51 protein-coding genes (1 of these 51 running past the window's edge) are annotated in these 57,671 nt (G+C 44.8%); 32 read left to right on the top strand and 19 right to left on the bottom strand.

Features of this window, described 5'->3' with window-relative positions; all coding sequences use genetic code 11:
- Window positions 1–69, top strand: the 3' portion of a protein-coding gene (dbpA, locus tag DA100_RS02115) for an ATP-dependent RNA helicase DbpA (protein ID WP_138970652.1). The gene continues 1,308 nt to the left of window position 1, outside the view; only the last 69 of its 1,377 coding nucleotides appear in the window; its start codon lies beyond the left edge, outside the window; it ends in the stop codon at window positions 67–69.
- A 69-nt stretch (window positions 70–138) separates the two neighbouring features.
- On the opposite strand, the gene msrB is transcribed toward dbpA, so the two are convergent.
- A complete protein-coding gene (gene msrB / locus DA100_RS02110) occupies window positions 139–1,275 on the bottom strand; it encodes a peptide-methionine (R)-S-oxide reductase MsrB (protein WP_138970651.1) in 1,137 nt (378 codons plus the stop codon).
- Window positions 1,276–1,422: 147 nt separating this feature from the next.
- On the bottom strand, window positions 1,423–2,625 hold the full coding sequence (locus DA100_RS02105) for an aromatic amino acid transport family protein (RefSeq protein WP_138970650.1): 1,203 nt from the start codon (window positions 2,623–2,625) through the stop codon (window positions 1,423–1,425).
- A 594-nt stretch (window positions 2,626–3,219) separates the two neighbouring features.
- Between DA100_RS02105 and DA100_RS02100 the strand changes: the two genes are divergently transcribed.
- Entirely contained in the window at window positions 3,220–3,483 is a 264-nt protein-coding gene (locus DA100_RS02100) for an ACP phosphodiesterase (RefSeq protein ID WP_138970649.1), read from the top strand.
- A 35-nt stretch (window positions 3,484–3,518) separates the two neighbouring features.
- A complete protein-coding gene (locus DA100_RS02095) occupies window positions 3,519–4,778 on the top strand; it encodes a DEAD/DEAH box helicase (protein WP_138970648.1) in 1,260 nt (419 codons plus the stop codon).
- A 37-nt stretch (window positions 4,779–4,815) separates the two neighbouring features.
- Here the strand turns inward: DA100_RS02095 and DA100_RS02090 are convergent, their stop codons facing one another.
- A complete protein-coding gene (locus tag DA100_RS02090) occupies window positions 4,816–5,943 on the bottom strand; it encodes a fatty acid desaturase (RefSeq protein WP_138970647.1) in 1,128 nt (375 codons plus the stop codon).
- 261 nt (window positions 5,944–6,204) lie between these two features.
- Here DA100_RS02090 and DA100_RS02085 point away from each other — a divergent pair, with 261 nt between their 5' ends.
- The 3 genes from DA100_RS02085 (at window position 6,205) to DA100_RS02075 (ending at window position 11,146) form a co-directional block, all read left to right on the top strand.
- Window positions 6,205–6,765 carry a GNAT family N-acetyltransferase gene (locus DA100_RS02085; protein WP_138970646.1) on the top strand — a complete coding sequence of 187 codons (561 nt, stop codon included), beginning with the start codon at window positions 6,205–6,207 and terminating at the stop codon, window positions 6,763–6,765.
- Window positions 6,766–6,864: 99 nt separating this feature from the next.
- Window positions 6,865–7,983, top strand: a complete 1,119-nt coding sequence (locus DA100_RS02080) for an efflux RND transporter periplasmic adaptor subunit (protein WP_138970645.1) — start codon at window positions 6,865–6,867, stop codon at window positions 7,981–7,983.
- Between the two features lie 10 nt (window positions 7,984–7,993).
- The gene (locus DA100_RS02075) at window positions 7,994–11,146 is read left to right on the top strand and encodes an efflux RND transporter permease subunit (protein WP_138970644.1); all 3,153 of its coding nucleotides are present in this window, start codon (window positions 7,994–7,996) and stop codon (window positions 11,144–11,146) included.
- A 46-nt stretch (window positions 11,147–11,192) separates the two neighbouring features.
- Here the strand turns inward: DA100_RS02075 and DA100_RS02070 are convergent, their stop codons facing one another.
- Window positions 11,193–12,953, bottom strand: a complete 1,761-nt coding sequence (locus tag DA100_RS02070) for a methyl-accepting chemotaxis protein (RefSeq protein ID WP_138970643.1) — start codon at window positions 12,951–12,953, stop codon at window positions 11,193–11,195.
- Between the two features lie 141 nt (window positions 12,954–13,094).
- On the opposite strand from DA100_RS02070, the gene DA100_RS02065 reads away from it, so the two are divergent.
- On the top strand, window positions 13,095–13,712 hold the full coding sequence (locus DA100_RS02065) for a beta-phosphoglucomutase family hydrolase (protein WP_138970642.1): 618 nt from the start codon (window positions 13,095–13,097) through the stop codon (window positions 13,710–13,712).
- A 27-nt stretch (window positions 13,713–13,739) separates the two neighbouring features.
- Here DA100_RS02065 and DA100_RS02060 read toward each other — a convergent pair whose 3' ends face one another.
- Window positions 13,740–15,044: an inosine/guanosine kinase gene (locus DA100_RS02060; protein WP_138970641.1), complete on the bottom strand. Its 1,305-nt coding sequence runs from the start codon at window positions 15,042–15,044 to the stop codon at window positions 13,740–13,742.
- A gap of 111 nt (window positions 15,045–15,155) precedes the next feature.
- The gene (locus DA100_RS02055; protein WP_138970640.1) at window positions 15,156–15,623 is read right to left on the bottom strand and encodes a CreA family protein; all 468 of its coding nucleotides are present in this window, start codon (window positions 15,621–15,623) and stop codon (window positions 15,156–15,158) included.
- A gap of 398 nt (window positions 15,624–16,021) precedes the next feature.
- On the opposite strand from DA100_RS02055, the gene DA100_RS02050 reads away from it, so the two are divergent.
- The 5 genes from DA100_RS02050 (at window position 16,022) to DA100_RS02030 (ending at window position 21,363) form a co-directional block, all read left to right on the top strand.
- Complete coding sequence (locus tag DA100_RS02050) at window positions 16,022–18,961, top strand: DUF2235 domain-containing protein (protein WP_138970639.1); 2,940 nt, start codon at window positions 16,022–16,024, stop codon at window positions 18,959–18,961.
- Window positions 18,951–19,601 (top strand): hypothetical protein, encoded by a 651-nt coding sequence (locus DA100_RS02045; RefSeq protein WP_138970638.1) that lies wholly within the window; start codon window positions 18,951–18,953, stop codon window positions 19,599–19,601. The genes DA100_RS02050 and DA100_RS02045 overlap by 11 nt, the downstream gene beginning before the upstream one ends.
- A 223-nt stretch (window positions 19,602–19,824) precedes the next feature.
- Complete coding sequence (locus DA100_RS02040; RefSeq protein ID WP_138970637.1) at window positions 19,825–20,007, top strand: hypothetical protein; 183 nt, start codon at window positions 19,825–19,827, stop codon at window positions 20,005–20,007.
- A gap of 48 nt (window positions 20,008–20,055) precedes the next feature.
- Window positions 20,056–20,562: a flavodoxin gene (locus tag DA100_RS02035; protein ID WP_138970636.1), complete on the top strand. Its 507-nt coding sequence runs from the start codon at window positions 20,056–20,058 to the stop codon at window positions 20,560–20,562.
- Window positions 20,563–20,712: 150 nt separating this feature from the next.
- Window positions 20,713–21,363: an HAD-IA family hydrolase gene (locus DA100_RS02030; protein WP_171052115.1), complete on the top strand. Its 651-nt coding sequence runs from the start codon at window positions 20,713–20,715 to the stop codon at window positions 21,361–21,363.
- A 4-nt stretch (window positions 21,364–21,367) separates the two neighbouring features.
- Here the strand turns inward: DA100_RS02030 and DA100_RS02025 are convergent, their stop codons facing one another.
- The 3 genes from DA100_RS02025 to torT form a co-directional block, all read right to left on the bottom strand.
- Entirely contained in the window at window positions 21,368–21,568 is a 201-nt protein-coding gene (locus tag DA100_RS02025; protein WP_138970634.1) for a hypothetical protein, read from the bottom strand.
- 237 nt (window positions 21,569–21,805) lie between these two features.
- Complete coding sequence (locus DA100_RS02020; protein WP_138970633.1) at window positions 21,806–22,261, bottom strand: methylglyoxal synthase; 456 nt, start codon at window positions 22,259–22,261, stop codon at window positions 21,806–21,808.
- Between the two features lie 9 nt (window positions 22,262–22,270).
- Window positions 22,271–23,233: a TMAO reductase system periplasmic protein TorT gene (gene torT, locus DA100_RS02015; protein WP_240800864.1), complete on the bottom strand. Its 963-nt coding sequence runs from the start codon at window positions 23,231–23,233 to the stop codon at window positions 22,271–22,273.
- 128 nt (window positions 23,234–23,361) lie between these two features.
- Here torT and torS point away from each other — a divergent pair, with 128 nt between their 5' ends.
- Together torS and DA100_RS02005 are read left to right on the top strand one after the other, a co-directional pair.
- Window positions 23,362–26,259 (top strand): TMAO reductase system sensor histidine kinase/response regulator TorS, encoded by a 2,898-nt coding sequence (gene torS / locus DA100_RS02010; RefSeq protein WP_138970631.1) that lies wholly within the window; start codon window positions 23,362–23,364, stop codon window positions 26,257–26,259.
- A gap of 9 nt (window positions 26,260–26,268) precedes the next feature.
- Window positions 26,269–26,793 carry a GNAT family N-acetyltransferase gene (locus DA100_RS02005; protein WP_138970630.1) on the top strand — a complete coding sequence of 175 codons (525 nt, stop codon included), beginning with the start codon at window positions 26,269–26,271 and terminating at the stop codon, window positions 26,791–26,793.
- A gap of 118 nt (window positions 26,794–26,911) precedes the next feature.
- Here the strand turns inward: DA100_RS02005 and DA100_RS02000 are convergent, their stop codons facing one another.
- A complete protein-coding gene (locus DA100_RS02000) occupies window positions 26,912–28,060 on the bottom strand; it encodes an iron-containing alcohol dehydrogenase (RefSeq protein ID WP_138970629.1) in 1,149 nt (382 codons plus the stop codon).
- Window positions 28,061–28,200: 140 nt separating this feature from the next.
- Here DA100_RS02000 and DA100_RS01995 point away from each other — a divergent pair, with 140 nt between their 5' ends.
- Window positions 28,201–29,082 carry an AraC family transcriptional regulator gene (locus tag DA100_RS01995; protein WP_138970628.1) on the top strand — a complete coding sequence of 294 codons (882 nt, stop codon included), beginning with the start codon at window positions 28,201–28,203 and terminating at the stop codon, window positions 29,080–29,082.
- Between the two features lie 376 nt (window positions 29,083–29,458).
- On the top strand, window positions 29,459–32,608 hold the full coding sequence (locus tag DA100_RS01990) for a glycosyl hydrolase family 18 protein (protein ID WP_138970627.1): 3,150 nt from the start codon (window positions 29,459–29,461) through the stop codon (window positions 32,606–32,608).
- A 48-nt stretch (window positions 32,609–32,656) separates the two neighbouring features.
- On the opposite strand, the gene glgC is transcribed toward DA100_RS01990, so the two are convergent.
- From glgC to fruB, 5 genes are all read right to left on the bottom strand, one after another.
- Window positions 32,657–33,871: a glucose-1-phosphate adenylyltransferase gene (gene glgC, locus DA100_RS01985; protein WP_138970626.1), complete on the bottom strand. Its 1,215-nt coding sequence runs from the start codon at window positions 33,869–33,871 to the stop codon at window positions 32,657–32,659.
- 153 nt (window positions 33,872–34,024) lie between these two features.
- On the bottom strand, window positions 34,025–34,258 hold the full coding sequence (locus DA100_RS01980) for a hypothetical protein (protein WP_138970625.1): 234 nt from the start codon (window positions 34,256–34,258) through the stop codon (window positions 34,025–34,027).
- A gap of 288 nt (window positions 34,259–34,546) precedes the next feature.
- The gene (gene fruA / locus DA100_RS01975; RefSeq protein WP_138970624.1) at window positions 34,547–36,280 is read right to left on the bottom strand and encodes a PTS fructose transporter subunit IIBC; all 1,734 of its coding nucleotides are present in this window, start codon (window positions 36,278–36,280) and stop codon (window positions 34,547–34,549) included.
- A 19-nt stretch (window positions 36,281–36,299) separates the two neighbouring features.
- Window positions 36,300–37,274: a 1-phosphofructokinase gene (gene pfkB, locus DA100_RS01970; RefSeq protein ID WP_138970623.1), complete on the bottom strand. Its 975-nt coding sequence runs from the start codon at window positions 37,272–37,274 to the stop codon at window positions 36,300–36,302.
- A 9-nt stretch (window positions 37,275–37,283) separates the two neighbouring features.
- Entirely contained in the window at window positions 37,284–38,417 is a 1,134-nt protein-coding gene (gene fruB / locus DA100_RS01965) for a fused PTS fructose transporter subunit IIA/HPr protein (protein WP_138970622.1), read from the bottom strand.
- A 201-nt stretch (window positions 38,418–38,618) separates the two neighbouring features.
- Here fruB and cra point away from each other — a divergent pair, with 201 nt between their 5' ends.
- The gene (cra, locus tag DA100_RS01960) at window positions 38,619–39,710 is read left to right on the top strand and encodes a catabolite repressor/activator (RefSeq protein ID WP_346763714.1); all 1,092 of its coding nucleotides are present in this window, start codon (window positions 38,619–38,621) and stop codon (window positions 39,708–39,710) included.
- Between the two features lie 69 nt (window positions 39,711–39,779).
- On the opposite strand, the gene DA100_RS01955 is transcribed toward cra, so the two are convergent.
- Both DA100_RS01955 and DA100_RS01950 read right to left on the bottom strand, forming a co-directional pair.
- Window positions 39,780–40,298, bottom strand: coding sequence for a hypothetical protein (locus tag DA100_RS01955; protein ID WP_138970620.1), 519 nt, complete (start codon window positions 40,296–40,298; stop codon window positions 39,780–39,782).
- A 95-nt stretch (window positions 40,299–40,393) separates the two neighbouring features.
- Window positions 40,394–40,768 (bottom strand): NirD/YgiW/YdeI family stress tolerance protein, encoded by a 375-nt coding sequence (locus DA100_RS01950; protein WP_138970619.1) that lies wholly within the window; start codon window positions 40,766–40,768, stop codon window positions 40,394–40,396.
- 167 nt (window positions 40,769–40,935) lie between these two features.
- On the opposite strand from DA100_RS01950, the gene DA100_RS01945 reads away from it, so the two are divergent.
- The 4 genes from DA100_RS01945 to modC are packed head-to-tail and all read left to right on the top strand — an operon-like array spanning window position 40,936 to window position 44,968.
- Window positions 40,936–42,399, top strand: coding sequence for a cobyric acid synthase (locus DA100_RS01945; protein ID WP_171052114.1), 1,464 nt, complete (start codon window positions 40,936–40,938; stop codon window positions 42,397–42,399).
- Window positions 42,399–43,163, top strand: a complete 765-nt coding sequence (gene modA / locus DA100_RS01940) for a molybdate ABC transporter substrate-binding protein (RefSeq protein ID WP_138970618.1) — start codon at window positions 42,399–42,401, stop codon at window positions 43,161–43,163. Before DA100_RS01945 ends, modA begins: the two co-directional genes overlap by 1 nt.
- A 6-nt stretch (window positions 43,164–43,169) precedes the next feature.
- Complete coding sequence (gene modB / locus DA100_RS01935) at window positions 43,170–43,868, top strand: molybdate ABC transporter permease subunit (RefSeq protein ID WP_138970617.1); 699 nt, start codon at window positions 43,170–43,172, stop codon at window positions 43,866–43,868.
- Complete coding sequence (gene modC / locus DA100_RS01930; protein ID WP_138970616.1) at window positions 43,865–44,968, top strand: molybdenum ABC transporter ATP-binding protein ModC; 1,104 nt, start codon at window positions 43,865–43,867, stop codon at window positions 44,966–44,968. Before modB ends, modC begins: the two co-directional genes overlap by 4 nt.
- A 34-nt stretch (window positions 44,969–45,002) precedes the next feature.
- On the opposite strand, the gene DA100_RS01925 is transcribed toward modC, so the two are convergent.
- Window positions 45,003–45,440: a DUF3069 domain-containing protein gene (locus DA100_RS01925; protein ID WP_138970615.1), complete on the bottom strand. Its 438-nt coding sequence runs from the start codon at window positions 45,438–45,440 to the stop codon at window positions 45,003–45,005.
- A 214-nt stretch (window positions 45,441–45,654) separates the two neighbouring features.
- Here DA100_RS01925 and DA100_RS01920 point away from each other — a divergent pair, with 214 nt between their 5' ends.
- Together DA100_RS01920 and DA100_RS01915 are read left to right on the top strand one after the other, a co-directional pair.
- Complete coding sequence (locus DA100_RS01920; protein ID WP_138970660.1) at window positions 45,655–46,587, top strand: diguanylate cyclase; 933 nt, start codon at window positions 45,655–45,657, stop codon at window positions 46,585–46,587.
- A gap of 77 nt (window positions 46,588–46,664) precedes the next feature.
- The gene (locus tag DA100_RS01915) at window positions 46,665–47,654 is read left to right on the top strand and encodes a Solitary outer membrane autotransporter beta-barrel domain (RefSeq protein WP_138970614.1); all 990 of its coding nucleotides are present in this window, start codon (window positions 46,665–46,667) and stop codon (window positions 47,652–47,654) included.
- A 3-nt stretch (window positions 47,655–47,657) separates the two neighbouring features.
- On the opposite strand, the gene DA100_RS01910 is transcribed toward DA100_RS01915, so the two are convergent.
- Window positions 47,658–48,893: a GGDEF domain-containing protein gene (locus tag DA100_RS01910; protein ID WP_138970613.1), complete on the bottom strand. Its 1,236-nt coding sequence runs from the start codon at window positions 48,891–48,893 to the stop codon at window positions 47,658–47,660.
- Between the two features lie 222 nt (window positions 48,894–49,115).
- Between DA100_RS01910 and DA100_RS01905 the strand changes: the two genes are divergently transcribed.
- The 9 genes from DA100_RS01905 to DA100_RS01865 all read left to right on the top strand — a co-directional run bounded on the left by DA100_RS01905 (window position 49,116) and on the right by DA100_RS01865 (window position 57,590).
- On the top strand, window positions 49,116–49,481 hold the full coding sequence (locus DA100_RS01905; protein ID WP_138970612.1) for a late competence development ComFB family protein: 366 nt from the start codon (window positions 49,116–49,118) through the stop codon (window positions 49,479–49,481).
- An 18-nt stretch (window positions 49,482–49,499) separates the two neighbouring features.
- Window positions 49,500–49,778 carry an HlyU family transcriptional regulator gene (locus DA100_RS01900; protein ID WP_138970611.1) on the top strand — a complete coding sequence of 93 codons (279 nt, stop codon included), beginning with the start codon at window positions 49,500–49,502 and terminating at the stop codon, window positions 49,776–49,778.
- A 301-nt stretch (window positions 49,779–50,079) separates the two neighbouring features.
- On the top strand, window positions 50,080–51,630 hold the full coding sequence (locus DA100_RS01895; protein ID WP_138970610.1) for a Re/Si-specific NAD(P)(+) transhydrogenase subunit alpha: 1,551 nt from the start codon (window positions 50,080–50,082) through the stop codon (window positions 51,628–51,630).
- 13 nt (window positions 51,631–51,643) lie between these two features.
- Window positions 51,644–53,020 carry a Re/Si-specific NAD(P)(+) transhydrogenase subunit beta gene (pntB, locus tag DA100_RS01890; protein ID WP_138970609.1) on the top strand — a complete coding sequence of 459 codons (1,377 nt, stop codon included), beginning with the start codon at window positions 51,644–51,646 and terminating at the stop codon, window positions 53,018–53,020.
- Window positions 53,021–53,155: 135 nt separating this feature from the next.
- Window positions 53,156–54,610 carry a sensor histidine kinase VxrA gene (gene vxrA / locus DA100_RS01885; protein WP_138970608.1) on the top strand — a complete coding sequence of 485 codons (1,455 nt, stop codon included), beginning with the start codon at window positions 53,156–53,158 and terminating at the stop codon, window positions 54,608–54,610.
- A complete protein-coding gene (gene vxrB / locus DA100_RS01880; RefSeq protein ID WP_138970607.1) occupies window positions 54,585–55,244 on the top strand; it encodes a response regulator transcription factor VxrB in 660 nt (219 codons plus the stop codon). The genes vxrA and vxrB overlap by 26 nt, the downstream gene beginning before the upstream one ends.
- Window positions 55,244–56,125, top strand: a complete 882-nt coding sequence (locus DA100_RS01875; protein WP_138970606.1) for a DUF2861 family protein — start codon at window positions 55,244–55,246, stop codon at window positions 56,123–56,125. The genes vxrB and DA100_RS01875 overlap by 1 nt, the downstream gene beginning before the upstream one ends.
- Before the next feature lie 59 nt (window positions 56,126–56,184).
- Entirely contained in the window at window positions 56,185–57,363 is a 1,179-nt protein-coding gene (locus DA100_RS01870; protein ID WP_138970605.1) for a conjugal transfer protein TraF, read from the top strand.
- An 80-nt stretch (window positions 57,364–57,443) separates the two neighbouring features.
- Window positions 57,444–57,590: a YoaH family protein gene (locus tag DA100_RS01865; RefSeq protein ID WP_138970604.1), complete on the top strand. Its 147-nt coding sequence runs from the start codon at window positions 57,444–57,446 to the stop codon at window positions 57,588–57,590.
- Window positions 57,591–57,671 lie beyond the last annotated feature (81 nt).

Here is a 57,671-nt window from a genome sequence, read left to right as displayed (position 1 = left end):
CCTGCGTTAAAACAGCTTACGACAGGCAAGATGAAAGGACGCAGTTTCAAAGCTCGTGTGATGAAGTAAGCGCTAATAGTGAGCTAAAAGCCAACCTATGTTCAGGTTGGCTTTTTTGCTAACGACGTTTGGATGGATTTAACTGTCGAACAGGTAGAGATAGTCGCCGTACCCCTCTTTTTCCAAATCTGCTAACGGAATAAACCTCATTGCTGCGGAGTTCATGCAGTAGCGCAGGCCTGTCGGCGCTGGACCATCTTTAAACACGTGCCCTAAATGGGAGTCCGCAAATCGGCTGCGAACTTCTGTTCGGGGATAGAGAAGGCGGTAGTCGGTTTTTGTGACAATGTAACCTTGATTTATCGGCTTAGTAAAACTTGGCCAGCCTGTGCCTGATTTATACTTGTCAGTGGATGAGAAAAGAGGCTCTCCAGAAACAATATCGACATAAATCCCAGCCTCTTTGTTATCCCAGTATTCATTGCTGAATGCGCGTTCTGTCCCTTCTTGTTGAGTGACGTAGTACTGAAGCTCAGTAAGCTTGTTCTTAATCGCAGACTGCGATGGTTTGGCATATGGTTTAACACTTTCAGCACTTATTTTATCGTCAATAAGTGCGCGCAGCGTTACAGGATTGTCCTGACGATCTTCGCCAAAAATCTCATCTAAATACTGATCGCGACCAGATGCGTAACGGTAGTAGTTATAGCGAATTTTATTACGTTTGTAATAATCTTGGTGGTAATCTTCAGCCGGCCAGAACGCTTTGAATTCGATCAACTCGGTTTTCAATGGTTTCTTGAAAATACCTAACGCATCAATTTGCGCGATAAAGTTTTCGGCAATCTTTTTCTGTTCTTGGGTATGATAAAAAACAGCAGGGCGATAGTGGCGACCTCTATCGACAAAGGAGCCTTGATCATCCGTTGCGTCTATATGACGAAAAAACTGGTCGAGAACTTGCTCATAAGTGACCGTTTTAGGATCGTATTTAACGCTGATGACTTCAAGGTGCCCAGTCTTACCGGATGAAACTTGTTTGTAAGTTGGATTCTCAATATCACCACCAGCATAGCCAGAAATCACATCGATAACGCCAGGCAGTTTTTCCAAATCGGATTCAGTACACCAAAAACAGCCTCCAGCCAACGTCGCTACGTCATAATCGTTTAAAGTTTTCGTGCCAGACATATTGCTATCTGCTGCGCCGAAAAAAGAGGTGAGCACGGCCACACATGCAACAGCGGAGAGGATAAACTTAAACTTCACTTTCATATTAACCTCGTAAATGGTTATCACTACTTGAGAATAGAACGGGCTATCAATGAGAAAATTACACAATTAAGTAATTATATTGGTTTGTTCTAAGGAAGGATCAAAAACGGCGCGAGTCATCGCGCCGTTTTTACTTAGAATCTGCCACTAACCCAAGCTTGGTAATACACCTGCGGTGATCAGTACCTGAGCTGTGACGATAACCACCCCAACACAACTGGTTACGATTAGGCCTACATTCCCACCAAGTACTTGATAGCTTTGTGTTGAGGTCTGTTGACGAGCTTTTTTGACCATCAAAATGGGCAAAAAGATGGCCAGTACAACCAGTGCAATGGCGGCATATCCTAGCGCAGCAATAAAGCCCTGAGGGTAGAACAAGGCGAAGCCCATTGGTGGTAGAAATGTCACCAATCCGACCAATACGCGTGAACCACCGTTACCACTTTTATTGATCTTGTCGCCTAGGAATTCGAACAACCCGAGACTCACCCCAAGAAATGAAGTCAGCAGTGCCAAATCAGCGAAGATACCGATAGTTTGAGCCAGATTAGAGCGATGAACAGTGGTGGCCAGTGTCGAGATAAGTGAACTCAATCCCTGATTTTCGAGTAGTTGAGACTGATTGACGACGCCCAGTGTGACGACTTGCCAGAAAACGTAGATCACCAATGGAATCGCGGAACCGATCAAAATGGCTTTGCGCAGTGAAGGCGTATGGCCATCTAAGTAGTTAACAATCGCAGGGATGCTGCCGTGGAAACCAAAAGAAGTGAAAATCACCGGAATAGCAGCGATTACTAGACCTTGTTCTACAGGCATACTTAGCAAGTAAGACTCAGTAACATTCGGTGCTAGGAAAGTAAGCACCATCACCATCGCAATAATCTTAATTGAAAATAGTACTCGGTTAACTTTATCCACAGTCGCAGTGCCAATTGTTACCACAGCAGCGACTAATAGGGTAAACAACACGGTTGACGTTGTTGGTGAAATTTCAATACCAGAGAAAGTCGCGATACGCTCCGCAAACTGTGCGCCTCCACCAGCGATGTAAGCTGCGCAAAGTGCATAGAAGAGAAACATCATCGCAAAGCTTGCTACCCATTTCCCCTTGATGCCAAGAAATTGGTTGGCAAGGGTGTGTAAGGTCGCATCTTGGTCTGCATGTTGATGTACTTCAATCATCAATAAAGCGGTATACGCCATTAATGCCCATAGAGCGATCATAATGATAAGTGAAGTGGTGAAGCCTATACCCGCAGAAGCGAGTGGTAGCGCAAGCATGCCAGCACCAATGGTGGTTCCAGCAATGATCAAAGTACTACCCAATACCTTTGATTTATTCATTGTATATAATTCTTTACGTTACTCTGGTTTTAGAAGATGTTATGACTAACTGTTGTGTAATATGTAGTCATTAAAACTGACAATGTGACCATTTTGAAAAAGATCTTTGATAAAGACAAGTGTTTTGTACAAATTAATTACCACTAGTGTAATTTTATGTTTACATGTATGGGGTGGTTGTCGGGGTAATCGATTGCGTTGGGATAAAGAGCAAATCATAGTCAGAATTTACTTTCGCCTTTCAAAAAACTGTCATATAAGTGGTTTAAAAAGGAACCGAGAACCCGCATATTCAGGCTGAGACTTGAAAAACGCAGGTCTTGATAAGTGTTTTTATAAAGGAGGTCAGAATGAGTGACCAAACAATCAATGAAGAATGCCTTGAGCTGTTAGATGCCATGGAAATTGGCTTTGAACTCTCGGACTACGAGCAGTCAATTGAAGCGCTCGCCGAAGAGATTTTCAAATAACGATTCTTCAGTGACGATAAGTCTACTTAGGTAGCAACCCGAAAGAGCCAGTGCAATCGCGCTGGCTTTGTGCTTTCATAAGGGTATCAACGTAATCGGGCGAAGATTCTGCACTCACTCGCTGATGCAAGTGATGAGTGAAGAGATGGCGGATGTTGTTCCGGATCGGTTTGTCACCGTCACACATGCTATGAGTGAGGGGCGTTGGTTACAGTCCTATCAGCACATCGAAAATATCGAGTTCGCATTACAGCGAATGTCACATCGTTCACCAAGAATGGTCACGCTGGTGGATTGTATTCCCTACCTACAACAGAATTATCATCAACTGGATGAGTTATTTGCTCAGCTCTATCCACAGATACTAACTGCCAGCAAAAGTTTCTGATAGAATCGTCCGCCTTGCAATTATAGGTAACCCGCATGTCGATACAATTTGAAGCTCTTGGATTGGGCTCTACGCTTTTATCTACGTTAGAAACACTAGGCTTTGAACAACCTACAGAAATACAAATTCAGGCTATTCCTCATGTTATTGAAGGAAAAGACGTCTTAGCGGGTGCTCAAACTGGTACGGGCAAAACCGCTGCATTTGGTCTGCCTATACTGCAAAGATTAATTGATTCGAATACCAAGCGTGATCTGCAGAGCAACGATGTTCGCGCATTGGTTCTGGTTCCTACGCGCGAACTTGCTCAACAGGTGTTCGACAATCTTACTCAGTATGCATCCAAGACAGATATCAAAGTGGTGGCTGTCTATGGAGGCACAAGTATGAATGTCCAAACCAGAAATCTTATGCAAGGATGTGACATTCTGATCGCAACACCTGGTCGCCTTATCGACCACATGTACTGCAAAAATATTAACCTCAATAAGACAGAATATTTAGTCCTCGATGAAGCGGATCGAATGCTGGACATGGGGTTTATGCCTGATATTAAGCGCATTCTTCAACGCTGCAATGCAAATCGACAGACTCTGTTCTTCTCTGCGACTTTTGATCAGAGAATTAAAACTACCGCCTATCGAATGCTTAATGAACCTGTAGAAGTACAGGTCTCTCCATCAAACAGTACCGCAGAGACGGTTAAACAGATGGTTTATCCAGTCGATAAGAAGCGTAAAGCAGAGCTTCTCGCGTATTTGATAGGCTCTAGAAATTGGCAGCAAGTTTTGGTTTTTACTAAGACAAAACAGGGTAGTGATGCTTTAGCGAAAGAGCTTAAGCTCGATGGAATCAAAGCGGCTTCAATTAATGGTGACAAGAGTCAAGGCGCGAGGCAAAAAGCACTTGATGATTTTAAATCAGGTCAAATTCGTGCTCTGATAGCGACTGACGTGGCGGCAAGGGGGCTCGATATTCAGGAGCTTGAGCAAGTGGTTAACTTTGATATGCCATACAAAGCCGAAGATTACGTTCACCGAATCGGTCGTACGGGCCGTGCAGGAAAGGAAGGTTTCGCTGTTTCGTTAATGAGCCGTGATGAAGAGTACTTACTTCACGCGATTGAGCGCCTATTGGATGCCAAGTTGCCTCAAGAGTGGCTACAGGGCTTTGAGCCGAGTTTGATTGAAGATATTGAGCCAGATAAAGTGCCACACCGTAAAGGTCGAAACTCAGATAAGCGCAAGATGAAAGCGAAGCTGAAGATTCACGCTAATCGCGGTAAAAAGAAATAATTTTAAGGCTCACGTTGTAACGGCGTGAGCCTTTTAATTAGGCGTATTGTGCGACTAGGCTATTCCAGCTCTTGCGCTGTGCGGCAAGTTCTTGCTTCATTTGCTGATAACGCAGTTTGAGCAATGACTTTTCATATTTCTTTGCCAAATCGGTTTTCTTTGCCTCAATGACCTGTTTTTTTACATCGTAATAGTCTGCCATTCTCGACATTAACGCCTCAAACTCTTTGTTTAACGCTTCGTTAAGCATTGATGCGTTTGGCAGTTTACTAACATTTTTAGACGCCTTGGCGAGTGCTTGCTTGGCGATGGCTTTTTCAATTTTAATTTTCGGCGTAACTCGCAATTTATTGGTCAAACCTAACCATGAGCAGGACTTAATCAACCACTTAGTCGGGTCGTACTGCCACCAATAGATGCCATTACGATAATCGTTCTCGAAGATGTGATGGTAGTTGTGGTATCCCTCGCCAAAGGTGAACACGGCAAGTACGGCGTTGTCACGAGCCGTATTTTTATCGGTATATGGTTGTGAGCCCCAAATATGGGCGAGCGAATTAATGAAGAATGTTGAGTGATGACTAAGTACTAGACGTAATACTCCAACCACAAGCAACATGCCAAAGATATCACCATAAACAACGCCAAGTAATAGTGGAATACCGAAGTTAGTTAGAATCGCAACAGGCACATAGTATTTATGTTGCCACATGACGATTTTATCACGCTGCAAATCTCGGCAATTGCCATAATCGGAATAGGTATTGGCATTATACTCACGCAACATCCAACCAATATGAGAAAACCAAAAGCCACGTTTAGCCGAGTAAGGATCTTTATCATTATTATCGACATGTTTGTGGTGAATTCTATGGTCGGAACTCCAGTGCAGAGCACTGTTTTGTAGCGCAAACGCGCCACCAAGGGCAAAGAGTACGCGTAATGACCAGTGCGCTTCATAGGTCTTATGCGACCATAGCCTGTGGTAGCCAGCAGTAATCGAAAGATTACAAAATGAAAAGGCAATAACGAACCAGACGAGGTGTTCAAGGCCGTAACCGGCCGTTAAGCCGTACCAAGGAACAATCACCAAAGCGACTATAAAGGATGACAAGAAAATAAATATGTTTAACCAAATCAGTGGTGGTTTGTTAGAACCAGACATTGAGCTTTTCCTTTGAGCTAACAGTTGTTCGCTAGAATATCAGCGTACAGTTGTAAGTCAAACTCGATGGCTCAGTATGTCGGTTAGCGCACGTGATTTTGTCAAAATAATTGGTAAGCAAATTTTTCGTCGTGGTTTTGAACTGGGTTGCAGAATAACCAACACAAATGATGCCATTTCCCAGAATGTTTGGCTTTCTGTTAAATGTTTTATAGTATGAAGGGGCACTCAATCCTTACAGGAAGTAATAAGGAACTATAAATGGAATTAAAAGTAGCTGAATATAGCGACTATGAGCGTATTGCTACCTTGCACGCGCAAAGTTGGAAACAATATTATCAAGGCATTCTTGGGCAAGAGTTTCTTGATAACGAAGTGCTAGATGAACGTCTCGCGATTTGGCAGCCCCGCCTCATTAACCCTCCTTTTAATCAATGTGTTCTTCTGATCGAAGAAGGTGGCCTTTTGTGTGGTTTTGTCTGTGCATTTGGCAATCATGATTTCGAAAAAGGTACGATTATCGACTCCCTACATATCGATCCCAATTACCGTGGCAGGGGATTAGGGGTTACACTGCTGGCTGAAGTCTCCAAGTGGATTACTCAGTATTTTCCAGACAGTGGTGTGTATTTGGAAGTGATGAAAGAGAATCATCAAGCGGTAGAGTTTTACCAGCATTTGGGTGGAACTAACAGCTTGGAAAGGCTTTGGAACGCCCCTTGTGGTCACCAAGTACCTGAGTTGGTTTACCGCTGGGAATCGGGCGCAGAATTACAGCGTCTTGCAGAACGACACACAAGGTTAGAACTTGTAACAGCTTGATACACTTAAGCTAATTGTCCTGATATTGTTCGGACAAAGCTCGATTGACCGTTAGGTATTTTTAGGCAAGCCCATTTATATCTATCTAGCGGTCTATTCATGAAAAAAACCTTTACCTGTACTGCGCTTGCTAGCGCACTTTTTCTCGTAGGATGCGGCGAAAATCCTCAAGGACAGAATCAATTACCGGCACAGCTTGTTGTCGCTGAGCCAGTTCAATACAGTTCCCATCAACAAAGTAAGTCTTATATCGGGCGGATTGAAGCGGTCGAAGATACCAATATTACCGCGCAAGTGAGCGGGTATCTTAAAGCTCGCCATTTTGAAGAAGGACAAATGGTCGAAAAGGGGCAACTTCTCTATACCATCGAACCATCATCGTTTGAAGCTCAGCGAGCCAGCGCGAAAGCGACCTTGGCACAGGCAAATGCAACATTAAAGAAAGCCGAACTGGATTTTCAACGCGCTAAAAACCTACTGCCTAAAGGCAGTATTTCTCAGTCAGAGTTCGACAATCTAAATGCGGCATTACTTGGAGCACAGGCTCAAGTTGAAGCAGGTAAAGCGCTGCTACATTTGGCTGAAGTCAACCTGTCATATACAGAAATTCGGGCACCTTTTGCAGGCCGAACCGCTCAAAGTAATGTGAGTACTGGTGACCTTGTTTCACCCCAGTCTGGAATCTTAACCACCCTTGTGAGCCTAGACCCAGTGCATACAAGCTTTAGCATCAGCGAGCGTGAGCGTCTTGAACTAGGGATGGATAAAGTGAAAGGCGATGGCGACGCACAAGCCGTTGAAGTTGGTGTGATATTAGAAAACGGTGCTAGCTTCGAACATCTTGGCAAGCTAGATTTTCTTGGTAATCGAATTGACTTAAATACCGGCACGATAGCGATGCGTGCTGTGGTTGATAATCCAGACTATCGCCTGCTTCCGGGTCAGCATATTCGTGTTGAGCTAAGAGAGAAGCAAGCTAACCAAGTGGTGATCATTCCTCGTCGAGCAGTCCAGACTGATTTGGAAGGCAACTTTGTCATGCTGGTGGCTGAAGGTAATGTGGCTGAGCGCAGAAATGTCCAGCTAGGACGCCAGTTAGAAAGTGGAATCATAGTAACTGAGGGTTTATCTGCGGATGAGCAGGTTATTACGCAAGGCTTACAGCGGATACGTAACGGCGTGCCAGTGCGTGTAGAACAAGCCAAAGCTGCTGAATAACGAGGTTTAAATGTTAAGTCGTTTCTTTATCCAGCGTCCTAAATTTGCGCTGGTTATCTCTATTATTCTTACACTGGCAGGGGCGATTTCACTCGCAATCCTACCTGTTGCTGAGTATCCAAAAATCAGTCCACCGTCAGTAAGTGTTACCGCATATTACACTGGTGCCAGCGCAGAGGTTGTTGAACAGGCCATCGCCGATCCCATAGAAACCTCAGTCAATGGCGTAGAAAACATGATCTACATGTCTTCTAAGAGTGCGAATGATGGGTCTTATAGCCTCAATGTCACTTTTGATGTTGGCACAGATCCCGATATGGCGCAGGTCAACGTACAAAACCGTGTCTCTCAGATTGAGTCAAAACTTCCACAGGAAGTTCGTATGGTTGGCGTGACGGTTAAAAAACGCTCTCCAGACTTGCTGATGGTACTCAACTTCTATTCACCAGACGGTAAGTACGATGATCAATTCTTGATCAACTACATCAACCTCAATGTAAAAGACCAGCTTGCAAGGGTTAAAGGCATTAGTGAGGTTAATGTTATTGGTGGTGGTGAGTACGCAATGCGTGTTTGGTTAGATCCAGAAAAAATGGCTAACCTCAATCTGACGACAAGTGATGTTTACTCTGCGTTGGCTCAACAAAACGTCCAAGTTGCAGCAGGGCGTATTGGTGCCGCCCCATACAGTAACGCACAAGAAGTGCAGTTTAACCTTGTTACCAAAGGGCGACTAGAGAGTGTTGATGAATTTGAAAACGTCGTTCTTCGTGCCGAGAACGATGGCTCAAGCGTGTATCTCAAAGATGTTGCAAGAGTAGAGCTAGGCAAGAAGTTTTATGACGGTAGTGGTAAGTTCCGTGGTCAGGACGCCTCAATCGTTGCACTGTCATTGCAATCTGATGCCAATGCGTTAGAGAGTGGTCAGGCGGTTATGGACCTACTCGAACGAATGAGTGCAAATTTCCCGCAGGGCATCGCTTATGAAACGAGTTATGACACGACAGTCTTCGTTGCTGAGTCGATTAAAGGTGTGGTGAAAACCCTTATCGAAGCGATTTTGTTGGTTATTGCCGTTACTTACCTATTCCTAGGAAGTGCTCGAGCAACCTTGATACCCGTAGTCGCGATCCCTGTCTCTTTGATCGGTACCTTCGCGATTATGCAGATGACTGGGTTCACTATTAACACCGTCACTCTGTTCGGTCTAATCTTAGCGATTGGTATCGTGGTTGATGATGCAATACTGGTCATCGAAAACGTCGATACGACGATGGCGAAGGATCCTACAATGAGCCCTCGGAAAGCGACATTGCTCGCGATGAAAGAGGTGACAGGACCGATTATCACATCAACCTTAGTACTGCTGGCGGTATTCATCCCAGTTGCGATGCTGCCTGGCATTACGGGTATCATGTATCGACAGTTTGCGTTGACAATCTGTATTTCAGTTGTGATTTCGTCGATTAACGCGTTAACCTTATCTCCTGCATTATGTTCATTGGTGCTCAAACAGGGCGGTGGAAATACATCGCGCTGGTTTACTGCGTTCAATGCCGGTTTAGAGAGAATTACAACTCGCTATGGCCAGATTGCCGGATTCTTAGTTAAGAAAGCGATACTCTTAGTTATCTTCTTTATTGTAGCGGTCAGTGCGGTAAGCTTCTTTGCTAAAACCACTTCAACCGCTTTCGTTCCGCAAGAAGACAAAGGCATTCTGTTGGTGAATGTTCAGCTCCCAGACGCCGCATCATTGTCGCGTACTGAGGAGGTAACAGAGCAGCTAATTAAGTTTGTTGAGCAAGAGCCAGGGGTTGACGGTATTACAGTCGCAAACGGTTATGCCTTTATGACTGGCGCCGCAGCCTCAAACGGTGCGTCTTTGTTTATCAAGTTGCACGATTGGGAAACGCGCAATGCGTTTGAAGGTAATCATTCAGCGGCGGCGATTGCACAGCGAATCAATGGTCGTGCGGCGATGGAACTGCCACAGGCGATAGTATTCGCGATGGGGCCTCCTGCTGTACCGGGTATGGGTGCCGCTTCTGGGTTTGAATTTGTACTCGAAGATACGTTAGGACGCAGCCGTACTGATCTTGCCATGGTTATGGGGCAGCTGATCGAAGAGGCTAACAGGCAACCAGAAATCGGGTTTACTTTTAGTACCTTCCGTGCCAACGTACCTCACTACTATGTTGATATCGATCGTGAAAAAGTACAGCAATTGGGCATACCACTATCGAGTGTGTTTCAAACGCTACAGGGTAACTTAGGTTCACTTTACGTCAATGATTTCACGATGTTTGGTAAAAACTTCCGCGTCACCATGCAGGCGGATGCACAGCACCGCAGCGGAATGGAAGATTTAGAACGTTTCCACGTTCGCTCGGCGAAAGGAGAAATGATCCCACTCAGCACGCTAGTTAGCTTTGAACAAATTTTTGAACCTGACGTGGCGTGGCGTTACAACATGTACCGTAGTGCGATCATTCAAGGCCAACCTGCACCAGACTATTCGAGTGGTGATGCCATTGCGGCGATGGAGCGTGTTGCGGCACAAGTTTTACCGCAAGGTTATCAATATGAGTGGACGGGGATGGCTTACCAAGAGGTGCTGGCGGGTAACCAAGCGATTTTCGCTTTTGCACTGGCATTGATTTTTATCTACCTATTTATGGTGGCTCAGTACGAGAGTTGGAGTATCCCGTTAGCGATCATCTTGGTGGTACCTATTGCGACACTGGGGTCATTCCTTGCGCTTAATCTAACGGGAACGCCGCTCAATTTGTACGCTCAGATTGGATTGGTGTTACTCATTGCTCTTGCGGCGAAGAATGCGATTTTGATCGTTGAATTTGCCAAAGTAGAACGTGAAGAAAAAGATGTCCCTATTGATGAAGCGGCGGTTAAAGGTGGTAAGCTCCGCTTCCGAGCGGTAAATATGACGTCATGGTCATTTATCTTAGGTATCTTCCCTCTGATTTTCGCTTCTGGGGCAGGACACATTAGCCAAAGCTCACTGGGTATCTCTTTGATAGGGGGGCTGCTTTGTGTACTACTAGCGGGTACCTTCCTAATACCTGGCTTCTATGCACTGGTGCAGCGTAAGCGCGAGAAAATCCATGGTGGAAGTACCAAGTTGATACCACTCGACGATGAGTAATAAAAAATCCCCTCTCTAGAGGGGATTTTTTTGCTTGAGTAATGATTTAAGACGTTTTGAATTCAGCAACCGCACTATCCATGTCAGTAGCTTGAACGGAGACTCTGTCGACCTCTGTTAAACATTGCTGAGCTGACTGCATATTCCCTTCAGATATCGAATTGAGCTCTGTGATAGACTCACTAACCTGGTTCATTACTATGCCTTGTTCTTCAATCGCAGATGCAATACGTTCAGAATTAGCCTGAATATTGGTCATATCATCGATAATCTGAGTGAGGCTACTATCCAGTGTTTGTGATGCTTCGAGAGTTTGCGAACCCTGCTCATTACATTGGTCAATATTGGTTACTACTTCAGACATTTGATTCTGAATGGCAGTCACAACTTTAGTGATCTCCTCGGTTGATTGATGAGTTCGGCTAGCAAGAGCACGAACCTCATCAGCCACTACCGCAAAACCTCGCCCTTGTTCACCAGCACGCGCTGCCTCGATTGCTGCATTGAGCGCCAGCAAGTTGGTTTGTTCGGCTATTTCTTGGATGATGTTTACGGCGTCACCAATTTTATCAACGTGGTTATTTAGTGAGCCAATTGATGCTTGGCTACTGCCGAGAATGGTAGTGAGTTGATCTATGTTGCTGACGGTTGTCTCGACGACTTTACGACCGCTTTGTGCATTGACAGAGGCCTGTTGCACACCTTCTACTGCAATAGATGTACTTTCTGATATCTCATTGATAGTCGATACCATTTCTTGAACGGCTGTTGCCATAGTGGTGGTATGATCCGCTTGCACATGGAACTGTTCAATTACATTTTGTAGCGCATTATGCATGTTGGAGGTGCTTTGTGACAGCTCAGATGATTTAGCCTGCGTCCCAGCAATCAGGTGCTCAAACTTATCGAGCAATTGATTAAAATAGGTTCCAACCTCAGACAGTTCATCTTTGCCTGCGAGATTGGCGCGTAGTGAGACGTTATTAGAGTGAGCAATTTGTTGAATCGCTGAAAGCAGTAACGACACTTGTTGATTAATCGAGCGAGAAATTTGAAAAATGAAACCAAAGATAATCAGCACAACAACAGCGGTCACCGCTTGTTTAAGAAAAGCAAGTTGTTCGACCGTTGCTTGTGTTTCTGATTCCAGCGCGGCAGAAAACTTTTTGAACTGTTCTTCTACAGTGTGTGAAAGGTTACGTGTGTCGCCAAGCAATCCCTCATTGTACTTGAGACCAACAATTTTACTCTGTTCAATGACAGCTTGCGCTGCTGAAGCTAGCGATGCTGCATTTGACGGTAGCCGTTGATCAGCGAAAACACCGGACAACACTTGTGTGTTGAACTCAAACAAATTCAATAATTCATCACTTGAAAGTGAGGTCTTAATTGCTGCTAACTCTGTGTTATAGCGACCAAGAAGGTTTTGTTCAGGTTTAAGGCCGAGTTTCTGATATGCCGCAACGAGGTTGTTGAACCCCTTCTGATAAGAAAGGATATCTTGCTTGAGCTGGTGGCTATCTGGCAGCGCCCTTTGCTCAAGAATCGTGGCAAGTTCAGTCTCCAAATTGAGGAAAATCGACATGTTGTTGTTGAATGAGGTTAGATATTTATCATCTTTACGGAGTAGGAAATCTTTCTCATTCCGGCGTAAATTGAGTAAGCGTATTTCTAGGTTTGATACGAGTAAGCTAGCCTGATTCAGCTGAGCCGTGGTTTGGGCGAAATGGCTTGTTGCAAAAAGAACAGACACGACACCAAGTATAGCTACAACACCTAATGAATATAGTTTGTTTTTGATATTCATAAGATTACCTTAGTCCGTTAATATATTTAGTTATAGGTATTTGATCTGATGTTAGTTGGTATTTATAAATATATCAATGCCCTCACTACCTTAGCGTGAGGATATACGGTAAAACTATGTTAATCGGGCAGTAGGACAACCATGTTAGAAATTTTAGAAAAATATCAAGCGTTTATATTCGACATGGATGGCACCTTGTTGGATACCATGCCTGGCCATTTAAAAGCATGGCAGCAGACAGCCGCCCATTTCGGCTTTCCGTTTAGCCAAGAGTGGTTACACAGCTTAGGTGGAATGCCAAGCTATAAAATTGCGGCAGAAATAAATAGAAAGCACAGTATGTCGCTAGAACCGATGGAAGTCTCGCGTTACAAAATGGGGGCTTTTGCCGAACTACAGGAAGTTGGTAAGCCTATCGCTTGTACTGTAGATCTACTACATCAATTCTATCAACGTAAGAAACTGGCGGTTGGTACTGGCAGCCAACGTGATAGCGCTTTACGACTGCTAAAGCAGGCACAACTGATTGAATTGCTTGACGTCATTGTGACGGCAACGGATGTTGACAACCATAAACCCAATCCTGATACCTTCTTAAAGGCCGCGGATGATATGAAGGTTCAAGCTGGTGCATGTATCGTATTTGAAGATACCCAGCTAGGGCTACAGGCGGCACATGCAGCCAAAATGGATTGCATGATGGTCGAAGAAGGGCAGTTAGTCTTCTACCCATACTTGAACGAAAAAGAGCCGCGTTAAGCGGCCCTTTCTTTGGTTAACGTATCATTAACGATCCCAGTATGCTTCTTCTAAACTGTCTTCACGTTCAGGAAGCGCACGCGCTAGGCGAGGAGAGTGCTGGGTTAATACTTCATAGCTAACACGGTTAGCATACTTACAAATCTGCGATAGCGAAGAATAAGTCAGGTATGGTTGGTCATGCTTCGAAGAATTTGGAACGTTAGTCTTATGGTGACTGTTTGCAGCCATATCATGGAGTAAGGCCGACAGCGCAGCATCACCAGCACCATTTGTGTTCTTGATTTCAAGCGGGCCGCCTAGGTAAGGACCAATATGGGAATACACTTTTACGGGTGTACCACAATCTGACTTACGCATAGCTCGGCTAAATTCATATTTGTTGAACTCAGGGATATTACCTGGCAGTAGCGGTAGTTCAGTTTCGCGTTTGGCTGAATCTTCAGTGTAACCTGCCATGTAGAGGCCAACCGGGCCAGCTGTGCATAGTACAACATCAACCCACTCAAGTGCCTTGTCTGCGGCTAAAAGAGGATCTTTCTCACCGGTTAGAGCTTCGCCTTCCTCTTCATTCATCGCAACAATAGAGATGTTCTCTTTAATGTAGTCTTGCCACCACTTTGCATTACCTTCGATAACCCACTTGGTTCCAAGAGTCAGTACAACAGGTACGTTCTTAGATTTGGCAATTTCGATAGCACGAGCAACGGCTTGCGGCATTGGGTCTTCAGGTTTTCCACGCATTAAATAGGAAGAAACAACAAGCGCAGACGCCTTATCAAATACCTCTTCTGGGATGCTTTCTGGGCGCAATTGGTTCATATGACCTTCATTAATCGCGAAGGTACGTTCACCGTTGTCCGAAATAAGCGTGTAGCAGCGTCCGATTGAGCCTTCAACCATCTGCAAGTGGTTTAGGTTCATTCGTGACGATGTGCGGCATAAATAACGATATGCGAATGAGCCGACTTCGATGTTTCGTGACATTACACCTAGTAGTACCGATTTACTGTCAGCCAGTACAGAGTAGTTGTGCAGAGTATTGCCAATCGTATCGCCAGGATATTGATGAGTGATCAACTCGCGTTTTACTAGTTCATCGTACAGTGCGTCAGCCTGACTCTCCTCTAAAACGAGCGAGTGTCCTTTACTCAAACCATATTTTGCTAGGAATTCGTCATCGACACGAGCTTCTATGTCAACAATTGTTTGACCTACGCCAACCACAATCGGTCGATAAAGCTTAGGGGTTTGCTTCATCTGATTGACGAGTGGATCGCGAGCGTGAGTAGGAAAGTAGTGCTTAGATTTGCGCTGTCCGGGAAACTTCATGTTCAAAGTGGAGTTGGAAATTTTCCCGGATAATATCACACATATGAAAGATTGCTTTCATATTTATTACATAAAAAAGTGCCAAACACTACTGTTTGGCACTTAATTGAACTATTCCGCTGGTTTGTACGCACCGTACGCTTTGGTTCCCCATAACGGCACCGTAGAGAGGCTGTGCTTGAAACTGCCTGACGTTTCTTTAGTAGAATAAGAGAGGTACATCAATGTCTGATTCTCTACATCTAGGATTCGGCGGATTTTCATGCTTTTGAAGAAGATACTTTTTGACTTTTTAAATACCACTTCACCATCTTTAGACTTGTCGATATTGGCAATCATCTCTGGGGTAATTTCGCCAGTCTGACGACAAGATATAGAGCTGTCACTTGGATCGGCTAGGCTAAAGTCGGCTTCAATTGAAGCGACATGACATGTTACGCCAGTCACAATTGGATCTTGCATGTGATTTAGCTTGATGTCTTTCATAGTGAACCATCCAAGACCTACATCGCCAACTTCGTTATCAGAACACCCGACCAAGGCGGTGGCCATCAATGCACTTAAAAGCATTTTCTTCATTCGTAAATCCTTGTTATTCGCGGTTTTCAATAGTGTAACACGTATCATTTGGTGCAAGTTCATTTTCCCACAATAGCGCCTTTTAAAACCGAATGCTCGGATAAATCCAATCAAAATTAGGCTCATAGTTTGCATTTAGCGCAAAATTGATACAGGTTACTTATCAAGCATCTGGTTTCAATATTGTGATGAGAGTTTCTATTCCTCACTCCCAACCCGATGCTAAACAGATTAACCGAACAGTGTATGTATCATTTTTTATAAAGCATTGATACAAAGGAGGTTTAATTGCGATACATGTGATATCTATTCAATTGATTTTATATCCGAACTATAGATATAAAAGCGCAAGCTAGGTAACCTTTGAGCCACTCATAAACGATTCAATAGGGCATGGCGTGGGGTATAAGACCGTTGAACTTATCCATTTGATGGCGCACGAATTTCAGCAAGTGGAAGGGGATTTTGACTCCTTGTCTGAAAGTGAACTCAAAGAGGTGACCCCATCTGGCATGGGATATGACCGATTTATTGAGCAATTACAGCAAGGCCATTTGCTGCTACTCAATGATTCTCCGCGAGTTCCGCTGTTGATAAAAGAGAGCGATGGCTTAGATCATTCAGATTGGGAATTAAATCCCCATGTTCGCGACAACCTCGACCCATTGGCACAAAAGGCACTATTAACTCGCACACAGATGAGCGGGAGTGGGAGTGCATCAAGCACCACTCAAAGTACAAGCCTACATCCGCCACTTCCCATGCCCCCATACGTCCCTGAGCCGGTTCGTACTCATAATCCGGATGCGCCGCCAAAGGAAAAATACGAGTACAACTTTGATATCGCGTGCTCCGATGATGCCTTTCAGCGCAATGTTGGTTGTTCGTTTGTTATAGCCCAAACGGCAGACGAAGTGTTACTAGGGCGCTGGCGTGAAACCAAAATCAAAGAAGGGACACGCTACACCCTATTCACAGCGTTTGATGAGCCTAAAAAATTGGTGGGAGAAGTGGCATCAAAGTCATTAGGTCTCTCGCCTAGTCAGCCTGTAAAAGTCAGACCGATAGGCAGTGGCGTAGCGCAAGAGGGCTTTATTCCCGTTTTTCCCGCCGTGCAGCTCGGCGAGCGGTTAGGCTTTCCCACTCACGGTTTCTACTATCACTTTCATAACGGCAAACTGATCCAAGAGTACCGTATTCTCGGTGATAAAAACTGGGGTTTTTATGCCACTCACTCAACGCATCACCGCCTTGATCCCGAAAGAGGTTACAACCAGAACCAAAACGCGATATTGGTGTTGTGGAAACTCGGTGGCAAAGTGGTCGAGGGCCAACATCTTGTTTACTTAGAGAGGCAAATTACCCGTGAGGAACTGGATAATTTGAGCGAGGAGTGGTTGAACGAGCATGGGGTGAAATTAGATGTGCCTCAGTTACTTGAGGCAACAAAACACCCCATCATTAAACGAGCTGAATCAGAGCAACCAGCCGAACCCCAACCTCAGCCCGTTAAGCATATTGTCCAAACTGATCTCGAAACGGGTATGCGAGAAACGTGGATGAAGATTGCCAAGCAGTATGGTCTAGCGCCAAAAGCTTTGTTGGAACTTAATCCACAGTACGATGCCGACCCGATGTCTCTATCGGTAGGGGATTCTCTGAATGTAGAAAAACAGCAACCGCTAAACATTGAAAAAGAGCCTGTTTACGAGATACCACCGGAGAGCCCCAAGCGATTTAATCAACCGTTGAATACATTTTATGGCTATACAGGTCACTATTTAGCTGATACGTCGATAGTCTCAATTAATAACGAAAGGTTGGTCGAAAAAGATATTGCTGTAGTTAACTTAAAAAAAATCGAAGAAAAAATATTACGGATTGGGGTGTTCTTTGATGGAACTGGGCAAAACCATCTAAATGATCTCTACAAAGAAACACGTGGCGTAAAATCGCGTACTAACGTAGCGCGGTTGTTTGAGATTTACCCGTTAACTAAAGACTCAAATGCCATCTATGTGTCTGGTGTTGGTACTGTTGATGACGCATGGAAAAATCCGACCTTGATAGACGAAGGTAAAGATGAAGTCGATTTAGCTCAGGCGTTTGGTGTCAGCCCAAATAATTTAGAGAAAACATATACGTTCATTGACACCGCTTACAACCTTATCGCTGACGATACTGGGGCATTTTACAAATGGCAAAACTGGACAAAGCAATTTTATGAAATTATCACTGATTTGATCCGTCAGCAAAAATACCAAGCTATAACTCATATTGAGTTTGATGTGTTTGGTTTTAGTCGCGGAGCGGCTTTAGCTCGTCACTTTGTTAATGCCGTTAAAGATGGATTGCCTGATTATAACAAGCCACGTGACGGTGAAGCATTCGGTGAAGTTTTCCCCAACTTATTAGCGCACCAAGATGACGTCAGTAGCCAAGCTAAACATGGTTACTATCCTGACGAGACACGTACCTGTAGTGTTCGTTTTGTTGGGCTGTTCGATACCGTAGGCTCGTTCTATCTAGCTGGAAACAACGATGAAGGCAATTTTGAGTTAGGACTTGATGCTAGTTGTGCGGAGCGTGTATTCCAGATAAGCGCCCATCACGAATACAGAAAGAACTTCCCTCTAACATCTCTACGACCTAGCGATGGCGTTCTACCTTCTAACTTTTATGAGGAGGTGTTTGCTGGCTGTCACACAGACATTGGTGGCGGCTATCCTTCAAAAGAGCAGTATGCAAAGCAAGGTTTACCTACAAGGTATGGTATGCCTCTGTCTGCAACTTATAATCGCGAGTTAATAAAAACAGAATCCATAAGGGAAGAGATAAAAACACAACAGACTGTTTATGGAGCAGCCGCATACAGTGAGCAGCTACACAAGCACGCTCAAGACGCTTGGAATTTGGAATGCAGCACTAAGGGTTTATATGGTGTTGTGACACTGGTGAATGGCATTTTTTATTATTACGAGCTACAGCCTATTAGCAATGCTCTATCGGCTCTGCCATTAGAAAGAATGAAACAACAAGCAGAGAATATGGGGATTCAATGGGCTAGAGAAGTCGAGCATCCATCTGATTTTATTCAACTAACGGGAAATGATTCTGTTTTAAAAACGTTGAATGAAAAGTTATTAACTCAACCGTTAGGTAGTATTACACCGACACATTGGCAAGATGAGATAAACCAGTATGGTAAGGAATGGATACATCGCCCTCATGATGCACTCATCAACCCAGGGTGTGAGACGGCAATGGACAGTCTTGTTAATGCGGTAACGAAAGAAGGAAACCAACTCAAGCGAGTGGTATTTGATAATGAAGTATAGATTTTTAATTGCTGTAAGCATGTGCTTTTTACTTAATGGTTGCTTTGAAAGTAAGCCTGTTTCAGTTGCGAGCATTGGCAATGCAGGGTCTTTAGGTGGCCCACATTTTATTCGTGATATGTGGGTCAGTGATATTTATGGTGGAGGAGCAAACTTTGCGTATGGAAGCGTTCAGGGCTGTTGTAAAAGTGCCAGCATTGGCATTGGTATTCCTAGCGCTATAAAAGGTGAATGGGAAAATAGCTTCGGTAGCAGTTACTGGAAAGAGGAATGGAAAAAACGTTGGGAATCTAAATGGGGAGACTATGACAAGGATTATGGTACTCGTTGGTATAGGATTGATGATGTGATAGACAGTGAGCTTGCCAAGCAAAAAATAGAAACAATGAACCATTACTATAAGAACCATCATGCAAACCCAGTCATGAAGCTTCTTGTAAATAATGATAGGGTCTTACTTTTGTATGCTTATAGCTGTACTCCAGAAATAAATGATGACTGCACGGTCAGGCAGGGAGCAGACCCTAATGGATGGGTTCAAGTAGCACCGTATAGCACGCATAAGAACTCAACCGTGGTTGTTCTGTATGAAGGACGTGGTGAAGTGTCAGACGAACCATTTACGGATAATACACCCTAATCATAGAAACAGCCGATTTTCCATATCATAACCTGCATCAATTGACAGGATGTGATGTGGCTTTAAAAACGTTGAATGAAAAGTTATTAACTCAACCGTTAGGTAGTATTGCACCGACACATTGGCAAGATGAGATTAACCAGTATGGCAAGGAATAGATACATCGCCCTCATGATGCACTAATCAACCCAGAGTGTGAGACTGCAATGGACAGCATGAGGCGGTGCAGCAAGGGCAACACTTTATTGCTGAGTTGGATAATGGTATCACCATTACCTGGACACCTGACGGCTCAACCGATGTACTCACACCTGATACCGTCCTCCCCGAGAATGACCATATCCGCTTTTTAGAGTGGTTTGCGAATAACTGGCTAAAAGACTTGTCGCCTCAAGGCGTTATCTAGTAAGCTTCTCGCTCCATTCTCACTATCTGTACAGGTTCACCCTAGACTATGACTTTGCCAAAAATTGCTGAAATCAAAAACCAATGGCTTTATCAGCAAGTAGATGTCGAGTTTCCTACCAAAGAGAGCATCGCGGGTATGGAACTGTCCAAAGACGCCGTATCTGTCCGTCAGTACCAAACGTTGTCAGAGATACCGGTGGCGGATAGCCAGATGGCACCAGAAGATATCTTTCTGGTCGACTTCCATCGTCTTACGGTGATGTTTGCATTATTGCAGGCTGGTCGCTGGAGTAATGAGTCCGATCAACAACTGATCGTTGAGTTTTTAACCCAAATCATCTATTCAGAACCTTGCTCACTCTATCTTGGTTTTAAAGAAGGTGAGGCGGTAGCTGCGGCGATAATTACCATAGACCAGCAAACGGTTCTAATTTCTGATGTTGTATTGAAAAGCAGTGGCACTGAAGTGACTGAAGAAGGATTTCTTGCTGCGCTTTACACTAAACTCGATCTGCCACTTGACGATAGCCACACCTTCATCATTGAGCAGTGATGACTTCATCATTGTGCCAACGATAAAATGGTGACATGGTCTAAAAATCTGACATAAACTTCTATTTATCAAGGGAAGTGTTAAGCACATCATTCCATTTAATACTCACTACCTTATTATTTCTCTTGGCGAATTAACAAGGTAATGAGCATGACAGAGTCCCAAGTTCAGTGTGTAATCTTCGATTGTGACGGCACGTTAGTTGATAGTGAGAGACTTTGCTGCCAAGCACTGTGTGACACGTTTGCTCTATTTGGTGCCACCCTCACTTATGAAGCAGCAGCCAGCCATTTCGAAGGCGGTAAGCTTGCTGATATTCTTGCGGCCACTAAGAAGCGATTAGATGTCAACGTTTCTATCGACCAACTCGAACCCGTTTACAGAGATATATTGGATCGACTGTTTGAACTACAGCTAAAGCCAATGGACGGGGTGTTTGATTTATTACAGTTTCTTGATGACAAAGGCATTGAGTACTGTGTCGCGTCAAATGGCCCTAAAGATAAAATCGAGCGTTGTCTTGACCTAACTGGTCTGTTGCCTTACTTCAGCGGTAAAATTTTCTCTGCATTTGATACTAACAGTTGGAAGCCAGAGCCCGATCTTATTCAATACTGTGTGATGAATATGGGGTTCACTCGCGAGCAATGCCTTTATATAGATGACACCCCTAAGGGTTTAGAGGCTGGTGTTAGGGCGGGAGTTCGCTCAATTCACCTTACTGGTCTAAATGATCGTGAACATGTGTTTGATTTGAAAAAGATCCGTCATCTCAACGAGCTTGAACAGATCTTGTGTTGATTTTTTAGTGGCTAGCTGATGAAGCGATTAAGCACTGCACATTAAGCACGGATATGGCACAGTTGGTTGGGGCTAGTTGAGTAACATCTTCGAAAAAAGAACCACACTCTGCACACAACATACTGTCAGATTCAGAGAGTAAGTATTCTTCACTACCACATAGTGGGCAGCACAAAACTTCGTTGAGCTTGTCATTGTTATCCATAAAGGAATCTCTCGGCAGCAAAAATTTAGACTGGATGCTTTTATTAGTTTATTTCTTATTCACTGACAGATTAGCGATATAAGAATGTGCTTACAATTGGATTTTGGTCTAAATTGAGGCCACAGATGAGATGTGTGCCCTAATTTGGTGAAGAAACGGATGCCAAAGCGACAATAGGTTCAATTGTCAATCTGATAAATTAAAAGCCCGTGACTACCACGGGCAATTAACAACCAACTAGGTGCGGTTCGCTAGGTAGGCTTGATAGTCGGGGATTTCTATGTCGACTTCTTGTTCGATCAAAGGTGATGCAAACAGTAACTTAGCCGTTGCACGGTTTGTCGCTACTGGGATATTCCATACACTCGCAATACGAAGTAGTGCTTTTACGTCAGGATCATGAGGCACTGCGTTGAGTGGATCCCAAAAGAAAATCAATACATCAATTTTACCTTCAGAGATTAGCGCACCAATTTGTTGGTCGCCGCCCATTGGGCCGCTAATCATGCTTTTGATCGCGAGCCCTGTCTCTTTGCTTAGCATTGTGCCAGTGGTGCCTGTTGCATAAAGAAAATGGCGTTGTAGCTTCTCTTTGTTTTCTTTTACCCAGCGTAATAGCTCTGGTTTGCAGTTGTCGTGAGCGACAAGCGCCACATGTTTATGTGCAGGCAGGGTACGAGTCGTTTTTTCCATTTAGACTTCCTAATTGTTTTCGTTATAGACGTAAAAAGTGGGTCGATATTCCGAGGGTGAAAGGGATTGGCCAATCACCTTCGGATTGAGTTTGTTTGGTGTCAGTGGTTCTATGATCGGTGCTTGGATCTTTTCGTAAGGTTCGCCTTTCAAATAGTGAACAGCCTGAAGGACAGACAGACGACCTTGTTCGACCATCTTATCTGTCGGGGCAAACTCAACGCGATTTCTCAAAAGACCACGGTAGACACCGTGACTGAGATAAGTTGAAACTAATCCAATTTGCCCAACTTGGTCTGTGCTGCGTAATTCACTGATCGCAGCCTCGATGGCTACTGCGCTTCCTACAATGTAATCCAACTCTGTATTGTCTATGGCATGCTGAACAAGGTTACGCTGTAACTCTTTGTCATTGTCAGCCCATAATGTTTCTACGATATGGATATCACTGCCTTTAAGCGCAGAATAGAGGCCTTTAATGACCGGTTTGGTCCCGCCACTCGATTTCGGGCCAGGTAGAAGCGCAACATTTATTTGACCGGAACCTTGTGGGTGTTTGTTTTTTAAATACTCACCGGTGTAGTAGCCCATCCAGTACCAATCAACACCCACTTCACCCTTCAGAGAGGAGCTGTTTTCTTTGTCTACAATCAGCTGATTTACCGTTGCAAACACAGGGATCGAACCAACGCTCTGACGAAGTGAACTATAAAACAGATCTGGGGCGACTGTGCCAAGAATGATCGCGTCGGCATTCCAACGCACACACAGAGACATATGTTCGCGTTGCTTTTCGAGGTTAAGATAGCCTCCCGCTTCCAATACTCTGAGATCGACGTGTTGTTTCTTTGCCTCATCAACCATCCCGTAATTGACCGATAACCAGTATGAATCTTTTAAATGCGGGTAAATGGCACAAATTCGTAGCGGTTGTTCCGCGTGGGCATTAAATGCCGCTGCGAGGAGTAGCATTGAAGTTAACAGTGTGGCTCGCTTTTGGATAGCTGAGATCAAAGACATGCAGTATTTCGTTGGTAAAGGCGGATTAAACACTGCAAAATATAGCGCATTATAGAAGACTTAAGAAGTGAAGATTCTCGATGTTACTAGCTAAAGCCAGTATTGGACGCAAACTGCTGTTGGCATTCCTTGCGATGGCGTTATTGGTTTTGATTTCTGCGTTAATCGGGGTATTTGGCTTTAGTTCTGTAGCAAAAACAGAGCGAAATGTGGTTAATTCGGCGATCCCGTCAATGATTGAAGCAAGACAGGTGTCCGAATTAAGCTCACGCATCATTTCTTCTGTACAGACGCTGTCCAATGCGAAGAGCGAAGAGCAGCGTCAACGTTCGGGAAAAGAGTTGTTTTCTCAGCTGGAATCTTTGCTAACACATATCAAACAGTTAGGTTCTGATTCGTTTGACTCTGGGTTACTGACGCGGTTGGAGTCGGATGTTCAGATCGTCATCGATACGCTTGCCAAGTTTGGAATTGTGGTCGAGAAAAGGTTATTCCTCAGTCAAGATATTGTGGTACGAACAGGTGAACTTCGGGGCCTTGCTCTAGAGCTGGAACAACTTACTCGTACTCAAGTCGCCAACACATCTACCATTGCTGTTGCCAATGTAACTCACATCTACGCACTCCTTGATAAACGCCAGATAGAGCAGGCGTATAACGCGCTTGATGCTCTGGTTGAAGTCGATCTTGATCTATCCGAGCGATTACACGAACTTCATTTACTGGCGTTTAAGTTACTTAACCATATAGAGGAGGTGCGTACGGTATCGGATATCAATCGTATTCAAACCATTAGAGATGAGTTCAGCAGTAATCTGAATATTATGAAACGACGCGTGCAGGGTGTAGAAGATCCTACGCGATCGCAACAGATGACGGAACTTCTCAAGAAACTTGAACGTCGTGAAGTGGTTTTTGATGTGCTGACTCAACGATATGAGAACGAACGTTCAGCGCAGCAATTGATGCAAGATACTTTGACTCAGTTTTCTACACTTAATGCCACCGTAAACAAGCTGGTCGACGAGTCTAATGCTTCAACGACTCGGGCGGTTGAAGAACTAAAAACGACCCTCGATTACGCTCAGCTAACACTGACGATTATTACGGTTCTAGGTATGGTCATCGTGGTGTTGATCGTATGGAAAGTGGTCTATATATCCGTGGTTAAACGTCTTGCAGAATATTCCTCGGCGTTGCTTTCAATCGCTAAAGGGCAGTTGCAAGTCGAACTTACCGTTAAAGGTAATGATGAATTGGCACATATGGGGCAAGCGATCATTACTGCACGTAACACGGCAAAGGCTTTAAAGGTGGTCGCAGAAAGTGAAGCCAAGGCGAAGCGAGAACTCGAACAGCATAAGGGCCATCTAGAGGAGCTAGTGACTGAGCGTACTCATCAATTACAACTCGCCAATGTCAGATTAAATGAGGAAGTAGAAAACCATGCACGCGCCCGTCAAGAGGCCGAGCAAGCCAGCCGTGCCAAATCGGCGTTTTTAGCGACGATGAGTCACGAGATTCGCACACCAATGAATGGCGTACTCGGGACTGCTAGGTTGTTAAAAGATACCGGGTTGGACAGTCAACAGGGCCACTATGTCGATGTGATCAATCGCAGTGGTAACGGCTTGCTTGCTATCCTCAATGACGTACTCGATTACTCAAAGATTGAGGCGGGGCATTTAGAAATTCGTCCAATCGACTTTAATCTGCACGCGATGGTGGATGACACCAAGCAATTACTAAATGGAAGAGCTCAAGAAAAGTCGCTGCAACTCGAATATTGTATCGAAAGTGATGTGGATAAATTCTGGTTTGGTGACATGACGCGAATCGGTCAAGTTCTTAACAATCTTGTCGGAAATGCTATCAAGTTCACTGACAAAGGCCATGTCGATATCTATGTTGCTCATGACCCTGACAATGATGGACATGTGTTGTTCGAAGTGTCGGACACGGGCGTAGGTATCAGCGAACAAGAGCAGCTTAACTTGTTTGATGCGTTTACTCAGGCATCAGGAGGATTGAGCAGTAAAGGTGGCACAGGTTTAGGGCTGGCGATTAGTAAGCGATTGGTTGAGGCGATGGGGGGAGAGATCCACCTTGAGTCTTCACTTGGCGAAGGGAGCCGTTTTTGGTTTTCTGTTCCCCTACAGTTAGGTCAGGAAGTACAACAACAAGATACCGTAACCAACTGTAACGTGACCGCACGCGTTTTGCTGATTGAAGACAATCCGGTTAACTGCATGGTCGCTGAAGGATTTTTGGCGAGTATGGGACATCAAGTCATGACGGCGGTTGACGGAAAGAGCGCGAGGAGTGACTTCGAACAGCATTCGTTCGATATCGTGCTGATGGATATCAACCTGCCTGATTGTGATGGAATTTCGTTATTAGGTGAGTTGAAACAAATAGAAACTGACTCGTCCAACCGAATGCCGACGCCAATGATCGCGGTATCGGCGCATGTATACAATGAAGAAGTTGAAAGTTACATCGCGGCGGGTTTTGATGGATATCTGCCGAAGCCGCTCGATAAGGACGCACTTAGCCAAATGATCCAAAATAGTTTAGAGGGCAAGTCGTTATTGTTAGAACAAAACGATTGTCATAAAGAAGACATGCCAGTGCGACCAGTTAATCAAGCCATTATCGACCCCAAAATAGTGATAGCGGATATGGCAGTGCTAGGGCAAGCCAAAATGGTGGAAATCTGTGGCTTGTTCAGCGATGGTGCTCAGGAGATTGTTACGCAGTTAGATAGCGCGGCTGGGCAAAATGATCAAAGAGAGATTAAACAACTTGCTCATAAACTCAAAGGATCGGCGGGCAGTTTAGGCTTAGGGGCACTGTTCGATTTGTGTCTCGAGATAGAAAAAGCACAGCAACCGTGTGAGATGTATCTGGAGCATCGAAGTGAGCTTTGGTCATTGGTCGAACAATCAAAGCACGCACTCGATGAGATATTAGCTTAGAGGAATTAAATGTATCCAATAGAATCAAAACAATTATTGATGGATCAAATCACGGAAAATGATTGGCAGCTCTTTGAACGATTGCACCAAGATGATGATGTGATTCGTTATGCGTTTGATAAACCGACGAAAGAGCAAATTCGTCAGCGTTTTGAATCTCGTCTTCCAAAGTGGAGTTGGCCTAACAGCCATTGGTTGTGTTTAGTGATTAAAGAGAAACAATCGGGTAATGCCATTGGGGTGACGGGGCTGTGTTTGTCTGAAGACAATCAACAGCATATTGAAGTGGGCTATTTGCTGTTGCCGGAATTTCATGGACGTGGATACGGGACAGAGTCATTGGTTGCGTTGATCGACCATGCTACTCACAACTACCCAATTCAAACGGTTAATGCGATTGTAACCGATGGCAACGTTGCGTCGTGTAAAGTGCTGGAGAAAGCGGGTTTCAGTCTCGCGGAAAGAGAGAAAGACGCCTACCAAATCGGTGGTCAGTATTACGATGACTTGATCTATCGTTATCAGGTTAAGTAACGACAGAGAGGGTTAAAAGCGCTAGTGCTGTGTAATAGGTGATTATCGCAGCAGATAACATTCTTGTTATAAAAAAAGCAGCGAGCGCTGCTTTTTTAGATTAAATATTTCGCTAGGGCTAAGCAATAGCGAGATCGAGTATCTTACGGCTCTCATCTAAATCTATCGCTTGATGTTCACCTATAGCAACCATGCCATGCATTTGGAGCTGATTTAATACTGCCTCAACAGCTTCTTGCTTACTGCCCTGGTAATCAGTGAATTGTGTCTCAACTCCAAGTGATTGATAAAATGACTCAATAGCGGTGATGGTCTGTTCTGCCAAGTCTTTGCTTGGAGCAAGGCCAAAAACATTGCTTCCCATCTGCTCTAACTTAGCGCGCTTAACCTCAATTTGGTTTCGCAGTAGTGAAGGTTGCACAATGGCCAATGAGCGTGCGTGATCACCCCCCCATAGAGCGGTAAATTCGTGGCCAATCATATGCGTAGCCCAATCTTGAGGTACACCTGAGCCAATTAAGCCATTCAACGCTTGGTTCGCGCTCCACATGAGGTTTGCACGCCATGCATCGTTATCACGTGACTCGTACGTTTCACCGAGTTGTTTAAGGTTTTTTAGTAGGGCTTCAGCGTAGCCATCCTGAACCATTGCTTGGTGTTGAACGGTAATATACTGTTCACAGACGTGAACCCACGCATCGACAATACCATTGATAAGTTGTTTTTCTGGCAGAGTCTTCATCACGTCAGGATCCATGACCGCAAATTTCGGTTGGACATGCGGCGTCATGAACGGAAGTTTATCGTGTGTCTCTGCTTTGGTAATCACAGCACCCATGTTCGATTCTGAACCTGTTGCTGGCAATGTTAAGACAGCGGCAAGAGGAACTGCCGAGGTAACCTTGTGCTTACCAGTAAAAATATCCCAGCCATCACCATCATAATGGGCAGCAGCTGCAACATACTTAGAGCCATCGATGACTGAACCACCACCAACGGCAAGAATAAAGTCAATCTGCTGCTCTTTAACAATGGCAACTGCTTTATCCATTGTTTCTTTGGTTGGGTTAGGCTCAACACCTGAAAACTCGGACCATTGATGACCTTCTAGCGCTTTCACGACTTGATCATATACGCCGTTGCTTTTAATAGAACCGCCACCATAAATAACTAAAACTTTTTGATCTGAAGGGATTGCCGAACTGATGCTTTGAATCTGACCTTGGCCAAAGTGAATCTGGGTTGGGTTTACGTAGCTAAATTGCATTGCGACTTGCCTCTTGTTTGCCATGTAATGACGTGTTTGTTTCGCTTTAGTGCATAATAGTCTTGACAAGAGGTCTATTAAAGACCAGATTCTCTAAAAAAGTTGCCTATTTGTATAAATGTCACGGTTGTGGAGAAATTATGACCTTAGCTGAACTAATGCAACAGTATGTTGAGTGTAAACAACTGCACCACCTTGAAGGGATCATTGAAACGGCTATAAAAGGTGTTCATTTTTATCGCAGTAGCCGAGGTAACGCTAGACAACCCTTTGTCTATCAATCTGGTGTGATTGTATTGGGTCAAGGTTCTAAGAACATTTATCTGGGCAACGAACCCGTACGTTATGGGCCGGAAGACTATTTAGTTGTTGGGGTGCCGATGCCGCTCGAATGTGAAGCATTTGTAGAAAATGGTGAACCTTTACTCGGGCTTAGCATCGATATTGATTCCCAACGCCTGCACCGTTTGGTCAATCAGCTTGAACCCCTGAATTGCTTTAAAGCTCGTAGCGACGTCAATGCCAGTACAGGCCTTAAATCGGTCGCAATGGATACAATGATGCTTGATGTGTGTAAAAGATTAGTACAAGCACTATGTAATCCGATAGAGACAGATATCCTTGCTGAAGGGTTGATGGAAGAGTTGGCGTTTCGAGTCTTGATGAGCCAGGAAGGCTATGTGTTGTTTGATTTGGCAAGACACGAGGGGCATTATGCTCGTGTTGCTAAGTCTTTAGACTATTTGCATAAGAACTATACAGAAACAGTCACCGTGCAAGAACTTGCTCAACAAGCAAACATGAGTATTTCCGCATTTCATCAGGCATTTCGGAGCGTAACGCTTGAGACACCAATCCAATATATAAAAAAGGTCAGACTGAACAAAGCAAGAGAACTGATCCAACTGGAAGGGCTGAAAGCAGCAGATGCTGCGCGATTGGTTGGATACAATAGTACTTCTCAGTTTTCACGCGAATTTAAGCGCCACTTTAATGAAACCCCGAAGGCAAATGCAGCATAAAAGGGGAAACTGACGCTGACATCTTTACAGTGTTTTTGCCAGCCAATTGGGCAATACTGTTTTCAGAAAAAGAACTATTCTCTTTCTTCCCTATAGGAGATCTAGTCAATCTTCTACAATAAACCTCTTCATGCTAAGCGTGGATAGGTTTATTTTTTTCTGATGAAATAAATCAAAAATTAGTTATCGATGCAAATTAAGTGTCACCTTGTTGCATGCACAACATTCCGTATTGCGAGTCAATTTGGATTATTACGATAATCTTCGTGCGAATTTTCCAATTTTATCTAGTGTTATTTTACTGGGGATTTTAAGTCCGTCAGCGTTAATCAAAAATAAATCTAATTGTGAAACAACAAGTTAAGGATTACGGGAAATGCATACATCTAAACCGAACACAATGAAACGCGTGTTCACGTTGAGCTCGTTAAGTGCGTCATGCTTAATGGCGTTTAACAGCTACGCAGCGATAGATTGTACGACGCTAGTTGGTTGGGACTCTACCGTTGCCTATTCAGGCGGCGATCAAGTTGAGTATCAGGGCAAAGGATATCAGGCTAATTATTGGACAAGGAACAATGACCCAGCGTTAAACTCATCGAGCCAGTGGGACTTCTGGAGTGAATTAGGCAGTTGTACTTCAGCAGGAGATAACCAAGCTCCGACGGTGGAATTAACTCAACCTCAAGCGAGTGATGTGATTGCTGAAGGTGACGTTGTCACTCTGTCAGCCAACGCAGCGGATGCAGATGGAACAATCAGCAAAGTGGAGTTTGTCGTCGATGGCGCAGTCGTGGCGGAGGTAAGCGTTGCTCCTTATACGTCGACTTGGGTTGCAACATCTGGAGCTCACCAAATTGCAGTAGCATCTTATGATGACGCTGGCGTTAAGAGTCAACTAAGCAGCGTGCAAATTAACGTCAGCTCGAACACGCCAGATAATATTGCACCAACGATAAATATCTCATTGTCGAATGAAGTTGTTGATCAGGGTGCACAAGTTTCCCTTACCGCCAATGCTGCTGATTCGGATGGAACGATCGATAAGGTTGACTTCTTTGTCTCTGGGGCTCTTGTCGGAACGGTGACTACTGAACCATATGTACTTAACTACACCGCGAACCGAGCGGGTAGTTTGCCAGTATATGCAAGGGCGACCGACAACCTAGGTGCCACAACCAATTCAACAACGACTTCGCTGGTGGTTAACGGTGAACCAACGGCTGCGAACTGTCGACCTGACGGCCTGTATCAAACGGAAGGCATCAATGTCCCTTATTGTACCAAGTACGACGAGGATGGACGCGAATTAATGGGCGCAGATCATCCACGTCGAGTTATTGGCTACTTTACCAGCTGGCGCGCGGGAGATGATCCTCAATCCGCTTACTTGGTGAAAGATATTCCGTGGGAACAGCTTACTCATATTAACTATGCGTTTGTAGGGATTGGCTCGGATGGCAAAGTCAATCTGGGTGATGTCAATGATCCGAATAATGCCGCGACTGGAAAAGAGTGGGAAGGCGTCGATATTGACCCAACTCTTGGCTTCAAAGGCCACTTTGGTGCACTCGCTACATATAAGGAACGCTATGGCGTTAAAACCTTGATCTCGATTGGTGGCTGGGCAGAAACTGGCGGTCACTTTGGTGCTGATGGGAATCGCGTCGCTGACGGAGGTTTCTACTCGATGACCACGAATGCCGACGGCTCAATTAACCACGCTGGGATAGAAAAATTTGTCGACTCTGCGGTGGCCATGATGCGTACTTACCGTTTTGATGGTTTAGATATTGACTATGAATATCCAACTTCAATGGCTGGCGCAGGAAACCCATATGATAAAGATTTTATGGAACCACGCCGTCCGTACTTATGGGCATCGTACCAAGAACTGATGAAGGTACTTCGTCAAAAACTCGATGCAGCTTCTGCACAGGATGGTACGCACTACATGCTCACCATTGCCGCGCCATCCTCTGGGTACCTGTTACGCGGCATGGAAACATTTGATGTGACCAAGTACCTCGACTACGTCAACATTATGTCTTACGACTTGCACGGCGCATGGAACGATCATGTTGGTCACAACGCCGCACTGTATGACACTGGTGAAGATTCAGAGTTGGCGCAATGGAACGTTTACAACACTGCTCAGTACGGTGGTATAGGTTATCTTAACACCGATTGGGCATACCACTATTTCCGCGGTTCAATGCCAGCTGGCCGAATCAATATCGGCGTACCTTACTATACACGCGGTTGGCAGGGAGTAACTGGTGGGACGAATGGTCTATGGGGTCGAGCTGCGCTGCCAAATCAGGCCGAATGTCCTGAAGGTACGGGTGAAGGTGAAAGCAACAATTGCGGTAACGGTGCTATTGGTATCGATAATATGTGGCACGATACTGACCCGAAAGGGAATGAGATGGGGGCAGGCTCAGGTCCAATGTGGCACGCCAAAAACCTAGAAAATGGTATTTTAGGCAGCTACGCATCGGCGTACAAACTAGACCCAAATAATCCCCAGCACCAACTGGTTGGTACTTATACACGCAACTATGATTCGGTTGCCGTTGCTCCTTGGCTATGGAATGCAGAGAAGAGTGTCTTCCTCTCAACCGAAGATGAGCAGTCAGTTTCCGTCAAAGCGGACTACGTCATTGACAAAGAGATTGGTGGAATCATGTTCTGGGAATTAGCAGGGGACTATAACTGTTATAACCTAGATGCGAATGGTCAACGTACCAGCGTAGATCTGACAGAACAAGCGTGTGCTAACGGTAGTGGTGAGTACCATATGGGTAACACGATGACTAAGGCAATCTACGACAAATTTGCAACGGCGACACCTTATGGCAATAAAGTTGCGACGGGTGCAATGCCAGCAGAAGCTGTCGATATAGCGGTAACGGTGGGCGGCTTTAAAGTCGGGGATCAAAACTACCCAATTAACCCTAAATTGACCTTTACCAACAATACCGGTCAGGTCATTCCTGGTGGGACGGAGTTCCAGTTTGATATTCCTGTCTCAGCGCCAGATAACGCCAAAGATCAATCGGGCGGTGGACTCGCGGTTATCTCTTCTGGACATACCAGAGCGAACAACATTGGCGGGCTTGATGGCACAATGCATCGCGTGTCGTTCTCTTTGCCAAGCTGGAAAAACATGGCCAATGGTGAGGTTTATGAGTTAGACATGGTCTATTACTTACCCATTTCTGGCCCGGCTAACTACACAGTGAAGATCAACGGAGTCGAATATGCATTGAAGGCGGAATACCCTGATCTACCACTTGCAGATCTTTCACAGGGCGGAGACGGTAATGGTGGAACTGGTGGCGACAACGGCGGTACTAACCCAACTGGTCCAGCAGTGCAGTGGGAACCCGGTGTGACCCAAGCTATAAATGGCACTACATACCTCTATAACGATAAGTGTTTTATCGCTAAAAACAGCCCAGGAACTTGGGAATCACCAACCCAATCTAACTGGTTCTGGGATGAGGTGAATTGCCCACTATAAACAAAAAAAGGCCTTGGATTATTCCAAGGCCTTATACGATCAATCTAACTAAAATTTGTAACTTTCAGGAACGACCACAATACCTTTGTCTGATATTTGGAAACGCTTGGCGTCTTCTTTTGGGTTAACACCAATCTCTGTATTGTCGGGGATCACGACGTGCTTATCGATGATGCAGTTGACCAACCTACAACCCTTGCCGACCTTAACACTATCAAAAAGAATGCTATCGACAATGGTTGCGCTATCATCAATGCGAACATTGGATGAGATGATCGAATGTTGCACTGAACCACCAGAATTGACCACACCATTGGCGATGATCGAATTGATGAAAATGCCTTCATTGCCAGTAGCGGATGAGACCGTTCGAGCCGGGGGCAACTGAGGTTCGTAGGTACGAATCCCCCAGCTTGGCTGATACAGGTTCATTGGAGGTATAGGCTCAAGCAAATCCATATTGGCCTGATAAAACGAATCGATGGTGCCAACGTCACGCCAGTAACAGTCTTTTGCAACACGTCCACGATCAGAGCAGAAATTATAGCTATAGACTTTACGCTCATCGATCAGTTTGGGGATGATGTCCTTACCAAAATCATGGGACGAGTTTTCACTGGCTGCATCTTGTTCTAGAACTCTTTGCAAAGTTTCCATCTCAAAAATGTAGATACCCATCGAGACAAGACTTTTATCAGGATCGCCTGGCATAGGGTCAGGGTTTGCAGGCTTTTCACTGAATGTGTCAATCAGCCCATCGGGATTTGCTGAGAGGACACCAAAAGCAGACGCATCTTTTCTTGGCACTCCCATACAAGCGATGGTGAGCGCGGCATTATTCTCAATATGATCTTTAAGCATTTCAGCGTAATCCATGCGATAGATATGATCGCCAGATAGCACAATCACATGCTTTGCATCGCTGCGCTCTAATAACCACAGATTGTGATAAATCGCGTCAGCCGTGCCTTCGTACCACTTGCCACCGCCACGCATTTGCGGGGGAACAACGGTGACAAACTCACCCAGTTCAGGATTAAAAATCGACCAGCCATCACGTAGGTGTTTATGCAGCGAATGCGATTTGTATTGAGTCAGCACCAAAATTTTACGCAAACCTGAATGGAGACAGTTAGTCAGCGTGAAATCGATGATGCGGTACTTGCCACCAAAAGGAACAGCTGGTTTAGCGCGGTGATCCGTGAGTGGGCTAAGTCGAGAACCCATTCCCCCTGCGAGTATAACGGTGAGAGTGTCTTGCATTCTAATCTCCATATTAGTGCAGTAAAGGTGATATAGAGAGTAGTACAAGAATTAAGCCAAGAAGAAGATGCCCGTTAGATCAGTAAGTTAGAAATGGATTACAAAATCAATGTCACGAATTGGTGCATCATAGGTCAAATAGATGCACCAAAATCAAGCAATCGTGCTAGCTTCACAAGCAGGGAGTATGGATACACGGTTACGTCCAGAAGACTTAGACTCATAGAGTGCGATGTCTGTTCGTTTGTATGATTGCTCAGAGCTGTGAGATATTTCAGTCAAGCCAGCGCTCACTGTTACCTTGAGTTCACTTTCAAGATGGATCGCAGTTCGGAGTCGGCTTACAACCACTTCAGCTTCTCTTAGTGAGGTATGGGGCATATTCAAGCTTATTCCGGTTCAACTGTTTAACAAACTGTTCAGTTTTGCTATTTAACTGGTTGAATTGTGAGTAGAAATAGAGGAAAGGCACTAACGACATAAGCTAAGTTAATGAAAAAAACCGCACACTATACAACAAATTCGCACTGCGTACAGGTCAAAATATGCATGCAATTAGTATGTAATTGCATATGACTATGTTATTGAATTGTAGATTGTTAACTGAATCCATAACAAAAAAAGCACCTCGTGTGAGGTGCTTATGCCTAGTAAGGGGGGAGGCAATGAATCGAGTTAAGCCGTTGCCGATGTCGCTTGCTTTGATTCTGAACTGTTTTTGAGGAAAGCGTAACCTAGACCTGTAACCACAGTACCTGCTGCGATCGCCACAAGGTACATCACAACCGGAGTAATCGCGTTAGGAATTAGCAATACGAATAGACCGCCATGTGGTGCCATTAATTTTGCGCCAAACAGCATAGATAGGGCACCTGTTAATGCGCCGCCTGCCATACATGCTGGGATAACACGCATAGGGTCCTTCGCCGCGAACGGGATCGCACCTTCAGAAATAAAGCATAGACCGAGTACGAATGAGGCTTTACCAGCTTCACGTTCACTTTGGTCAAACTTATTCTTAGCAACGAAAGTCGCAAGTCCCATGCCTAGAGCCGGAACCATGCCCGCGGCCATAATCGCAGCCATAGGCGCATAAGTTTGTGAGGCAAGTAGACCAACACCAAACGCGTACGCCGCTTTATTCACTGGACCACCTAAGTCAAAACACATCATTGCGCCAAGTAGAACACCAAGCAGAACGGCACTGTCTGAGCCCATGTTGTTGAGGAAATCAGTCAGACTGTTCATGATTCCTGCAACTGGGCCGCCGACGATGTAAATCATTACCAAGCCAGTAAATAGCGTCGCAACGAATGGGATGATCAAAATCGGTTTAAGTGCTTCCATCGACTGAGGAAGTGATACTTTATCGGCTAGGAACTTAGCGGCATAGCCTGCAATAAAACCTGCTGCGATACCACCTAAGAAGCCAGCACCAGTAGAGCTTGCCAACATACCACCGACAAGGCCTGGGGCTAGTCCAGGACGGTCAGCAATAGAGAAGGCGATATAACCCGCTAAAACAGGGATCATCAGTGCAAATGCTGAGCCACCACCAATTGTCATTAGGGCTGCGGCAAGAGTGCCTTTCTCTTTAAATGCTTCTATACCAAATACGAACGATAGGGCGATGATTAAACCGCCAGCAACCACGACAGGCAACATATGCGATACGCCCGTCATCAAATGCTTGTAGGCACCTTTTTTATCATCAGCAGCAGAGTTCGCATTACCTGAATGGTGGTAGATCGATGCTTGCTCAAATGCATTATCCATTTCTTGCGATGTTTTCTTCAGTGCAGGCCCAGTTTTGGTGCGGTACATCATTTTACCGTTAAAGCGATCAAGGGGGACCTCAATATCCGCAGCGATAATAACCAAATCGGCTTCAGCAATTTCTTGGTCGGTTAATTGGTTTTTTGCGCCCACTGAACCACGAGTTTCAACTTTAATTTGGTGACCACGGCGTTTGCCTTCTTCTTCCAGTGCTTCTGCGGCCATGAAAGTGTGCGCGACACCCGTTGGACAAGCGGTAATAGCGACGATTTTTTTACCAGCCGCAACATGGTCTGAACTCGCGCCCACTGTTGCAGGCTGTGAAAGGATTTGCGCATTGTTGACTGCAGTTTGCAAAAATGCGGTTGCATCATTAACCACAGAGCTTATTTCGGCTTGGTAAACTTTTTTACCTACAAAGCGCGAAGTATCAACAGGCGTATTTGACGCGATGATAATTGCATCGGCTTGCGCGATATCATCACTGCTAAGTAAGGTTGGCTCAATCACGCTTGACTGGCATTCAATCTTTGCATTCCAGCCCAATTTCGCTGCTGCTTGTTCTAATAGTCCTGCCGCGAGGATGCTGTTTGCAACACCGCTCGGACAAGCTGTAATAATAGCAATATTCATACTGATAACCTTCTGTTCCTTAGTGTTTGTCTAAGTGCGTATTAGGGTAAAGTTCGCTGACTTCAGTTTGCAGCTTGATGTTTTCCAGTTGTTCCTCACTGGTTAGTCCTACGCCCACTTGGCTAACTGCCAGAGCTGACAGTGCAGTTGCGAAGCGAAGTAATTCTTGTTTTTGCATTGATTGCATATGGCCCCAACACAAGCCAGCCACAAGCGTATCGCCTGCACCGACTGTGCTAATCACGTTCATTCTCGGAGGTTGAGCTCGAAGCCACTGGCCCTGATTGAGCCACATCACACCATCGGCTCCCATTGAGACGACGATGTTTTCGATGCCCTTATCGCTGAGAGTCTCAGCGGCCGTTTGGCATTGTTCTGGTGTAGTGAGGTGCTGGCCGATGAAATCACCTAGCTCCTCTTCGTTTGGTTTGATTAGCCAAGGACGCGCATCTATACCTGCGCGAAGCGCAGATTTACTGCTATCAAATAGAACTTTCTTGCCTTTTTGGCGGAGTTGTTCGATCCAAGTGGCGCATTGCTCTGCACTTACACCACCCGGCAAACTACCCGCTAACACAAAGTAATCATGGGTCTCAGCGAGTGAGAAAAGGGTTTGCTCAAAACGCATCACATCGGCAGGAGTTACTTGCACGCCAGGAAAATTGATGTCACTGACTTGACCATTGGATTCAACAAGTTTTACGTTGATACGTGTCGCGCCTTCGACTTCAATGAACTGATTATCCACACCGATTTGATCAAAAAGTTGTTGAAAGAGTTCAGGATTGTCTTTGCCGAGGAAACCGGTAACAGTGACATTAGCTCCGAGATCGCTAAGTACTTTTGCAACATTGACGCCTTTACCAGCCGCATGAAGGTTGCTTTTTTCAACAAGACTTACCGAACCGGTATTTAATCTGTCTAGTGTGCCAGTCAGATCTAGGGCAGGGTTTAGTGTGATAGTTACCACTCGGTTAGTTTTCACTTGACTCATACCGTTTCCTTAGCCTTCACCTAGGCCAGAAGCGATTGCTTTACCGATGGACTCCAACGCCATTGATGCGTCAGCACCTTCAGCTGAAAACTTGAGTTGATGACCGTGTTTAACACCTAAAGCGATAACTTTCATCAGACTCTTGGCGTTGACTTCTTTACCATCACCATCAAGGTTTGCGACACGAATGTTTGATTCAAATTTCTTAGCTTCTGCAACCAACATAGCGCCTGGACGTGCATGCAGACCATGGGCATTTTTGATTTTAAATACCGCACTATTCGTCTCTTCGACGTGCGATGAAGATTGAGACTCACCAGTTAACAGCGACAGCACTTGTTCAACAGAAGCGTCGATTAGCTTACTTTGCTGCTGGTTGAATACGAGTTGTGAAAGCTGGTTAAGGATAGGTCTATGGGCGCTATTACATGCACTAAAAGCAACGAGTGCGCGTACCTTTTGACCTTCAAACTCGCAGTCGTTTGCGGTTGAAACAAACGATACGCCAGTTCGTGTGACTTGCTTATTGCTACCTACTAACCATAAACCTTGACCAAGGTGCGTAGGATTTTTTGATACGATGTCTGCAACAAACTCAGAACCCGCGCAACCAGTGTTTTTCAGTAAACCCGCAGCAACAGCGCTCATCTGAACCATGTCGCTAGCAGGGAACTGCAGTTGTATTAATGACGCGTCGAAGTCAGCCTCAAGTTGAACATCACCGTTGAGCAACGCGATAATTTCTTGTGCGCTTTTAGCATCGCGTAGACGCTCTTCTACACCATCCGCGGATAGTACTTTAGTCAGTTGTTTAAGAATGCCGAGATGTTCATCTGATTTAGCCGCAATACCAATCGCTAGGTAAACTTTGTTGCCTTCTCCCCATTCAACGCCTTGAGGGAAGTGGTGGACAGCAACACCTGTTGTTTTAACCATTGATCGTGTATCAGTAGTTCCGTGAGGAATCGCGATGCCGTTACCTAAAAATGTCGAGTTTTGCTTCTCTCGGTTCAGCATGCCTTCAACATAGCCTTGTTCCACAAGACCTGCTTGGGTGAGGCTTGCTGCGATGTTTTGAATCGCTTGAAATTTGTCACTTGCTACTTGAGCGAGTGTGATGTCGCTATTTGCTAACTTAAGCATGGCGCTTCTCCAGCCTTAAGGATTTTAAAAGGGGTAATTGTGCCCAAAAAGTCACTCGCTTTTTGCTGATATCAGCTGAATCGATTCAGCAAAAAGACAAAAATATGTGGATTCAGCATTATTTCACTCTAACTGATTGAGTTATAAGGAACCTATTACATTCACTATCGCTATATTTGAGTGATTTGGCTCACTTTATGAGTGTTGCTGAATCCTTTCAGCTTTTATACTGAATCGTTTCAGCATATAATTCAACTCATCGAGAGATCCTTTATGAAGTATTATGATCTCGCGCACAGAACAAAGGTTGGTGATATGACTCTGGATGAAATAGCCAAATTGGCAGGGGTTTCGAAAACCACCGCCAGCTATGTAATCAATGGTAAGGCTCAAAAATACAGAATTAGTGAGAAAACACAGCGTAACGTCATGGCTGTGGTCGATGAGCATAACTATCGCCCAGATCTGGCAGCCAGTACGCTTAGAGCAGGGCAAAGCCGTTCGTTTGGCCTGATAATTCCTGATTTAGAAAACACCAGTTATGCGCGTTTAGCCAAACTCATGGAGCAAAATTCTCGCTCAGCGGGCTATCAGATTTTAATCGCATGTTCTGATGATGATCCAGAAACTGAAAAAAGTGTTGTGCATGCGTTAGTGAGTCGAAAAGTGGACGCGCTGTTTGTTGCTAGTGTCATACCAGAAGCTAGCGATTATTACATCGACTTGCAGAACCGAGGGACTCCCGTTATTGCACTTGACCGTCCTTTAGACGACGAACATTTTTCTTGCGTGATCAGTGAGGACTTTGGTGGTGCTTTCGAATTGACGAAGTCGGTTTTAAGTGACGGTGTCACTAAGGTCGGGCTTATTGGCGCCTTACCTGAGTTGAATATATCTCGCGAACGTGAACTTGGATTCAAAAAGGCGATTAAACAACATCAGGCTCAGTACACCATTGGCTATGGAGAGCACTTTAATCGTGCGGATGGCAAAAAGGTATTGAGTGACTGGTGTGATAGTGGTCAGTTGCCCGATGCGATTGTTACTACGTCATACACTCTGCTTGAAGGGGTTCTTGATGTGCTGTTAGAGCGACCAGAACTCGCAAGTAAGCTTAAAATCGCTACGTTTGGTGACAATCGTCTCCTTGATTTTCTTCCTATGCCAATTAACTCATTGCCACAGCAATTTGAGCTAATTGCTGACAGCGCGATGGCACTTGCCCTCAATGCCGCGTCAAAGCGTTACCAGCCAGGGGTTGAGCTGGTGCCAAGAAAGATTGTGGTTCGCTAACGCTAAGACTCGAAATAGAACGCCCGGCATTGAGCTGGGCGTTCTTATTTTGGAAATCGCATCGAAAGGTTAGTACTGGAAACGCACTGACATCGTGATTTGTGGGCCATATAAGCCGTTATTACGCGTTTCAGCAGAAAGCGAAAGTTGCTGAGTCGAATGGAAACGAACGCCAGCATGAGCAACGGATGAATCGTCGTTACGGCCAAGTCTTGCCGTTGCTTCGACTTGATCAGTTAGCCAAAGACGAACACCAATATTCACTTCAGCTTGAGTTTCACTTTCACCGCCAGCTTCTTTAGTGAACTTTACTTGATGAAGTAATAACTGACCGTAAACATCGGCAAACTGACTAATTGGGCCGTTGAAGCCAATACCGCCAGCTAAGTCATAGTCCTTATCGAATTGGGAATCGGCACGGAGTATAAAATGCGAGTTTTCAGTGAAGAAGGTACTGAATTCTGCACCTGTCATTTCAGGCCCAATCGCAGTACGGGCTTCAAAGAAGTTGTAATTGAAATTATTTGCTTGGGCGCTTCCACTGATGCCTACGAATGCTAAGGCACTGGCCAAAATGATCTTTTTCAAATGTAGTCTCCGACTAACAACAATAAATTGACTAAAAAAATGGCTTGCAATAAGCAAGCCAAATAATAACTTAATCGAGAGACTAATTCATTTAATTATAGAATTTGGATATGATCCACTTCAATTTCTGGGGTTCTACCACCTTCATATTCACCAAATAGACGAACTTTTGTGGTCTCGTTAATTGGTTGAGTCATGATGATGTCATCATCGAGTTCCACTTGAATCTCACCTTTACCGTCAGAGAAGATAAACGTATCGCCTTTCACTTGACGTAACAATGTACCTTCGACGACCACGTTTCGCTCCGTAAACATGCTCGTATCAGCAAGCAAGGTATCAACGCTGGTGATTTCTACAGGCCCTGTGTATGAAACGCGGCTTGATTGTTTATGGTGTCCATCGTTTGCCATTGCAAAAGTAGGAGCAAGGATTAGAGTAGCTGCCGTTGCGAGAATCATTTTTTTCATTTTTGTGTTCCTTGTTTAACTAGGTAGTATCAAATCGATGATGCTATTAAAGCAAGCGCTTCTTGAACCATTGCTGATTATGAGATTCATATTCCGTTCATTTTTTTGAGGAAATAGTTAAAAAACGTTTATTATGACTCAACGCTAAACCACGATTGATAAAACAAATGCAGTCCAATTCAAAAGCTCTTATGGTTCAGGGAACCACCTCAGATGCCGGTAAAAGTGTCCTTGTGGCAGGTTTATGCCGAGTGCTCGCCAGAAAGGGCGTCAAGGTCGCGCCATTCAAACCACAAAACATGGCACTAAATAGTGCAGTAACGCCGGACGGCGGTGAAATTGGTCGTGCACAGGCGGTGCAAGCGTTAGCGTCGAATATCGAATCAAGCGTGCATATGAATCCTGTGTTACTTAAACCTCAAAGCGATACTGGGGCGCAAATTATTTTTCAGGGCAAAGCGACGACCACGGTCGATGCGATCGGTTACCAGAGCTATAAGAAAACGGCTTTACCGATTGTTATGGAGTCGTTTGCCATTCTTCAGCAACAATACGATACAGTGCTTATTGAGGGAGCCGGAAGCCCCGCAGAAATTAATCTTCGAGAAAACGATATTGCTAATATGGGGTTTGCTGAGCAAGCCGATGTCCCTGTGATCATTGTTGCTGATATTGATCGCGGTGGCGTCTTCGCTCACCTATACGGAACGTTGGCACTGCTATCGGAATCAGAGCAACAACGAGTAAAAGGCTTTGTAATTAACCGCTTTCGGGGTGATATTTCGTTGTTACAATCAGGTTTAGATTGGCTAGAACAGAAAACGGGTAAACCTGTCATTGGTGTCTTGCCATATTTGCACGGCTTTGATCTTGAGGCTGAAGATGCGATTAATGCGCAACAAGTGACTGGAGAAACGAGCCGTTTAAATGTTGTTGTCCCGATCTTGCCGCGCATCAGCAATCATACTGATTTCGATGCTTTAAGGGTAAACCCTGATATTAACTTCCGCTACGTAACGAATGGTCAGCGCATAGACAATGCCGACTTAGTCATATTACCCGGTTCAAAAGCGGTACGCAGCGATTTGGAATACTTGCGTAGCCAAGGCTGGGATAGTGATATCCAGCGCCATATACGTCTCGGCGGTAAAGTAATGGGGATCTGTGGCGGCTATCAGATGCTGGGTGAGTGGGTACATGACCCACTTGGTATCGAGAGTACGGCAGGTTCAAGTGTTGGGCTTGGTTATTTGCAAGTCGATACAGAGCTAAAGCCACATAAGACATTAACGAATGTCCAAGGAACGCTGACTTTAGGTGGACAAACAGCGACGGTTAGCGGTTATGAAATTCATGCGGGCATCACTTCTAGGTGTGGTTTCGCACCAATCGTATTGGACTCATCGACGGCTGATGGAGCAATTAGTGATTGTAATCAAGTGTTTGGTAGCTATTTACATGGTATCTTTGATGATCCGAAAGCGGCCGACACCATATTCCGCTGGGCAGGCGCTGGTAATGTGGCACAGGTCGATCACAAAGCGAATCAGCAACGCGCGATTGACCGAATTGCGGATGCAATTGAACAACATCTCGATCTCAAACAACTTTGGCCTGAACTGTATAAGTGATGACAATAAAAAATCTCCTAACAACATTTGGTGCGGGCTTACTTCTATCCGCGAGCGTGTCAGTACAAGCACAAGACAAACTCCGCATCTATGCGGCTTCATCCATGACCAACGCGGTGAACGAATTGGTCAGTGAGTTTGAAAAACAGTCGTCGATTTCGGCTACTCCTGTTTACGCCGGTACCTCGTCTCTCGCTCGACAAATCCACCAAGGATCACCCGCCGATGTGTTTATCGCGGCAAATGAAAAATGGATGAATTACCTGATAGAACAGAAGGTTATTAATAGTGACGCTGTAACTAATATTGCTCATAATCAGCTCGTCGTCATTACTCCAGTTAACCACCAAGGTTCGCTGGACATCAATGATAGCGCCTCATGGCTAAACTATCTTCAAAAAGGGCGTATTGCCATAGGGCAGACCAACGCGGTTCCAGCAGGCATCTATGCTAAAGAGTCTCTAGAGAGTCTCGGTATCTGGAGCGCCGTTGAGCGATCCCTTGCACCGACCAATAACGTTCGCATTGCACTTGCGCTGGTTGAGCGTAACGAAGTGCCTTTGGGAATAGTCTATAAAACGGATGCGTTAATGAGTGAGGGGGTTAAAATTATTGCTCGCCTCCCTGAATCAAGCCACTCGCCGATTGTCTACCCCATGGCTCAACTTAATGCTAAGCCGCAAGTAGAGGCATTCGCGCAGTTTATGAAAACACAACAGGCGCGCAACGTTTTGCAACGCTATGGATTCGAAGTCGAACATTAATAGGAACTGAATGTGCTAACAGAATACGAATATCAGGCACTTTTGCTCAGCCTCAAGGTGGCATTTTTTGCCATTCTCTGGCTCATCCCAATGGGTATTGGTATAGCATGGGGTCTTGCACGTAAACAATTCGTTGGCAAAAGCGTTGTCGATAGCTTGGTGCACCTGCCACTGGTTTTGCCGCCCGTTGTGATCGGTTATCTGTTGCTGCTCTCTATGGGCAGACAAGGGTTTATCGGTCAGTGGCTATATCAACAGTTTGATATTGTCTTTTCATTCAGTTGGAAAGGGGCAGTATTGGCGTGTATCGTTGTTGCTTTGCCATTGATGGTGCGCTCGATTCGTTTGAGTTTGGAGAGCGTTGATGTCAAGTTGGAGCAAGCTGCGGCGACGCTTGGCGCTTCACCAGTAAGGATCTTCTTCACCATCACTCTTCCGTTAACGATTCCTGGGATAATTACAGGGACGATGCTCTCCTTTGCGCGCAGCCTGGGTGAATTTGGCGCTACCATCAGTTTTGTATCGAATATCCCAGGCGAAACGCAAACTATCCCGCTGGCGATGTACAACTTTATCGAGACTCCTGGTTCAGAAACAGAAGCGATGCGTTTATGCATTATCTCAATTGCAATCGCGCTGAGTTCTCTGATTGCCTCCGAGTGGTTAAACCGAGTTGGTGCTAAGCGCTTAGGGGGCAACTTATGAGTTTGGAAATTTGCTACCAGCAGTCACTGGGCGAAGCCAATTTTGATATCGATATTCATTTACCAGAGAAAGGTATCATCGCAATATTTGGTCGTTCTGGCGCGGGTAAAACCTCATTAATTAATGTCATTGCCGGGCTAACCACGCCATCACAAGGTCGCATTGTGATAAATGGTGAAACACTGTTTGACTCCTCAAAGCGCTTTAATAAGCCGGTTCACAAACGCAACGTTGGCTATGTATTTCAAGATGCTCGGTTGTTCCCACATTTTAAAGTCAACCGAAATCTTACCTATGGAGTTAAGTCGGCAGATCCCGTGCATTTTGATGACGTTGTGCAACTCTTAGCGCTCAGAACCTTGCTTGATCGTTATCCTCACCAGCTTTCAGGGGGCGAGAAGCAGCGCGTTGCCATAGGTCGTGCGCTATTGTCTAAACCGAGCATTCTATTGATGGATGAGCCACTCGCATCCCTTGATTTACCACGCAAACGCGAGGTGTTGCCATATTTGGAACAGTTAGCCCACAGCATTGAGATTCCGATTATCTATGTCTCGCATAGCTTGAACGAGGTTTTGCGTTTAGCGCATCATCTGGTTGTGGTAGAACAGGGGACAATTGCGGTAGCGGGACCGATAGATCAAGTCTGGTCTTCACAGGTAATGAAGCCATGGCAGTCCTTTTCAGAGCAAAGCTCATTGTTCGAGGGTCGCCTTATTGAGCATAATACCCAATACGCATTATCTAAGGTCGAACTTGCTCCAGATATCAATTTGTGGGTGCAAAAGGTTGATGGAACAATTGGGGCGCCTGTTCGCCTACAAGTTAGGGCAAATGACGTGTCATTGATGCTTGAAGAGCCGAAACGAACGTCAATCCGCAACATCTTTTTGGTGACGATAGCCAGCATTGAAACATACTCAAGTGGGCAAGAACGACAGAGTGTATCGATCCAGTTAAAGTTAGCTGAAAACTGTTATTTAGGTGCCACAATCACCGCTTGGGCGAGAGATGAATTAGCCTTGACCGTAGGCATGAGCGTTTATGCGCAAATCAAAGGTGTCAGTGTTACTCAGAGAGACATTGTGCTATCGAACTAAAAAACGCCGCATTTAGCGGCGTTTTTAAACTCTACTATTTCGCGAATACGTCAGTAAAGTCGCGTTTCAGAATAGGGTCACGGCGTGCTTTCTTAATTTGCTTGACCATATCTTTTACACAGTTGTGAAGGACTTGATCAAGCAGTTGAGCACGGTACTCTTCTTTTTGTTCTTCAGTCATCTCTTTCGGTAGATTTAATGAAGGAAACTCTTCCATTACATTAAGACCAGCAAATGCCTGACTTACTGAAACAAGTGCATGAAACTGTTCAAAGTTATCCAAAACGTTTTGTGCGCTGTTTGGTAGCTCATTCCAAGATTCACGAACGGCTTCTTCAGAAACTTCATGGATTGACGTCACCATGTAGTGCATCGCTTCCGGAACTTGGTCAAACTCAATTACTTGACGAAGTTCTGCTGATACTTCTGCTAAGTCTACTTTTGGTTGTTCTGTTTGATTAACGTCAGACATGTATGATTTCTCTTAAAATGTATTTAGTAACCGCGCTATCGTAAAAAAATGGCGCTAAAAGTCAACCTTCAATGGATGAATAACCCGTGGTAGAGTATGCTTTTATTAAGCGTGTGATTTCTTGATTGTTTTTCCGGCTTAAACGAAGATTTGACGAATTATTAGCGGATACTCGCACTAGGATATTGATAGAGTGGAAATAAACGGCTCTTCCATGAAGATTTTGTTGGTTGATGATGTTCAGATGGAACGTATTCAACTGGCAATTCGTCTCAAGCAACTTGGTCATACGGTCGAAATGGCTGACTCTGGTAGCCGAGCACTTGAGCTCTATCCACAGTTTGAACCTGAATTGATCCTCTTAGACATCTCTATGCCTGACATGAACGGTTTTCAGGTCTCACGCAAAATTCGAGAGCTCTATCCTGACTGGGTTCCTATCATCTTTCTTAGTGGGCATGATGAGCCAAGCATGGTCGCAAATGCCATTGAGGCTGGTGGTGATGACTATCTTGTTAAACCCGTTGATAAAATTGTCCTAAATTCTAAGCTTGTTGCGATGCAACGCATTGCCTTTATGCGTCGTGAACTGAAACAAAAAACCGCAGCGCTCGCCAAAGCCAACCAAGAACTTGCCCAACTCGCTCAAGAAGATGGTTTGACCAAAGTTAAAAATCGTCGCTTTATCGATTCAGAGCTTAAAGAGATGATCACGTTACATGGACGCCATGAACTGCCATTGAGCTTGATATTACTCGATGTTGATCGCTTTAAGCTTTACAACGATAACTACGGTCACTTGGAAGGGGATCGTTGCTTAGTCACTATTGCTTCGATCATTAACGGTTTGTTCGAAAGAAGTGGTGAAGTCGTAGGTCGTTATGGTGGTGAGGAATTTGTTGTTATTCTCGGCCATAGCGATGAAAACAAAGCGCACACCGATGCTCAACGAATAAAAGATGCATTGGAGAATGCCCAAATAGCGCACGAATACAGTGACATTGCTAATTACGTAACGGTGTCACAGGGTGTGTTCAGCAAAGTTCCAACCGGTCGTGAAAGTATCGACGAATTTTACGACTCCGTCGACAAGTTACTCTACCAAGCTAAGGTGTCAGGGCGTAATCAATTTAAGTGTTCAAAATAGTCAAATGTTCGTATTGCCTAACCAGAACTTTGACGTTAACTTATTCTTATTATTGATCTAATTGAGTTCAGGTCTCGATGTCTGGTTCACGGCTATCTCGCTATGTATCCCTGCCTTTAGTGCTTGTGTCACCGTTCGCGTGTGCGAAGGGAAGCCAAGCGTATCAGGCCTATCTGGAACAAGCTTTTTCAGCGGCTATCGTGCTAACTGATAGTGACGTTTTTACCTTCGGTGTCCACGATTTTGATCCAAACGAGTGGTTCAATCTCGACAACGAAGATATCGGCTCACAGGAGTCGGTTCTTTTGCGTCAGCAAATTGCGGTTTCGGCGCTACCATATACCTTTGATCTTAGCGACGATGAAGCGGTTCATAAACACCAAATCTTTACACGGTTCTCAGTACTGGCTTCGAGACAAGACTACGAAATCCGCGCACAGGATAGAGATGATTATCAGCACGAGTTTGTGTTAGGTGCGTTTACTGCCTACCGATATAAATACCAGCTGACAGACTTTTGGACCGTGACCCCAGGCGTTGGCTTACATCTCCAATATTTTAGAAATAATCACGATTACCGCAGTGATTTCTCGAATAATGTCGTAAAACCCGCATTGGATAATGTCATTTTTAACACTGATGCCTGGGCGCTATCGGTTGAGCCACATGTTGAATTTAAGCGCAACAAACCCACCACATGGGGAAGTTGGAATTGGTCGTCATCTTTCCACTATTTTTATGGACAAGGTTGGGGAGAGGCTAACTTTGGAGAAGTCGGCAATCCAGAAGGTTGGTATAGCGCGAATGGTATTGCAGCCTATTACAACGTCAGCCGTTTCGGGCGCTCAGTTCAATCTATCTACAGTAGTTTTCGACGAATAGATATTGGTGGCGATACCAGCAAACCACTTGGTACTTCATTCTATTACGAAGGATCTGTCGGTTGGTTAATGACGCCACCGTTTGAATCGGATTGGATTGATAATGTTGGAATCGGCCTGAATATCAATTACGGGAGTAATCTCAAAGGGGGCAGTATTGTACTGTTCTTTAATCAGGCAGATTGACGGCTAGGCGAGACAGACCTGATTTCGTCCAGACTTTTTGGCCTTGTATAAAGCCTCGTCTGCACTCTTCATAACCGTGGAGACGTCTTTGGTTTCGCTACTGTCTGCAACCCCAATACTGATGGTCACATTAACGCTCTCTTCGTTCTTTTTCGGCCCACGTTTTTTAGAACCTAATTTGTCACTCTTTGGACGAGAATCCTGATCGCGCAGGGCCATTTCGTAAGACTCAATTGAGGTTCTAAGCCGTTCAAGATGATCTTTTGCTTCGTCAGCCAGCTTTCCTTTGAACAGGACAGTGAACTCTTCACCTCCATAGCGATACACCTTGGCACGTCCACCAACGAGCTGTAAGCGACTCGCAACAAGTTTAAGCACATCATCGCCTGTATCGTGCCCGTAGGTATCATTGAATGACTTAAAATGGTCGATGTCCAGCATGGCAATAGTGTAACGCCTGCCAAGATGGCGTAAATCAGACTCAAGCGCTAGGCGACCAGGGATATCGGTCAATGTATCTTTAAACGCCAATTCGTAGCTGGCAGACAACAAGTAAACCAATAGCAAGATGCCAGCGAGAGAGAACATGGTGCTCGAGATATGCGGAACATGGAAAAAAACAAATGTCGTCGACGCGAGCAAAGCTGACGAATAGAGCACGACATCGATTATCCGATTTTGATTCAGCACACAGATGGCAAATATCAGCACCATAGCCAGTAGATAGACGACGAGAATAAACGGCAGCTTTGAAACGGTTGGGATCACAAACAAAAACGTCTCATTAATGTCGTCGAAGCCGCCGTCATAGAAATGCGTCAGAATGAGATAACACCACAGTACAAAAAGGCCAAGCTTAACCAAGTAGATGGCAAAAGAGTGTGAGAACAGATTGCTGTCCTTGTAACTAAACACTAAAACTAAGGCGATAGGTAGCAATGCTGCCAGCAGCGAAAGCTCTAAGATTGTGGTGCCAGACGACAGAGGCGACTGTAAACGGTTTTGGATCAACCAGTAAGCCACTGCAAGGGCGCTCGCTGTCATCGCGATGCGACTTTGTTTAAATGGATTGGCAAGCAAAATAGCCGTTGCGAACAAAACAAAAGGCATTTTGGTGACGAAACCAAGGTTCGCTTGAGTGAGTCTCACTACATTGTCCATGCCGAAGGCGATAAACGTCAGCAATAGCAGAGGTAACGCAATTCGGAACCAATTTGTAGTGACGACGGAAAACGACATGAAACCTAGCCTGAATAGAAACAATTGTTGATTAATAACTCGTTAAGAATACTTTTATTTGATGAATTTCCAAGCTTTTTACTAAACTTATCTATGAAAACCTAAGGCGTGTATGAATTGTGTTCAAAAAATGGTGTTTGATTACGCATCACAATGAAAACCACATGCCGCGATGAAGTAAGCAATGTTAGGATAGGTAACTCTTAAAGGGAGTTAAGTTATATGCAGATTAGTGTTGACGTACATAACTATATGGAAAACTTGGTCGGGCAAGTCTTAGCCCAGCCAGAATATATTGATAACTTTGATCATGAGCAGTTGGCTGATCTAGCGTGCTTAGCATTGAGTCAATTGAGGCCAGTCTATATTCGCCATGACATCGATTTTTTGTCGGCGTTGGCTGAAGAACGTTTAGTGACGTTAAAGCAATATGCGACGGTGGCGGTTGAAGCCGCCAAGACAATGATTGTTGACGACCGACGTAAAAATAGGAAAGATGAAGTGCCTGTCATATTCAGTAAACAGGCATTTGATGATGACATTGAACTTGAGTGGTTCGAAAAACCACTTTTGCACAAGGCTAAGTAATTAACCAAGGAGTAGTGTGTGGGACTTTTTTCTCGCTTGTTTGGGGGCCAGAAAGCGCAACCAGAAGTTGCCGTAGAACCTGTTGAATATAAGGGTTATTTGATCTATCAAGAAGCACAGTCAGAGGGTGGTCAATACCGGATAGCAGGGCGAATCACCAAGCAGTTTGGTGAAGAGATAAAATCACACCGTTTTATTCGCTCGGACGTTTTGCCAACTGCGAACGATGCCAACGAATTTATGTTGAAGAAAGCACAAATGTTCATTGATCAAATGGGCGACAACATTTTCCAATAAGATCCTATCGCAAATTGATAAGCATCATAAACTTGAGAGTCATTAGTCGTTATGCTGATGGCTCTTTTTAGTATTTAGATGCTACATAATCGGTTGTTTTAACGGTAATTTTTCCCAACTGGTTAGACCTTTTCTGACCTAATCTGTGGCATATTGCTGAACGATCTAACCAGCTGGTTTATTCATTCCCAACGGTTATATGTAATGATATTTTGTGTTTTTGTTACAAAATGCTTGAAGTATCTAAATTCGTTGGATAAAAACAGAACAATCATTGTTGCTGATAGTCAAGGAATAGCTAATGCAAATTGGTGTGCCAAAAGAAATACTCGCGGGTGAAACGCGAGTGGCTGCCTCGCCGAAATCGGTCGAGCAGTTATTAAAATTAGGCTTCGAAGTTAACGTAGAGGCTGGGGCAGGTGAACTCGCGAGTTTCGATGACGCTTCTTTTGAAGCGGCGGGAGCGAAAATCGTATCTACCGAGCAGGTTTGGGAGTCGGATTTGATCTTAAAGGTCAATGCGCCTCTTGCAGATGAAAAGAATGATGAAATTGCACTGCTAAAAGATGGTGCAAGCTTAATCAGTTTTATCTGGCCAGCACAGAACCCAGAGTTAATGGAAAAGCTTTCAAGCAAAAATATTAACGTAATGGCGATGGACGCTGTGCCGCGTATCTCAAGAGCACAAGCCCTTGATGCGCTGTCTTCCATGGCGAACATTGCTGGTTATCGTGCGGTCGTTGAAGCTGCCCACGAGTTTGGTCGATTCTTTACCGGTCAGATTACTGCCGCAGGTAAGGTTCCACCAGCGAAAGTACTCGTTGCGGGGGCGGGTGTTGCTGGTCTTGCGGCTATCGGTGCGGCTGGCAGTCTCGGTGCGATTGTACGTGCTTTTGATGTTCGTCCTGAAGTTAAAGAGCAAGTCCAATCAATGGGTGCTGAGTTCCTAGAAGTCGACTTCAAAGAGGACTCGGGATCTGGCGATGGTTACGCCAAAGAAATGTCGGATGAGTTCAACAAGAAAGCGGCTGAACTTTACGCTGAACAGGCGAAAGATGTTGATATCATCATTACTACAGCGCTCATTCCTGGTCGTCCTGCACCTAAGCTAATTACCAAAGAGATGGTAGATAGCATGAAAGCAGGTAGCGTGATCGTCGACTTAGCAGCAGCTAACGGTGGTAACTGTGAATACACGGTTGCAGACAAAGTCATCACAACAGCAAATGGCGTTAAGGTCGTAGGCTACACCGATATGGTCGGTCGTCTTCCTACCCAGTCTTCGCAACTTTACGCGACCAACATCGTAAACCTGCTTAAACTGCTGGCTAAAGAAAAAGATGGCAACATTAACATCGATTTTGAAGATGTTGTACTTCGTGGTGTCACCGTTATTAAGGAAGGTGAAGTTACTTGGCCTGCACCACCAATACAAGTTTCAGCGCAACCTGAGCAAAAAGCAGCGCAACCGAAAGCGAAACCACAACCTAAAGTCGAAGAGCCAGTTTCACCAGTTAAGAAAATGGCAGGCTTAGTTGCTGCGGTAGGTGCATTTGCTTGGATCGCGTCTGTCGCTCCAGCGGCGTTTCTATCTCACTTTACCGTGTTCGTACTTGCGTGCGTAGTAGGTTACTACGTGGTATGGAATGTTACTCATGCACTCCACACTCCGCTTATGTCAGTAACAAATGCGATTTCCGGTATTATCGTTGTTGGCGCATTACTGCAAATCGGTCAGGGCAATGGTGTCGTATCATTCCTGTCGTTTATCGCAGTACTGATAGCGAGTATCAACATCTTCGGTGGATTCACCGTTACCAAGCGCATGCTTGAAATGTTCCGTAAAGATTAAGGAGTAACAGGGAATGTCTGCAGGATTAGTACAAGCAGCTTATATTGTTGCTGCATTATTCTTTATTTTGAGCTTAGCCGGATTGTCTAAGCAGGAGTCTGCGAGATCAGGGAACTACTATGGTATCGCAGGTATGACGATCGCGTTGATCGCGACGATCTTTGGTCCAGACTCTCAAGGTCTAGTTTGGATCATCATCGCTATGGTAATTGGTGGTGGCATTGGTATCCATTTCGCGAAGAAAGTAGAAATGACCGAGATGCCAGAATTGGTTGCGATTCTACATAGCTTTGTCGGTATGGCAGCGGTTCTTGTTGGTTTTAACAGCTATCTTGATGCACCGGAGTCAGCAACTCACGCAGAGCATGTCATTCACCTTGTGGAAGTCTTCCTCGGTGTGTTCATTGGTGCGGTGACCTTTACAGGTTCGGTGGTTGCGTTTGGTAAGCTACGTGGCATTATCTCATCTTCGCCACTAAATCTACCGCATAAACACAAAATGAATCTTGCCGCGATTGTTGTTTCAACGTTGCTTTTGGTTCATTTCGTTAATGCTGATGGCAGCATGTTTGCGCTTATCGTGATGACTCTAATTGCGTTTGCATTTGGTTATCACTTGGTCGCTTCAATCGGTGGTGCCGATATGCCAGTTGTTGTTTCGATGCTGAACTCTTACTCAGGTTGGGCAGCTGCGGCAGCGGGCTTTATGTTAGCGAACGACCTTTTGATCGTAACAGGTGCGCTTGTTGGCTCTTCGGGTGCCATTCTGTCTTACATCATGTGTAAAGCAATGAACCGTTCATTTATCAGCGTTATTGCTGGTGGCTTCGGTCAAGAAGTGGTTATCTCTTCTGATGAAGAGCAGGGCGAACACCGTGAAACGTCGGCTGAAGAAGTGGCAGATATGCTGAAGAACTCGAAGTCAGTTATTATCACTCCAGGATATGGTATGGCGGTAGCACAAGCGCAGTACCCAGTGCATGAAATCACTGAGAAGCTACGTGCGCAAGGCGTTGAAGTTCGCTTTGGTATCCACCCAGTTGCAGGTCGTCTGCCTGGTCATATGAATGTGTTACTTGCCGAAGCTAAAGTACCTTACGACATCGTGTTAGAGATGGACGAAATCAATGACGACTTCCCTCAAACCGATACAGTATTGGTGATTGGTGCAAACGATACGGTTAACCCTGCAGCGCTTGAAGATCCAAACAGCCCGATTGCAGGCATGCCTGTACTGGAAGTATGGAATGCGCAAAATGTTATCGTATTCAAACGCTCTATGAACACAGGTTATGCAGGCGTTCAAAACCCACTGTTCTTCAAAGAAAATACCCAGATGTTGTTTGGTGATGCGAAAGAGAGCGTAGACGCAATCTCTAAAGCACTATAAGCTCAACACTTCAATATAAAAGCCAGCAATATGCTGGCTTTTGTTATTTATGACACGGATATCACATTTCGATTTTGTATTTTTGTCATAATGTTTTACTCTAAATCTAACCTACTGATTTATTGAATTTTTGCATTGATAAAGACGATACTAAAAGCAGCGATAATTGGCCTGATATTACAGTCGGGTGGCGTATACGCTGAGTCGCTGCCAGAGCGCATTGACAGATTTGTGGATCTATTTGATGAGTCGCAGGCGACGGTGTCTTACGATATTCGTAGTTTGCAGTCTGACTATCCCACACGTTTGCTCACGCCTGAATCTATGCTGCCTCAGACCGCCACGTATCCGCTGCGAGATGTTCAACGTCTCTATAACCTTGCACAAAACTGTACAGGTAAACTTCCACTAAGCCCTTTAATCACCGAACCACTGGTGTTTACGAGAGCGATGTGTAAGGGAACTCAGTTGAGCGAAAAATGGTTTGCTCGCAGTGCGTTGATTCATCCGGGCGGCGGCACATATGCTAGTCGTTATGTGTTGGGGCATCCTGACCAGTTGGAGAATTTACAACAGTACATGCATATTCAGGAGCGCGAACTCGCTCCGGATACGACCTTACTGGGGCGTTTACAGCGAATGAACGAAGATGCCGTCCTTGCTTTGATTTCTGGTTCGAGCATGTTCGTTGAGCGTAATGAGCTATGGTTACGCCAAAATGATAATTATCTCGTGTTTCCGGAGAGCGTATGGCGAAAGAACATCGAAACAGCAGGGGTTACATTTAATTTAAGAGACTCGAGCGCTAGTTGTTTTGTTCAACGCGGTAATTTGTGTTGGGAAGTTGAAGATCACTCTGATCTTTTACGCATTAGTATGGTGGTTTTAGTCATTGCCAACATTTTGTTGGTGATGGGCTGGTCTGTTTATCGCTGGAATACAAAACGACAAGAGATGAAGAGCAGAATGCTCATTTTGCAAATTCTGACTCATGAGCTGCGTACACCGATCGCCAGTTTGTCATTAACGGTCGAAGGCTTTCGCCGTGAATTTGAAAAGCTACCCGAAACTGTCTACGACGAGTTTCGCCGCCTATGTGAAGATTCACGACGTTTACGTCAGCTTGCTGAAGCGAGTAAAGATTACTTGCAATCTGATAACAAACCTCTTGCAACAGACTGGGTACCATCGGTTGGAGAGTGGTTAGAATTTAAAGTTGAAGAAGAGTTTAATAGCAACGTCAAATTTGTCATAAACCAAGACGTGGCGGCCAAACTCAATGTATATTGGTTAGGAACCTGTATAGACAATTTAATACGCAATGCGGTTAAGTATGGTGTTGCACCTGTTGTTGTCGATGTGACAACAGCGAAACAAAAAATTACGGTTAAAGTGATGGATCAGGGCGAGTTGTCTGCTAAAGATTGGCGTCAACTTCGAAAGCCGTTTGTAAGTAAAAGTGGCCTAGGATTAGGCTTAACCATCGTAGAATCTATGGTTGGAAGGATGGGCGGAAAAATGTCGCTAGTTGGTCCACCAACAACGTTTATTTTGGAGATACCTTGTGAAACAGACACTGCTTCTCGTTGAAGATGACAAAAACTTAGCTGATGGCCTGCTAGTCAGCCTTGAACAAGCAGGATACGAATGTTTCCACTCAGAAACAATTGCTGACGTCACTCAGTACTGGGAAAAAGCGGATCTTGTCATCCTTGATCGTCAGTTACCTGATGGTGACTCAGTTGACCACCTTGTAGAGTGGAAAAAGCTGAAAGATGTACCTGTTATCCTACTGACTGCACTAGTGACGGTTAAAGACAAAGTGATGGGTTTAGACGCAGGTGCGAACGATTATTTGACCAAACCTTTTGCCGAAGCGGAATTATTTGCCCGTATTCGAGCGCAACTGCGTGCACCTGAAGGGGATTCTTTCGACGACACTAAAGTGGTTACAGAGCATCTGATCATCGATAAGGCAACTCGTGAAGTTTTCTACCGAGACGAATCGATTACGTTAACGCGTACTGAGTTCGATTTGCTGCTCTTTTTGGCAAGCAATCTAGGCCGAGTGTTTACCCGTGACGAACTACTAGACCATGTTTGGGGATACAATCATTTCCCAACAACTCGTACTGTAGACACACACGTGTTGCAGCTGCGCCAAAAGTTACCAGGTTTAGAGATTGAAACGCTTCGTGGCGTTGGATACAAAATGAAAGCCTAATGGTTAAACCAAGCCTATTACTCGGTGCACTATTGGTTAGTGCACCGCTTTCAGCCCTACAAGTACCTTGGTTCGAAAGTAATTCACCATTAACGCAGGCGCATAAGCATCTGCTTAATGACGATCTTCCGTCTATGTTTTCGTCTCTAGTAGAAGTTTGGCAACTGGAACAGAATCGCTCTATCACACCTCATCTAAATGACCTTTTACTTCAGTCACTAGAAATAGATTGTGGTAAAACACTCGACAATAAATCGTTACCTCAGTGGATCAACAATGTCATCGTACGTCGGACAGATATTCAAAGTCCTGGCCGTGATGCATACCGTGCTATCGTAGAGGTCGAAGCCAGCAAAGAGATCAAAGACATTTCTTTAACGCGTTGGGTGTCTAAGCCAATTTCGACAGACAATACTTTTACGGAAGCAACCCCAAAAGACAACGAAGTCGGAACTAAGGTTTACACCAAACGATACAATCTAAATAGTCGCGTCACCATGGGATTATATCGAATTGATGTCACAGCCGCAGATCAGACATCTTGGAGTTCGTGGCTAATTCTTGGGGAACCGAAAGCGTCAGTCTCAGTGCGCTGGAATGCCAAAGCCCAATGGAAAGTAGAGCGTAACGCTTTACTCAATCCACATTGCCCACTGCCTAAGCTGGATACATCGGTCTATGACTATGTCGATGGCAATTATGTTCGTGTTTGGGGACAAACCGTTGATGCAGATTATCCAACTTCACTCGGCAACATTGGAATCGAACCAGGACGCTATGTTTTAGCGGTCGCAATTAGCCATCAACGTTGGCAAGGGCCGATAATTGTTGAACAATCACAAATAATTAGCAAAACGTATGATGTTTCAGTAGAGGAATAATTAAAGTTGATAGACAATAGGTCGCTATAAACACATGGAATAAAAAAGTTTATACCGATATGAAAAAACAACTAACACTCTTATCGTTGTCTATCGCTTTGGCTTCGGGAACGGCTTTGGCAGCTAACTACGCGATTGAAGCTCGCGGAGATGCAATGGGTGGCGTTGGCGTTGTCTCGGCAAATTTTCTAACTGCTCCTTTCTACAACCCAGCACTCACTGCAATCTATCGTCGTAATGATGACGTTGGCATGATCACACCAAGTTTTGGTTTATCGTATAGCGATGAACATATGATGGTTGATGATCTTGAAAAAGCTTCTGACTTAATAGCGGCTGCATCTAATAACATTTCAAGTATCGATATTAACGAACTTGATGCCACGTTAAAGGCTCTCGACGGAGATATTGCTAAATTAGAACTTGGAGGTGTAGTAGCATTTGCCATTCCTAACCGCTATATAGCAGCTAATATTTTCGGTAAAGCATACGCTGAATCATACGCTACTCCACAAATTGCTAACGATAGTACTAACAGCAATAGCGATCTGCGCATACTAGAAAACGCACAAAATAGCACAGTCAACGCTGTCTCTGTAGGTGTTACTGAAGTCGGGATCTCATTGGCAAAATATCAAACGTTCTTAGGTCAGCATATTTCGTTTGGTATCACACCTAAACTACAGCGTATCTATACATATGTTTACGAGGCGAGTTTCACCAATTATGACATCAAAGACGTCCGCGACAACGGAACGGGTGAAACGATGTTTAACATGGATGCTGGCTTCTTATGGTTTTATGGTCCATTACGTGTAGGCTTCTCAGCTACAAACCTAGTGTCCAGAGACATTGAAACACTGACTATTCCTTCCTCAGTAAGTGGAAAGTCGGCCATTAGTTACTCATACCAGATGAGACCACTTTATACCGTGGGTGTTGGATTGGTTGCTGATTACGCAACGATTAGTGTTGACTACGATTTAAATGAAGAAGAGCGCTACACCAATTTTAACGACAACACTCAGATGTTAAGAGTAGGTGGTGAGATTGACATCATGCGCCAGTTAAAACTGCGTGCAGGTTGGAATCGCAATCTGGCTTACGACAATCTAGATGACACAGTTACTGCTGGTATCGGCTTGTCTCCATTGAACCTATTCCAACTTGATATAGGTGCGAGTTACACCAACGAAAATTCAATGGGAGCCTACATTAACTTCCTGACAAGCTACTAACTAAATCGTTAGGGTAGGTCACTAGCCTTTCTCTGTAATTCGTACTATAGTCGGCTCCTAAAATATCAGGAGCCTTTTTTATGTTTGACGATTTGCCACCACTGACACACGAACAACAACAAAAAGCAGTCGAAGAAATTCAAAAACTAATGGCAGAGGGCATGAGTACAGCACAAGCGATTAAAGTTGTCGCTGAACAGATTCGAGAAAAAGCTGCCAACCAGTAATCGACGAGAAAATACTAAACATTATAAAGAGAGCAGGGAACTGCTCTTTTTTTATTTTCAGCCCTAAACCACCTACTTCAG

The organism is Vibrio sp. Hep-1b-8 (genome assembly GCF_006124995.1).
Classification (GTDB): Bacteria; Pseudomonadota; Gammaproteobacteria; order Enterobacterales; family Vibrionaceae; genus Vibrio.
Note: the sequence above shows the minus strand (reverse complement) of the source record. Positions and strands in the feature narration are given on the sequence as shown.

Excerpts from the sequence above, each read along its gene's own strand:
- DA100_RS02090 (WP_138970647.1), bottom strand. The coding sequence starts at position 5,943 with ATGTCTGGTTCTAACAAACCACCACTGATTTGGTTAAACATATTTATT.
- DA100_RS02045 (WP_138970638.1), top strand. The coding sequence starts at position 18,951 with ATGAAGTATAGATTTTTAATTGCTGTAAGCATGTGCTTTTTACTTAAT.
- fruA (WP_138970624.1), bottom strand. The coding sequence starts at position 36,280 with ATGAATATTGCTATTATTACAGCTTGTCCGAGCGGTGTTGCAAACAGC.
- pntB (WP_138970609.1), top strand. The coding sequence starts at position 51,644 with ATGTCTGCAGGATTAGTACAAGCAGCTTATATTGTTGCTGCATTATTC.
- DA100_RS01865 (WP_138970604.1), top strand. The coding sequence starts at position 57,444 with ATGTTTGACGATTTGCCACCACTGACACACGAACAACAACAAAAAGCA.
- DA100_RS02065 (WP_138970642.1), top strand. The coding sequence starts at position 13,095 with ATGTTAGAAATTTTAGAAAAATATCAAGCGTTTATATTCGACATGGAT.
- DA100_RS02035 (WP_138970636.1), top strand. The coding sequence starts at position 20,056 with ATGACTTTGCCAAAAATTGCTGAAATCAAAAACCAATGGCTTTATCAG.
- glgC (WP_138970626.1), bottom strand. The coding sequence starts at position 33,871 with ATGCAAGACACTCTCACCGTTATACTCGCAGGGGGAATGGGTTCTCGA.
- DA100_RS02105 (WP_138970650.1), bottom strand. The coding sequence starts at position 2,625 with ATGAATAAATCAAAGGTATTGGGTAGTACTTTGATCATTGCTGGAACC.
- DA100_RS01910 (WP_138970613.1), bottom strand. The coding sequence starts at position 48,893 with ATGTCGTTTTCCGTCGTCACTACAAATTGGTTCCGAATTGCGTTACCT.
- DA100_RS02080 (WP_138970645.1), top strand. The coding sequence starts at position 6,865 with ATGAAAAAAACCTTTACCTGTACTGCGCTTGCTAGCGCACTTTTTCTC.
- DA100_RS01995 (WP_138970628.1), top strand. The coding sequence starts at position 28,201 with ATGACCTTAGCTGAACTAATGCAACAGTATGTTGAGTGTAAACAACTG.
- DA100_RS01875 (WP_138970606.1), top strand. The coding sequence starts at position 55,244 with ATGGTTAAACCAAGCCTATTACTCGGTGCACTATTGGTTAGTGCACCG.
- DA100_RS02060 (WP_138970641.1), bottom strand. The coding sequence starts at position 15,044 with ATGAAGTTTCCCGGACAGCGCAAATCTAAGCACTACTTTCCTACTCAC.
- DA100_RS02095 (WP_138970648.1), top strand. The coding sequence starts at position 3,519 with ATGTCGATACAATTTGAAGCTCTTGGATTGGGCTCTACGCTTTTATCT.
- DA100_RS02075 (WP_138970644.1), top strand. The coding sequence starts at position 7,994 with ATGTTAAGTCGTTTCTTTATCCAGCGTCCTAAATTTGCGCTGGTTATC.
- DA100_RS01915 (WP_138970614.1), top strand. The coding sequence starts at position 46,665 with ATGTCTGGTTCACGGCTATCTCGCTATGTATCCCTGCCTTTAGTGCTT.
- DA100_RS02000 (WP_138970629.1), bottom strand. The coding sequence starts at position 28,060 with ATGCAATTTAGCTACGTAAACCCAACCCAGATTCACTTTGGCCAAGGT.
- DA100_RS01895 (WP_138970610.1), top strand. The coding sequence starts at position 50,080 with ATGCAAATTGGTGTGCCAAAAGAAATACTCGCGGGTGAAACGCGAGTG.
- fruB (WP_138970622.1), bottom strand. The coding sequence starts at position 38,417 with ATGCTTAAGTTAGCAAATAGCGACATCACACTCGCTCAAGTAGCAAGT.
- DA100_RS02020 (WP_138970633.1), bottom strand. The coding sequence starts at position 22,261 with ATGGAAAAAACGACTCGTACCCTGCCTGCACATAAACATGTGGCGCTT.
- modC (WP_138970616.1), top strand. The coding sequence starts at position 43,865 with ATGAGTTTGGAAATTTGCTACCAGCAGTCACTGGGCGAAGCCAATTTT.
- pfkB (WP_138970623.1), bottom strand. The coding sequence starts at position 37,274 with ATGAGTCAAGTGAAAACTAACCGAGTGGTAACTATCACACTAAACCCT.
- DA100_RS02005 (WP_138970630.1), top strand. The coding sequence starts at position 26,269 with ATGTATCCAATAGAATCAAAACAATTATTGATGGATCAAATCACGGAA.
- torT (WP_240800864.1), bottom strand. The coding sequence starts at position 23,233 with ATGCTACTCCTCGCAGCGGCATTTAATGCCCACGCGGAACAACCGCTA.
- DA100_RS02030 (WP_171052115.1), top strand. The coding sequence starts at position 20,713 with ATGACAGAGTCCCAAGTTCAGTGTGTAATCTTCGATTGTGACGGCACG.
- DA100_RS01950 (WP_138970619.1), bottom strand. The coding sequence starts at position 40,768 with ATGAAAAAAATGATTCTCGCAACGGCAGCTACTCTAATCCTTGCTCCT.
- DA100_RS01870 (WP_138970605.1), top strand. The coding sequence starts at position 56,185 with ATGAAAAAACAACTAACACTCTTATCGTTGTCTATCGCTTTGGCTTCG.
- DA100_RS01905 (WP_138970612.1), top strand. The coding sequence starts at position 49,116 with ATGCAGATTAGTGTTGACGTACATAACTATATGGAAAACTTGGTCGGG.
- DA100_RS01990 (WP_138970627.1), top strand. The coding sequence starts at position 29,459 with ATGCATACATCTAAACCGAACACAATGAAACGCGTGTTCACGTTGAGC.
- DA100_RS01925 (WP_138970615.1), bottom strand. The coding sequence starts at position 45,440 with ATGTCTGACGTTAATCAAACAGAACAACCAAAAGTAGACTTAGCAGAA.
- DA100_RS02100 (WP_138970649.1), top strand. The coding sequence starts at position 3,220 with ATGCAAGTGATGAGTGAAGAGATGGCGGATGTTGTTCCGGATCGGTTT.
- torS (WP_138970631.1), top strand. The coding sequence starts at position 23,362 with ATGTTACTAGCTAAAGCCAGTATTGGACGCAAACTGCTGTTGGCATTC.
- msrB (WP_138970651.1), bottom strand. The coding sequence starts at position 1,275 with ATGAAAGTGAAGTTTAAGTTTATCCTCTCCGCTGTTGCATGTGTGGCC.
- DA100_RS02025 (WP_138970634.1), bottom strand. The coding sequence starts at position 21,568 with ATGGATAACAATGACAAGCTCAACGAAGTTTTGTGCTGCCCACTATGT.
- DA100_RS01920 (WP_138970660.1), top strand. The coding sequence starts at position 45,655 with ATGAAGATTTTGTTGGTTGATGATGTTCAGATGGAACGTATTCAACTG.
- DA100_RS01945 (WP_171052114.1), top strand. The coding sequence starts at position 40,936 with ATGCAGTCCAATTCAAAAGCTCTTATGGTTCAGGGAACCACCTCAGAT.
- DA100_RS02070 (WP_138970643.1), bottom strand. The coding sequence starts at position 12,953 with ATGAATATCAAAAACAAACTATATTCATTAGGTGTTGTAGCTATACTT.
- DA100_RS02055 (WP_138970640.1), bottom strand. The coding sequence starts at position 15,623 with ATGAAGAAAATGCTTTTAAGTGCATTGATGGCCACCGCCTTGGTCGGG.
- modA (WP_138970618.1), top strand. The coding sequence starts at position 42,399 with ATGACAATAAAAAATCTCCTAACAACATTTGGTGCGGGCTTACTTCTA.
- DA100_RS02085 (WP_138970646.1), top strand. The coding sequence starts at position 6,205 with ATGGAATTAAAAGTAGCTGAATATAGCGACTATGAGCGTATTGCTACC.